The sequence below is a fragment of the Bacillus cereus group sp. N11 genome (assembly GCF_016483605.1).
Taxonomy (GTDB): Bacteria; Bacillota; Bacilli; order Bacillales; family Bacillaceae_G; genus Bacillus_A; species Bacillus_A toyonensis.
The window spans coordinates 57,323-114,993 of sequence record NZ_JAEHBN010000014.1 but is presented as its reverse complement, the minus strand read 5'-3'; the positions used below and the strand labels follow the sequence as shown (position 1 = coordinate 114,993).

The window sequence follows — 57,671 nt, the reverse complement described above, 5'->3', positions numbered from 1 at the left end:
CTCCCCTTGTACAAACCGAGAAATTTGCGGCCAATTTTCAAAATGACTATGTATATCGTTTGTATGATAAAGGTGGATGATTGTTTCTTTATTTATATTCAGAGAAAAAACCTCCTCTCAATTCCTTACTGCCATTTACGCTATACGTACGCAATAATCCTGTAAATACTTTTCGTCTTTTCTTGCTATTTTACATTGTACTCGCATTGTGAGAAAAAGCAAAAGATTGTCCTTTTTATATGGAAACTTTTGTTTTTTCTAGTTGGTGTTAAAGGATTTTAGATGGTGAAGTGGGGGATTTTTCAAAAAGTTTAAGAGAGAATTCAGTGGGGGGTTGTTCAAGTGGATTTGTCAGTATCTTTGTCTTAAATCTAGTCGTTCTCTGTTCTTATAAAATGTTTGGGGTATGTGAGGTTTTTCTTTTGTCTTACTTTGTCGACAAATCGATATTCCTTGTCGAAACGTTGATATATTGAAATAATCGTTGATATATTCCCATTTATGATCGATATATTTGAAAAATCGTTGATATATTTAGCCGAACACCCACCCCGGTATCTCTTTCCCCATCTCCGATTGATGAAAGCTTTTACGGGCAGCCCGCCCCCACCTAACTTCTTTGCTTCCACTGAATTTTGAGGCGGGGGCCTTACTGCCCGTTAATGCGGGATAAATAACAAATAAAAAAGCGCCCTGCACAGCAGGACGCTTTCTTCATACATATATTATCCAGTTCTAGCGGCTAGAATAAGCCAATTCCACTTTTAAATATTATCCAGCTTCGCCTCCTAGACCCTCATGTCTAAGAACCTTAGCCAACGGGGCTGAACAGTCGGCTCCGCGTTTCTATTTAACCAATAGAACCTTCCATCTCAAACTTGATTAGGCGGTTCATTTCAACTGCGTATTCCATTGGAAGTTCGCGAGTGAATGGCTCGATGAAGCCCATTACGATCATTTCTGTAGCTTCTTGCTCAGAAATACCGCGGCTCATTAGGTAGAATAATTGTTCTTCTGATACTTTCGATACTTTCGCTTCGTGCTCAAGTGAAACGTAATCGTTTTTGATTTCGTTGTAAGGAATTGTATCAGATGTAGATTGGTTATCCATGATTAACGTGTCACACTCGATGTTAGAGCGAGAGTTTTTCGCTTTTGGTCCGAAGTGTACGATACCACGGTAAGTTACTTTACCACCATGCTTCGCAATCGATTTAGAAACGATTGTTGAAGAAGTGTTTGGTGCTAAGTGAATCATTTTCGCACCAGCATCTTGGTGTTGGCCTTTACCAGCAATCGCGATAGATAACGTTAAACCACGAGCGCCTTCGCCTTTTAAGATAACTGCTGGGTATTTCATCGTTAATTTAGATCCGATGTTACCGTCAATCCATTCCATCGTTGCGTTTTCTTCACAAACCGCACGTTTTGTAACTAGGTTGTATACGTTGTTCGCCCAGTTTTGGATTGTTGTATAACGGCAATATGCATCTTTCTTAATGATGATTTCTACTACCGCACTGTGAAGTGAGTTAGTCGTGTAAACAGGTGCTGTACAACCTTCTACGTAGTGTACGTGTGCGCCTTCGTCTACGATGATAAGCGTACGCTCGAATTGTCCCATATTTTCAGAGTTAATACGGAAATACGCTTGAAGTGGTGTATCAACTTTAATACCTTTTGGAACGTAGATGAATGATCCACCAGACCAAACTGCAGAGTTTAATGCAGAGAATTTGTTGTCTGTTGGTGGGATTACTTTTCCGAAATGCTCACGGAAAATATCTTCGTTCTCTTTTAATGCGCTATCTGTATCTTTGAAGACGATTCCTAGAGCTTCTAGGTCTTCTTTCATGTTGTGGTATACAACTTCAGATTCGTACTGTGCAGATACACCAGCTAAATATTTTTGCTCAGCTTCAGGAATACCTAATTTATCAAATGTCGCTTTAATTTCATCAGGTACTTCATCCCAAGACTTCTCAGATTTCTCAGATGGTTTTACGTAGTACGTAATTTCATCGAAATCTAAGTCATTTAAGTCGCCGCCCCATTGTGGCATTGGCATTTCATAGAACTTATCCAGTGATTTTAAACGGAAGTCTAACATCCACTGTGGTTCTTCTTTCATACGTGAAATCTCTTCAACGATTTCTTTTGTTAAACCGCGTCCAGCACGGAAAATCGAAACGTCTTTGTCTTTGAAACCATATTTGTAATCGCCGATATCTGGCAGTTGCTTCGCCATGTTGGTGTGTCCCTCCTTAGATAACCTCGTTTTTAGGAACCTTTAACATTACTTATCTTCGTTTAAGCCCTTTTCTAACGCTTTCCACGCTAATGTTGCACATTTAATACGTGCAGGGAACTTGCATACGCCTTGTAATGCTTCAATATCTCCTAAATCGATGCTGTCATCGTACTCTTTTCCTAGCATCATATCAGAGAAAATTTTAGAAAGCTGAAGTGCCTCTTCAATTTTCTTTCCTTTTACTGCTTGTGTCATCATTGAAGCTGAAGACATTGAGATGGAACATCCTTCTCCTTCAAACTTCGCTTCTTGCACAATACCTTCTTCTACTTTCATCGTAAGTTGAATACGATCGCCGCAAGTTGGATTGTTCAAGTTAACGGTAACACTATCTTCTAACACGCCATGGTTACGAGGATTTTTGTAATGATCCATAATAACTTGACGATATAACGTATCTAAATTATTAAATGACATTTGTGAAATACTCCTTTGTCTTGATTAGCGATTCAACAAATGTATCAATTTCTTCTTTTGTATTATATAAATAGAAGCTCGCACGTGCTGTTGAAGAAGCTTTTAGCCACTTCATAAGCGGTTGTGCACAGTGATGTCCTGCGCGAACTGCAATGCCTTCCACATCTAATACTGTTGCTACATCGTGAGGATGTACGTCTTCAATATTAAATGTAACTAGGCCAGCGCGATGCTTTGGACCATAAATTGTAACGCCATCTACTTCTGATAGTCTTTCTAAAGCGTATTGCGCTAATTCATGTTCATGCTTTTCAATATTATGAAGACCGATTTCTTCTAGGAAATCAATTGCCGCACCAAGTCCGATTGCATTACCGATAATCGGTGTACCTGCTTCGAACTTCCACGGAAGCTCTTTCCACGTAGATTCTTGTAAGTCTACGAAATCAATCATTTCACCACCAAATTCAATTGGTTCCATATTGTTTAGCAATTCTTTCTTACCATATAATACGCCGACACCTGTTGGTCCGCACATCTTATGAGCAGATAATGCGTAGAAATCACAGTTTAAATCTTGTACATCCACTTTCATATGAGGTGCACTTTGTGCCCCATCAACGATCATGATTGCACCGTTTTCATGTGCGATTGCTCCGATTTCTTTTACAGGGTTAATCGTTCCAAGTACGTTTGACACGTGCATAATAGAAACGATTTTTGTATTCGGTGTAACAGTTTGACGAACATCTTCTAAAGAAATTGTACCGTCTAGTTGAAGCGGAAGGTATTTCAAAGTTGCGCCAGTTTTCTTCGCAACTTGTTGCCACGGAATGATGTTACTATGGTGTTCCATGTAAGAAATAACGATTTCATCGCCTTCTTTTACATTTTCAAGACCATAGCTAGCCGCTACTGTATTTAATGCTGTTGTCGTTCCGCGCGTGAAAATAATCTCTTCCATTGATTTCGCGTTAATAAACTTGCGAACTTTCTCACGTGCACCTTCATACGCGTCAGTAGCTTTCGTACCGAGCGTATGAACACCGCGATGCACGTTAGAATTATATTCTTTATAGTAACGTTCTAACGTTTCAATGACTTGAATTGGTTTTTGAGAAGTTGCTGCACTATCGAAATAAACAAGTTGTTTGCCGTTCACTTTTTGATCAAGAATTGGAAACTGTTTGCGTATTTCATGAATATTCATTAGCGAACTTTCCTTTCAATTACCTCAACAAGCTGTGCTTTTACTCCTTCAATTGGAAGCTCATTTACTACAGGTGCTAAGAATCCATGGATGACTAAACGTTCTGCTTCGCGTTTTGGAATACCACGGCTCATCAAGTAGTATAATTGGTACGGATCTACGCGGCCTACTGAAGCTGCGTGACCTGCCATTACATCATCTTCGTCAATTAAAAGAATTGGGTTTGCATCTCCGCGAGCTTTCTCGTCTAACATAAGAACGCGAGAAGATTGTTGTGCATTTGATTTAGATGCACCGTGTTCAATCTTACCAATTCCGTTAAAGATAGATGTTGCACTATCTTTTTGTACACCGTGTTTTAAAATCCAACCTTCAGAGTGTTTACCGAAGTGAACAACTTTAGTTGTAAAGTTTTGTGTTTGGTTACCACGGCCAATTGTTACTGTTTTCGTATCAGCATATGAACCGTCGCCCATTAAATTCGTAACGTTCTCTGAGATTGTGTTTCCGTCATTCATAAGGCCTAGAGCCCAATCAATGCGGCCGTCGCGTCCTACAATGCCGCGGCGGTTAACGTAAGTTGTTACGTCTTTTGCTAATAAATCAACCGCACCGAATTTCACTTGTGCGCCTTGTTCCACGATTACTTCTGCTACGATATTTGCAATACCTTTAGCATTTTCATTTGCAACATAGTTTTCTACATAAGTTGCAGTACTGTTCGCATCAGCTACGAATAATACGTGGTTATATACGTTAGCTTCTTCGCCGTCTACTAAGAATACAGCTTGAAGTGGAGTTTCAAGAACTACGTTTTTCGGAACATATACGAATGCACCGCCGTTGATTAATGCAGCATGAAGTGCAGTTAGACGATGCTCGTCTACTTTCACGCCGTCTTTCATTAAATACTTTTGTAATAGTTCAGCATGCTCTGTTGCAGCTGTTACGATGTCTGTAAAAATAACACCTTTTTCTTTTGCTTCGTCTGCTAAAGAAACGAACGCAGTTGTACCAGTACGTTGTACTAGTACGCTGTTATTTTCATCGATTAAGTTTTTCACTGCTTCTGGAAGCTCTGTTAAAGAACTTACAGGCTCTTGCTTAGCAGCGTCGCCTTTTCCGATAAAGTCCCATTTTTCAATTTTCGTTTTATCAGGCGTTGGCATTGGAAGTTCTGTTGCTTGTGCAAGAGCTTGTAAGCGGAACTCAGTCAACCAAGCAGCTTCGTTTACTTCGCTAGCGCGCTGACGGATTGTTTCTTGATCGAAAGGTAATGTACCGATTGTCATGTTTATGCTCCTCTCTTACGCTTCTTGCTCTGCTGTTTCGTCTTCAATACCTAATTCTTTTTTAATCCAGTCGTAACCTTCAGCTTCTAGACGTTGTGCAAGCTCAGGGCCACCAGATTTAACGATACGACCGTTCATCATAACGTGAACGAAGTCTGGAGTGATGTAGTTTAATAAACGTTGGTAATGCGTAATCATTAGGCAACCGAACTCTTCGCCGCGCATTTGGTTAATACCTTTAGATACAACTTTTAACGCATCGATATCAAGACCAGAGTCGATTTCGTCTAAGATTGCAATTTTTGGCTCAATCATCATTAATTGAAGAATCTCATTACGTTTTTTCTCACCGCCAGAGAAACCTTCATTTAAGTAACGTTGTGCCATTTCTGGATCCATTTCTAGGAATTCCATGTTTTTATCTAACGTACGGATAAATTTCATAAGAGAAATTTCATCGCCTTCTTCACGACGTGCGTTAATCGCAGAACGTAAGAAGTCAGCGTTTGTAACTCCGCTAATTTCACTTGGATATTGCATTGCTAAGAATAGACCTGCTTGTGCACGCTCGTCTACTTCCATTTCTAATACATCTTCACCGTCAATGATGATGCTACCTTCTGTTACTTCATACTTTGGGTGACCCATAATTGCAGAAGATAAAGTTGATTTACCTGTTCCGTTAGGTCCCATAATTGCGTGGATTTCTCCACCTTTTACTTCAAGGTTTACACCTTTTAAAATTTCTTTGCCGTCAATTGATACGTGTAAGTCTTTAACCGTTAATGTAGAACCAGCCATCTCAATACCTCCATTAATCCTATATATACATTTTAAAAATTCCTAAAACGTTCATATTCTCATTTTATTCTCATTCTAATTTTATATCAAATAAAATGATATCGCAAACGACGAAAAAAAGTAACAATTTTTTCACAAATGTATATAAGTATTTCCTTTGCATCCTTATATGATACACCTTTCTTCTTATATATATAAAGAAAAAAGGACTGGTAAATTCCCAGTCCTTTCCTTACTTTTATTCACTTACCGGAAGTACAGCACCTTTATATTCTTTAGTAATAAAATCCTGAATTTCTTTTGAATGCAATACTTCTACCAGTTCTTTAATTTCTTTTTTCTTCTCGTCACCTTTACGAACTGCAATAATATTTGCATACGGAGAGTCTGATCCTTCAATCGCAATTGCATCCTTTGTTGGATTTAATTTCGCATCAATTGCATAGTTTGAATTAATAAATAAAGCATCTCCCTCATTATTTTCGTACAGCTTCGGTGACAGTCCAGGTTCAACATCTGTTTTAAACTTTAAGTTTTTCGGATTTTCTACAACATCTTTTACTGTCGCCTTAACAACATCTACTCCATCTTTAAGCTTAATAACGCCACCTTTTTGTAATAGTGCTAACATACGGCCGCGCTCAGCCACGTTATTACTCATAATAACTGTTCCGCCCTCTGGCAGGTCTTTTAAGCTTTTATATTTCTTAGAATAAATGCCCATTGGTTCTAAATGAATTTTTCCTGCGTTTACAATTTTATATCCTTTTTCTTGAATTTCTTTATCTAAATACGGAATGTGTTGGAAGTAATTCGCATCAATTTCTTTATCCGCTAACGCTTTATTCGGTAACACATAGTCCTGGAACTTTTTAATCTCTAATTTAATACCCTTTTTCTCTAATATTGGCTGTGCTTTCTCCAAAATAACAGCATGCGGCACGTTAGAAGCTCCAACGACAAGCTTATTTTCCTCTTTTCCCCCGCAAGCAGCTAATGTAAATACAGATAGCGCTGTAACAACTGACAGTATAATCTTTTTCATCTGATATCCCCTTCTCCCCTATAGGTATGTAGTTAGAAAAAAAGAGCCGGCATACACCAGCCCTTCTTCAAACAATTATTCTTTTACAGGAACAACTGCCCCTTTATACTCTTTAGTAATAAAGTCTTCAATTTCTTTAGAATGCAACACTTCTACAAGAGCTTTAATTTCTTTCTTATCTTTATCCCCTTTACGAACTGCTACGATGTTAGCATACGGAGAATCACTACCTTCAATTGCAATCGCATCTTTTTCTGGGTTTAATTTCGCATCAATTGCATAGTTAGAGTTAATTAGAACAGCGTCGCCTTCTTTATTGTTATACACTTGTGGTAATAAACCAGGCTCGATATCCGTTTTGAATTTTAGATTTTTCGGATTATCCGCAATATCTTTCGGAGTCGCTTTAACTGGATCTACTCCATCTTTAATTTTTAAAATACCTTCTTTTTGTAAAATTGCTAAACCACGTCCATGATCAGCAACAGAATTACTCATAATAATTGTTGCTCCGTCTGGAAGCTCTTTTAAGCTCTTATACTTTTGAGAATATACACCAATTGGTTCTAAATGAATCTTTCCGGCTACTTCAAAGTCATACTTTTTATCTTTAATCTCTTTTTCTAAATACGGAATGTGCTGGAAGTAGTTTGCATCTAAATCCTTATCCGCTAACGATTTATTTGGTAATACGTAGTCTTGGAATTTTTTAATTTCTAACTCAATTCCTTTTTTCTCAAGTAACGGTTTTGCTTTTTCTAAAATTTCAGCATGCGGTACGTTAGAAGCACCAACAACAAGTTTCTTTTCATCTTTATCTTTCCCGCCACAAGCAGCTAACCCAAAAATTGAGGTTGAAATAAGTGCTGTAAGTAATAATTTTTTCATTTGAAATACCCTCCTGTTTTCATTATCTTTTATCTATTCGAGTCGTTACACTATCACCAATCCACTGAATGAAAAATACAACTAGCAACACACAAATTGTCGCAACGATTGTTACATCGTTATTTCCACGCTGGAATCCTTCTAAGTAAGCAAGTGTTCCAAGACCACCAGCACCAACAACTCCCGCCATTGCTGTATAGCCTACTAAAGCAATTGTCGTTACCGTAATACCAGATACTAACGCTGGTAATGATTCTGGAATTAACACTTTTAAAATGATTGTGCTTGTTTTTGCCCCCATTGCTTTTGAAGCTTCGATTACACCTTTATCAATTTCACGAAGTGCGATTTCAACCATTCTTGCGTAAAATGGTGCCGCTCCAATAATTAAAGCTGGCAATGCTGCACTAGCCCCGAGAATTGTTCCAAGGATAATCTTTGTGAATGGAATTAATAAAATGATTAAAATGATGAACGGTATAGAACGGAATATGTTTACGAAGGCTCCAATCCCTGTATTAACCGCTTTGTTTTCCCATAAATTATCTTTGGATGTCATAAAGAGTAACAATCCTAAAATGAGTCCTAAAACAAATGTGGCAAGCGCTGCGATTGCCGTCATATATAACGTTTCACCAGTTGCTTCTAACATTTGGTTCCAATCAACATTTACGAGTAACTTATCCATGTGCAATCACCTCCAGCTCTACTTGATCTTGATGTATTCCCTCTATCGCTTGCTGGATTGCTGTTTCCTCACCATTTAAATGAACAACTAAACTTCCGTAAGAACCGTTATTCGTTTGTGCGATATTTCCTTGCAAAATGCTAACTTCTATATCACTGCGTTGCATTAATCTTTGAAGTACTGGTCTTTCTACAGCCTCGCCGACAAACTGCAAGCGAATTACTTTGCCATCTGGATATTTTTCAATTAAACTTTCAATTGTTTCGTTTGTATCTTCAGAATCTGTTAACTGCTGTACAAAGCGTTTCGTAATGTCTTGCTGTGGATTACGGAATACGTCAAGTACTGGACCTGTTTCTACGATTTTCCCTTTCTCCATTACCGCAACACGATTACAAATCTTTCGAATTACGTGCATCTCATGTGTAATCAATACAATTGTTAAACCGAGACGCTTATTAATATCAAGTAGTAAATCTAAAATTTGATCTGTCGTTTCCGGATCAAGTGCTGACGTTGCTTCATCACATAAAAGCACTTGTGGGTTGTTAGCTAACGCTCTAGCAATCCCAACACGCTGCTTTTGTCCACCACTTAACTGGGATGGATACGCGTCTCCTCTTCCTTCTAATCCAACGAGATGAATTAACTCATCAACACGTTTTCTTCTCTTCTCCTTATCAACACCTGCAATCTCAAGTGGAAATGCGATATTTTCGCGTACAGTTCGTGACCAAAGTAAGTTGAAGTGCTGAAAAATCATTCCAATTTCTTGCCTTGCCTTACGAAGTTCACTTCCTGTAATTGCTGAAATGACACGATTTGCAATTGTAATTTGGCCAGAAGTTGGTTTCTCTAACTGATTAAACAGCCTTATTAAAGAACTTTTCCCAGCACCACTATATCCGATAACACCAAATATTTCGCCTTTTTCTATTTTTAAATTGGCGTTATCTACAGCAGTGACATCACCGCTTTTTGCCTTATATATTTTCTTTACATTTTCTAATAAGATCATGATGTTCACCCCTTTTTTGTTTGGATAGACTCCGCAATTTTTTTATTTTTCATGCGTGTAATCTATCGCCATAGCTCCTCTTATTATTTGAATGTCCTCCACATTCAAACAACAAAAAAACCTTTCCGCTTTAGAGAAGCAGAAAGGTTTATATGCGTATATAACAACATTATCCCTCTCTCTCATCTCTCAAAGCATTCGCTTTGCAGGAATTGGCACCATTTCAACATAAGTTGACGGTTGCCGGGCTTCACAGGGCACAGTCCCTCCACCTCTCTTGATAAGAGAAATCAGATTTAATTTTCGTCTGATTTGTAATTTATGAAATTGTCTATATTTTATGAATTGAATTGTATCAATATCCACACGTCATGTCAACAAGAATTTTCACAAAACAAGAAACTTCAGAATTTTAAGCACCTACTGACATCGGTTTACATATATGAAACATCGATTCAACTAATAGCATCGTTCGATATGTTCCCGAATATTGCACACGTCCATCGTTCATTAACGTTTGCAATCTTACATTTCCGTTCACTAATTGTTTTACATCCTCTTCATCTAAGCACACAATTTGTTCCGTTCCTCTTGCCTCTTGTGACAATTCTATATAATCTCTTGAAATTTGTAATGAACAACTTTCATCTCCAAAGCGGAAATTAACAGTTTTTTCTCCTTGTCTTAAAAGCGGTTCTAAATGATATTGACCGTTAGCGTAATTTACAAATGATTGAAGCAAAGAATATAATTTCACCCTAAATCACATCCTTCATATCACTTTCTATTACATACCATTTCCCTCTCACTAAAGAGCAATCCTGTTACTTTCGCTCGACAAATACTGTATCCATCCCGCATGTCGACATATTTCCCAAGAAATATGTCGAGGCGGCAAAAACTTTGCCGCCTACTTTAATTCCATATATAAATATTCAACCGAATGAAATGCATATATCTTCTTCATGAGTGTCCCATTTTCAAAAACAAGTAAACAAGGCACACTTTCGATTCCATACTCTTTCGCTAAATGCGGAGCATAATTTAAATCTAACATTCCAATTTTCAACTCTTCAATCGTCATCTCGACAACCGTTAACATCTTCTTTGCTAATTGGCATGTTCCACACATTGGTGTATATACATATAGCACTGTTTTTTCTTCATTCTCTATTAGGGCTGTAGCTTCGGCTCCTGTCCAGTCAATCACTTCTATCATTCCTTACCGTAAATATTCTGTATAAACGTCAATGTCAGCTCCCCATAATACATTTGCTAAATGTGAAGAAGGTGCAGTCGCCACTTCTCGGTACGAGCGATCAATATAAATATGCTCTGCTTGCGGAAATTCTTTTCGAAACTGTTTCCTTAACTTTTCCCCTGCATCATCAGCATCCACTAGCACATATACGTCCTTATCAAAAAACTGATCAATGAGCTCATCCATTTTCGACAAACCAATTGTACCATTTGTACAAACAATTTCTACCGGTTCACGAATAATAGATTCAATCTTTCTTCTGTCTGATTTACCTTCTACAATAATGACTTTTTCTACATAAATCATATGTCATCACCCGATCACCATATACTATACAACCTTTAACTTAGTATATAGTATATTCGTTATTTTCATGTTGTTTCCTGTTTATTTTTGCAAAAGAAAAGCGGAAGCGGCTTGTTTAGATTGTGAGGGGGATGGAGATTCTGACGTAAAGGCGCTTTTTGCCTTGTAGGAAGAAGCGCAGCCACCGAACAATTTAGCCGCTGGAGCTGGACAATTAAGAAAAGCGAAACCGACTGTTTAGCCCTGTTGGCTAAGGTTCTTTCGCACAGAAGACGCTTTTTGTCTTCTCGTGCGGAAGGTTCTTAGGCATGAAGGGCTAGGAGGTGGAGCTGGACAATCAAGAAAAGCGGAACCGGCTTGTTCAGAACAAGAGGGCAATTGGAACTCCTGAACTAGAGGCGCCTTTTGCCTCAAGTGAAGGAGTGAAATGACCGACTGTTCTAGCCGCTGGAGCTAGACAATGAAAAGCGGAAACGGCTCGTTTAGATTGTAAAAAGCATGAAACTTCACTAAATAGATTTCCCATTAATGTACTCTCACATGATAATTGATTCATATATATGTGCTTTTCAACTCATTATGTAGCACAAAATAAAAAGGACAGCACAAAGGCTGTCCTTCAGTTGACTAAAATTAGTCTTGGTTTGTCATTTCTGCATATTTTTCTGCAGTTAATAACTTCTCAACTTGGCTTGCATCAGAAAGTTCAACTTTAACCATCCATGCACCCTCGTATGGAGATTCGTTTACAAGTTCTGGTTGGTCACTTAATTCTTCGTTTACTGCTACAACTTTACCGCTTACAGGTGCGTATAATTCAGAAACTGTTTTAACAGATTCTACGCTTCCGAATGGCTCGTCAGCTTCGATTGTTGCACCTACTTCAGGAAGTTCAACGAATACGATATCGCCTAGCTCACCTTGTGCAAAGTGAGTAATACCGATTACAACTTCATTACCTTCAGTTTTTACCCATTCGTGTTCTTCAGAGTAACGTAAATTATTTGGAATGCTCATGACTGTACCTCCAGTGAATGTATTAATTATGTAAAAATACCTTATTGGTACTTTTTCCACACACTTTCAAACTGCTCTTCGTTAAAACCAAGTGTTACATTCGTTCCATCTGTTACAATTGGACGTTTAATCAACATGCCATCAGATGCTAAAAGCTCATACATTTCGTCCTCGCTTGCATCTTTCAACTTATCTTTTAGACCAAGTTCGCGGTAACGCATTCCACTTGTATTAAAGAATTTTTTTAATGGTAATTCACTTTTTACATGTAAATTACGTAAATCTTCTTTTGACGGTGGATTTTCAACAATATGAATCATCTCATATGCTACATCGTTTGCCTCAAACCATTTCTTTGCCTTTTGACATGTGCCACACTTTGGATATGAATAAAATGTTACTGTCATAAATTCACCTACTTTTTTACTAACCTTTACCTTTATCATATAGAAAACGTTTTATTATTTCAAACGATTATTCGCTAAACTTTTACTTATTTCGTGATAATTTTTAATAATCCTGCAATTTTTCTTATTTTTCCGCCATTTGTTAAGAAAAAATAAATATATATTTTTTGTAGATTCTTCTCTCATCCCTCACCGAACATATATCTTAAACAAACGTCTGATTAACTTCCTATTTTTCTTTGTTAGCTCTTGAGCTGCATCGATTTCTTCCTACCGAACATACATCTTAAACAAACGTTTGATTCATTCCCCTTTTTCTTTGCTATCCCTTGAGCTGCATCGGTTTCTTCCTACCGAACATACATCTTAAACAAACGTTTATTTAACCATTTCAGCCTATGGTCACAAAACCTGAAAATACTTTAAATGACAAAGGCGTACAGATAAAAGGAACTAACGATTTTGACTGTAGTAGTGAGCCCATAAAAAAGTTATTAAACCTATCCTCAATAACGCCAAAGTAACTGCTCCTGAGAATATGAAATTTAAATTACTGACTGAAATATAAAAAGAAGTACCCTTGATTAGAGACAGGGGTACTTCTTTTTATCATGAATCTAAAGGTAAACGTATCCTTTATTAAAGCAGAAATGTATAGTTCTCTACTTTTTCTTAGTTTATTCAAAATCTTTGCGGAACCGCCACTATCTCATTTACATAATTATCGTTAGTTGAAGTTAATTATATTTTTCTACGTACTAAATAAAAAGCTAAGCACCCCATAATAATAGGCGCAACTAAACTAGAAGCATATACACTTGTAATAGTAAAAAGAGAGAGTATACATATATAGATAAGAGCGAGTCCTATAAATACAGGAATTCCAAATCGAAACTTCCTACATTGTTTTATGTTCCTGTATAATACTTCTCCAATTAGGCAAGCTACAAGATCTAATATACTACCAAATATAATGAGAATTATAATGAATCCAAATATGTTAGGTAAATCATTCTCGTAAGAATAACTAGGATTAGAAATATACGGTATTAAGAACCATATGATAATAAAAGCAAGCAAACTTGCAGCATAACTAATTAAAAATTTCCCCAACGTAATCCTCCTCATAAATTTCTAATATTATCTTCATTGTATGACATAATTTCCTATTATTAATAGCAAAACTACCATCCACGAAATTGCTAATTGAATGAAATAAAAAAGACGCATTTAAATTGATGCGTCTTTTGGAGATGTTTCTTTTGTAAAATCATATAAAGCAATTGCGCCTAAAATAACCAATATACTTTCAGGGGCATCTAACAAAATAGTTCTCCAAGTTTCTGATATTACCCATTTAATACCTGCCGCTGATTCAAGATATACTTGAAAATAACTGATTGTAAAATCAATTACAAATAAACATACAAGTAATGTTAGACCAAATCGAATTAATTTCTTGTTTTTAAACATGTAACACCTCTCAAAATTCATTGGATATTTCTGATTTCAATTCGTTATATACAAAAATCCCTATATTTGATTTTAGCATACAAAAAATCCAAATAAATACAATATGCACATTTGCATATTTCATGAATATTGAGGAATTACTGTTAATAAAAAAACCTACTAGTGTAGGACAAAATAGCCTTAGCGATCCCAACAAGTAATCGCATAAATAACGGAATCATTTGAACCACTATATAACCGATTCCTGGATGCGCTTCATTAAAACTTTATAATTAAATCTGCAATAGCTGATATAAAATTATAAATCGGTATCATTATAGCAGGGAATGCATCTCGCATACGTTGTAATGCTTTCGTAAGCTTCTCGATCATATTGTTATATGTGCTTCTGCTTAAAAAATAAGAAGCCTCGTTTACAGGCTCCTTATTCATCGACTCAAATAATCTGCAATTGTTTGAAATACGACGATATACATATTATGAATGCTTTCTTCAGTATTTCCACCATTTGATAAACCAACTGCCCATTGTTGTCCTTCACCACTTCCGATATTTGCAAAGCCTTGCGTATACATAGCATTTACATCTTTTCGTGCACTGTTATACTCTATCCCTTTCGTAATAAAGGTTGAATATGATTTATCTTGCAAACCGATAAAAAACACTGGTTTCTTTAGCGATGAAAATATACTTTTATACTGCTCTGTTGAGGCTTCTTGAAAGTGATCTTTCATTATTAGAAAACCATCCACTTCCTTAGATTTCTTTTCCAGTTCCTCTAACTTCATTTCCTCAAACTTTATATTTCTAAACGTATCTTTCGGTTTTTCTCCAACAACTCCAATTACGAGTGCTCTCCCGTTATATTCTAATTTCTCTCCTTCTTTATCCTTTGCACACCCAGCACTCACTAGGCATATCAATATAAAAAATAAGAAATACGATAAACGCTTCATATAGCACTCTCCCCTTCTTTTCAGTCAAGTGACAAAAACGTAAGGTTAATTCAAGAAAATGTAAGTAAAATCGATAGCCCAATTTACGTTTCTATATTATAATCAATTGAATTTACCTACATTACTAAACATAGGAGATTATCATGAAGAAATTTAAACTTTCATCTTTTCTTCCGTTAAGTTATATACTTCTACTCGTACTCGTAAGTCCCCTTTACGACGTATTAAATAAATCAACTGTTCACGCAGTAGATGTCACAACTGTAGTAGATGATTGGATTCCATTTGTAAAAGCATTTATTATTCCTTATTTACTTTGGTTTCCTTACTTATACGGCGCACTTATTTATTACTGCTTTGCTGATCGAAAGCAATATTACGTTACTTTAAGTAGTGTAATTCTTGGCAAACTTGCTTGTTTTTCTATTTATTATTTTTGGCAGACAACTGTACCACGTCCAACTGTCGTTGGATCAGACGTATTTTCCGAACTAGTCCGCTATATTTATAGTATCGATCAACCGGTAAACTGTTTCCCTAGCATTCACGTTCTTACTACATTTGTTATTATGTTAGCTGCCTTTAAGCGTAGAGAGCAACATGCTTTTGAATATTACATCCTTACTTTCTTCGGTACACTTATCATTTTATCAACACTATTTACGAAGCAACATGCATTTGTAGATGCTGTTTCTGGAATGACGCTCGCGAGTATATTATACTTCGGCGTTCAGCTCTTATTAGCAAAAGAAACAGTACGCATTCCAGTAAAACAAAATCATAAGATGTAACATAACAAAAAAGCAGACTGTGGCTTCTTCAGTCTGCTTTTATCTATTATTAAGGAGATTTTCAAATTAAGATTGCGGTACAGTCATATCACCAGAATGAATACGACCTGCTTTTTTAAGAGCAATGTAAAGTATATAAGAAACAGCTACTGGAATGATGATATAAGTGATTGCCATAGCTGGAAGAACTCCCCATCCTTGACTGGAAATTAAATTAATTGGTGCGATAAGAGAACTTAATCCAAGACCAGCGATTTCTTTCCCTGCTTCTAATTGGAAAATTAATGCCGATACTGGGCCGACTATCGCACTAGCGACGACAGTCGGGACGAGAATCATTGGATTTTTAGTAATGTTTGGCAACTGTACTTTCGGAGTACAAAGCGCCTGAGCTAATATGCCACCTAAATTATTTTCTTTCGCTGAGATTACAGAGAATCCGATAAACTGAGCAACGCATCCTGCTAGAGCTGCACCACCTGCAACGCCATCTAAGCTAAGTGCGATCGCTAATGCAGCTGATGAAGCTGGAGAGATAAGTAATAGCCCCCAAACTACTGCAATGACGATAGAAGCGATAAACGGGCTACCAGCTGAACTATCTTTAATAAATGCTCCAACTGTATTTAAAACAGGAGTAATATTATGAGATAACCAAATCCCAACTAAACCAGAACCTAATATGGCCGCAAATGGAACGAGCATCATATCTAACGCAGTTTTTCCACTTAAACGTTTACCGATATATACAGCTAAAGTTGCTGTTAATAATGCACCGATTGGCTCACCTGTTTTAATGATTAGACCCGCTTCAGTAATTGAAATGGATCCGGCACCAATCGCTCCAGCTACCATCGCTGAAAAGATAACAAGACCGTTTGCACCGAGCATAAAAGCAATGCCGGCACCAATGGCTGGTGCCATAAGTGATTTTGCAACAACTCCGATTGTAATAAGTAATGGAATATCAACAATTCTTCCTATATTTTCGATCAGTAAACCAATTCCGAGGGATACGAAAATACCTTGTGCGATTCCAGCAGATGCTTTAAATACACGAGACATTATATATTCCTTCATTTGTTTCACCTTCTCCTATAAGTTAGTAACCAATTGTTTTCATATAATCACGTAAAATATCGTTTGATTTTGCGAATCGAGATTCTTCGTCCTCTGTTAAGTTTAGTTCTACAACTTCTTTCATACCATCTCTAGTAATAATAGCTGGCACTCCTGTACAAATATCATACTCACCGTACTCCCCATCTAAAATGGCTGATACAGCAATGACACGGTGATCATCGTTAAAGATTGAGCTCGCAATATACGCTAGAGAATTTCCGATTCCGTAATAAGTAGTACCTTTTCGTTTATAAATTTCCCATCCTGCTTTTGCAGTCTTCTCAACAATTTCATCTAAATCTATTTCACCAAATCGTTCTTTTTGCTCCTCTAAAATTTGTAGAATTGGCTTTCCACCAACAGTTACGTGAGACCAAGCAACCATTTGAGAATCACCATGTTCTCCTAATGAATACCCATGAATACTACGAGGATCTACATGTAACATTTCAGATAAAATTGTTCTTAAGCGAGAAGAATCTAGTGATGTACCAGTACCGATCACACGATTTCTAGGTAATCCAGATAATTTCCACACTTCATATGTAATAATATCAACTGGGTTCGATGCAAGTAAGAAAATACCGTCAAATCCACTTTCCATTACGCCGCCAACAACACTTTCCATAATTTTCGCACTCGCTCCTAAAGTATCTAAGCGACTTTGTCCAGGTTTTGGTGCTGGTCCCGCTGTAATAATAACGATGTCCATATCTTTGCAGTCTTCATAGCTTCCTGCATATACTTTTGTTCTTGTATTTGTAAAGTTAATGCAATGTGATAAATCCATCGCTTCCCCAACTGCACGTTCATGATTTATATCAATTAATAATAGCTCTTCGCAAATGCCTTGATTTACAATGGAATATGCACAACTTGATCCAACTAATCCAGTACCGATAATTGCAATTTTTCTTGTATTTCTTTTCATAGCAATCTCTCCTAATTGATCATATAATCTATTTCTTTTGTTCTTTACACTCTTAATTATAGAGATTCCCACGATAGAAACCATGGATACTTTGTGAAATATTGAGCAAAGTTTTTGTCCTTTTTGTGAATTGTTATATTTAATTTTCGTCATATTTGTTACAACTGAAAAAATATTTATTATGTATTTATTGACATATATAAAGTGAAACTTCAATCAACCTTTATCCATTGGGCTTTTACGGGACAAAACAAAAAAACGAGCGACTTCATTCGCTCGTTTTTTTCATCCCATTATTCCGCACTTAATTGGCCTTTTAATTGCTGCACAATCATTGGATTCGCAGGTGCTGCCGGTTTGTAATAACTCTTTTGCTTTGCGTACTCATACATATTACGTTGGCGCATTTCATCTTGATTACGAATTTGAATTAATGTTTGGTGTAACTGTTCATTATCAGACTGAGCAATATAATTTGCATAACTTGTTAAACTTGCATTTAATCCTGCTAAATAATCATTTACCATATCTTTTTCATTCATTTCTCTCTTCCTCCTATCCTAAAAAAGTCATTAATTGTTGCTTCGTATTTCGTGCATCTTGCGCATCCTTTTGTAGCATTTGTTTCAACTCTGGATCTGTACACGTCTGTGCATACTGCTCCAACTTGTTAATAATTGTTGCGTGTCCACCGATTAAATGACGTAAGTTTTCTACTTCAAGCTCTGTTAAATTTTGCATGGAATACTCCTGCCTTTCTTTGTTCATTCGTCATTAGTATTTGGTTCTTTTTGGATTATATACATGCATGAATTAACTTCTCCTACCTATAAACAAAATAAAAGATGCATAGCTAGGCCATCCATCTTTTATGCTAAATATTCGTTCAATTTTATAGAGATACAATCATACTTATACTCACAAGCAAGTTCCATACAATGTGTAAAATAATACTAGGTATAATAGATTGCGTCTTTTTGTATAACATCGCAAACACAATCCCCATAATCGTCGCCGTAATTAGAAGACCTCCATGAAGAATTCCAAAAATGAAGGAAGAAATAATGATACCAACTAAAAAATTATATTTCTTTTCTAAAAATCGATATAAAATACCTCGAAATAGAATTTCTTCTTTAACTGGTGTAATTATAGCAACACTTAACACATATATAATACTTTGTAGACTATTTTGAAGTCCTAAGCTCCCTAATTGTTTCTGTTGTTCTGCTGCACTTTCAAAACTAAACACATGTAACATTAAATATTGTGATAACGCAATAACCATAAAACCAATTAATAGATATAAATATGTCTTCCCATTCTTCAAAACGGATAAATCCCAAATATATTTAATAAAATGAAGAACTGGTTTATAAGCTAATAAAACGATAGCAACAACAGCTGCATCTAATAAAAGGAAATAGTACCCTTCTAAATTATCACGCAACGCTTCCTCACCATAAATCCCAAAAGCTAAACCAAGGAATAACCCTCCTAGAAGTAAGAATCCTAAAATGATTGCTATCATTACAAATAGATTTTTATATGTTATATTATCTATTTTCCTTTCCACACTATACGCTTCTAACACCGTTTTACTCATACTATTCCTCCATTTGTTTTCATTACCTTAACAAAAATCCCTTAATATAAATATAAGGATAATATAACAAAAATTTCAAAAAGAATAATATGCAATTTTACATATTATGAACGCTTTGTATTCTATAGTTTTAGGAATTATATTGTTATATAATAATTATAAAATAAAAATTTCTTACTTCCACATCATGATCCCCACTTCATACTAAACCTTATGAATAAAAGGAGATGTAAACATGGAAACACATGATTTTCTTACTAAGGTGCAAGATAGCTATGACCCTAACCCAAGCCAAGACCCTTTTATATTTATGTTTTTCGGTTTCCTATTAGCGATATACACATACTTAAAACCCACAAAATAATATCATTTAGCAAAAAAGAGCCTCTAAACAATTAAAGGCTCTTTCTAGTTAAATTCCTTTCCGCTTCTTCAATCGCCCGTTGCATTTGCACTAACGGATTTTTAATCATCTTCCCATGCCCTGTCGCTAATATAGACGGCTTATACTCTAGCAATTTCTGAGCGCTTTTTAACGAAACTTCTGCATCCCACGTACCAAACATAGGAAACGGAAAAAGCCACTTCAACTGTCCTGCTACCGCCACTCCTCCTCTCGTTTGAAATGCATCTCCAACAATGAGCGCATCATTTCTCGTGTCTAAAAACGCCATTGATCCTGGTGTATGGCCTGGGGCTGCAATTGCTACAAGTGAACCAATTTGATCTCCCTCTTGAAGAAGGATATCTGGAATCGTCTTTATCCTTTTTGACACACTCACTTTTACTTGCGTGCCTGGTTCTCCGAGTTGCAGTGACAAATCCCCTTCAAGTAAACGAGCATCTCTTTCAGAAATATAGACCGAAACATTCGGCAGTTCTTGTTTTATAGCATCAAGCGCTCCTACATGGTCATCATGTGCATGTGTTATAACGATATTCGTAATCGGTTTTCCTAGTTTTCGAGCCGCTTCTAAAATCTTCTTTGCACAAAATGGCAAAGCTGCATCAATTAACGTTAATCCTGTTTCTTCTTCGACAAAGTAACAGTTAATCGGAAATAGACGCGGTAAAAATGCGATTTGATGAACTGTTCCTACTTTTATTAACTTCATCTCCTATCCCTCCATGAAAAAGAGCTGTTTACAAATACATATGTAAAACAACCCTTTTCAAGAATCCATCAATAAAAAAACCAGCAGCCAAACGGCCACTGGTTCCTTTTCATCTATTAAACTGTATAACGCTCATCTTCTAAAATTTTCGCAGCGATTTCACGTTTCTTCGGAATTACGTTAAGTGGCGTGTGGCGAGTTAATTTACGTAATGATGATAACATCATGCGCAGCATGTCGCCGTTTTCAACTGCGATAAGTGTTTCTTTCGCATCTGCTTCGATTTCGTTGAATGCTTCTTGGCAGAATACTTCAGTGTATAACACTTTTTGTTTATTCTTTTCAAGACCAGTTGTTTTAATTGCTTTTTCTGTACGAAGAACAGCTGATTCCATTGCATAAAGGTTGCTTACGATGTCAGCGATATTCACAAGAATTTCTTGCTCTTTATCTAATGCTTTACCGTATTTTTGAGCCGCTAATCCAGCTACCATTAAGCCGATTTTCTTCGCGTTAGTTACTAAATATTTTTGAAGTGCTAATGGCTCATCGCCTACTTCTTCTGGCATCATCATCATTAACTCTTCTTGTAATTTTTGTGCTTTTTGAAGAAGTGGTAATTCACCTTTCATCGCTTTACGTAAGAACGTACCTGGTACGATTAGGCGGTTAATTTCGTTCGTTCCTTCGAAAATACGGTTAATACGAGAATCGCGGTACATTCTTTCAATCTCGTATTCTGCCATAAATCCGTAACCACCGTGAATTTGAACACCTTCATCTACTGTATAGTCTAATACTTCAGAACCGAATACTTTATTTAAAGAGCACTCGATTGCATATTCAGCGATAGAAGCTGCTACTGCTTTACCGTCTTTCACTTCTTCTTCAGATAATGTGCTCATGCGGCTTTCGAATAAACCTACTGTACGATATACAGAGCTTTCAGCTGCATATGTTTTCGCTGCCATATTCGCAAGTTTCTCTTGAATTAATGGGAAGCGAGCGATTGGTTGTTTGAACTGTTGACGTTGGTTTGCATATTGTGCTGAAATTTCTACTGCACGTTTCGCAGATCCAACTGTACCAACACCTAATTTATAACGACCGATATTTAAAATGTTGAACGCGATAATATGACCTTTACCGATTTCACCAAGTAAGTTCTCTTTTGGTACTAATGCATCTTCTAAAATTAACGTACGAGTTGAAGAACATTTAATACCCATTTTCTTTTCTTCTGGGCTTGTAGATACGCCAGCATATTCTTTCTCTACGATAAATGCTGAGAAGTGCTCTCCATCGATTTTTGCATATACGATAAATACGTCAGCGAATGCAGAGTTTGTAATCCACTGTTTTTCACCATTTAATACGTAATGTGTACCTTCTGCATTTAAACGTGCAGTTGTTTTTGCACCTAATGCGTCAGATCCTGAACCTGGCTCTGTTAATGCGTATGCAGCTAATTTTTCCCCAGTTGCAAGTAATGGTAAATACTTTTTCTTTTGCTCTTCGTTACCGAATAATACGATCGGTAACGATCCAATACCTACGTGAGCACCGTGAGTAATTGCAAAACCACCAGCGCGAGAGAATTTCTCTGCGATTAACGCTGAGCTTACTTTATCAAGACCAATTCCACCGTACTCTTCTGGTACGTCAGCACCTAATAAACCAAGTTCCCCAGCTTCTTTTAAAAGACGAACAGAACGATCAAACTCATGTTGCTCTAAATATTCAAGCTCTGGAAGAACTTCATTTACGATAAAGTCCTCTGTCGTTTTTGCAATCATTTTATGCTCAGATGAAAAATCTTCTGGCGTAAACACTTGATCAATCGTAATCTCATCAACTAAAAAGCTACCGCCTTTAACCGCATTTCCTACTGTTTTTTCCATGAAAATTTCCTCCTTCATATTTTCATGAGCCGCTTCTCTCTTTTTGAAAGAAACTGGCTCTCCCGTTTATTTTTTATAAACCTTTGTTGCTTCCATTCTTTTTTTCATAATCCAGTTCCAGTGGCTAAAACAGTCGGTCGTTTCACCCCTTCCTGTGAGGCAAAAAGCGCCTCTTCGTCAGGGCTTCCAACGCCCTCCTGTTCTGAACAAGCCACTTCCACTTTTTTTATAATCCAGTTCCAGCGGCTAGAATGTTCGGTGGCTTCGCTTCTTCCTGCGAGGCAAAAAGCGCCTCTACGTCTGAAGCTCCATCCCCCTCACATTCTGAACGAGCCGCTTGCACTTTTTTTATAGTAATTCAAACACTCCCGCTGCTCCCATTCCGCCGCCGATACACATTGTTACGATACCGAATTGTTCGTTGCGGCGTTTCATTTCGTGAATAAGAGATAGTGTTAGTTTTGCTCCTGTACAGCCAAGTGGATGTCCAAGTGCAATTGCACCACCGTTTACGTTTACTTTTTCTTCATCTAAACCAAGTTCACGAATAACTTGGATCGATTGAGAAGCGAATGCTTCGTTTAGTTCGAATAAGCCAATATCAGATAGCTCTAAGCCAGCTAGTTTTAACGCTTTTGGAATTGCAGCGATTGGGCCAATTCCCATTACTTCTGGTGGTACGCCAGCTACTGCAAATGAACGGAATTTCGCAAGTGGCTTCATGCCATCGCTCACTGCTTTTTCACGATCCATTAATAGTACAGATGCTGCACCGTCACTCATTTGTGAAGAGTTACCAGCCGTTACAGAACCGCGAACGTTAAATGCTGGACGTAATTTACCTAAAATGTCTAGCGTCGTCTCTGCTCTTACACCTTCGTCTTGTGCGAAAATGATTGTTTCTTCTTGCAATTTATTGTTTGATCCAACCGAGCGTAACGTCACATCTACAGATACTGTTTCATCAGCAAAGTTCCCTGCCGCTAATGCTTTTGCAGCACGTTGATGACTTCTTACTGCAAATGCATCTTGCTCTTCACGAGAAATTCCATATTTCACAGCAACTTGCTCCGCTGTATGTCCCATACCCATATAATATTCTGGAGCCGCTTCTACAAGGCGACTATTTGGACGAACAACGTGTCCCATCATTGGAACTAAACTCATTGATTCCGCTCCGCCTGATAATACAGCTTCAGAGTGACCAAGCATAATACGCTCTGCTCCGTAAGCGATACTTTGTAAACCAGAAGAACAGTAACGGTTAATTGTAATAGCTGGAACATCGTAAGAAAGTCCTGCTAATCCACCGATATTACGAGCCATATTTAAACCTTGCTCTGCTTCTGGCATCGCACAACCGAAAATTAAATCATCGATTGGTCCTTCATAATTCGCACGCTTTAACGTTTCCTTTACTACTAACGCCCCTAGATCGTCAGGACGAACTGTTTTTAATGAACCCCTCTTTGCTTTTCCAATTGGTGTTCTTGCTCCCGCAACAATGACAGCTTCTCTCATGAACGATATCTCCCCTCGTTATTAGTTACGTAATGGCTTTCCTTTTACAAGCATGTGCTGCATTCTTGCTTGTGATTTCATCTCACTTACTAAGCTAATAAATGCTTCACGTTCTACATCTAATAAATACTGCTCATCAACTTCTGTTCCGTACGGCACTTTTCCGCCCGCAATGACATATGCAAGTTTCTTCGCAATGTGAAGATCATGTTCAGAAATGTAACCAGATAAATGCATTGCTTCTGCACCAAGTACAAGAGTTGCATATCCTGTTTCGCCAACAACTGGTATCTTTTTACGAATCGGTGCTTTATAGCCAGCTTCATATAAAGCAAGTGCTTTCTGTTTCGCATCATATAGTAAGTGATCACCATTCACACTAATACCGTCTTTATCGCCTAAGAAGTTGTTCGATACAGCTTCTTGTGCTGATGTAGAAACTTTCGCCATCGCTACAGATTCGAACACTTTATTCGCAACTTTTTGCAGATCAAACTCTACACCGTTTGGCATTTTATTTAAGTGTTTAATGTATAGCTCTTTATTACCGCCTCCGCCAGGGATTAAGCCAACACCAACTTCTACTAAGCCCATATACGTTTCACTAGAAGCTTGAATGCTAGCAGCCGGTAAGCAAACTTCTGTACCTCCACCAAGCGTCATACCATATGGTGCTGCTACAACTGGCTTAGAAGAGTACTTAATTTTCGTCATTGCATCTTGGAAGTTTTTCACAACCAACTCAATTTCAAAGTAATTGTCGTCTTGTGCTTCCATTAAGATCATTGCTAGATTCGCACCAACGCAGAAGTTCTTCGATTGGTTACCGATAACAAGACCTTTATAATTCTTTTCTACTTCATCAACAGCGTAGTTAATCATTTGCGTAATATCCATACCGATTGCATTGCTCTTCGAATGGAATTCTAAGCAAAGGATGCCGTCACCTAAATCAATTAAGCTCGCGCCGCTATTTTTCTTTAATACGCCATTTTTCTCTTTTAATTGTTTAAGAGAAATTGCTTTTTTATTACGCTCGATTAGCTTATATTCACCATTATCGTAATAGTAGCTATCGCCGTTATCATGTTTATAGAAAGCAGTAAAACCTTTCTCTACCATTTCTTTTACCCAAGCTGGTACATTTACGCCGTTTTCTTCCATCTTTTGAATCGATTTTTCAACGCCGATTGCATCCCAAATTTCAAATGGTCCTTGCTCCCAACCGAAGCCCCATTTCATCGCTTGATCGATTGCCACGATATCGTCAGCAATTTCTTTATGAAGCTTTGCAGAGTATAAAAGAGTTGGTGTAATGATATTCCATAACAACTCACCTGCGCGGTCTTTCGCGTATACAAGCGCTTTCAATTTATTCGCTAATCCTTTTTCTTGCTTGCTTAACTCTACGGATGCAGCTTTTAATTTTTTGCGCGCTTCGTATTCCATCGTTTCAGGATTTAATTCTAAAATTTCTTTTCCTTGTTTTAAGAAGAAGCCTTGACCAGTTTTACTTCCAAGCCATTTTTTATCAAGCATGTCATGCATGAAAGCTGGTACTTTAAATACATCTCGCTCTTCTTCTTGTACATTTTCATATACGTTATTTGCAACATGTACAAATGTATCTAAACCGACAACATCTAATGTGCGGAACGTTGCGCTCTTCGGACGGCCAATTAATGGACCCGTTACAGAATCAACTTCTCCAATGCTATAGCCGCGCTTAATCATTTCTTGAAGCGTTACAAGCAAGCCGTACGTACCAATGCGGTTTCCAATAAAGTTTGGTGTATCTTTTGCGATAACAACGCCTTTTCCAAGAACGTCTTCGCCAAATAATTTCATGAAGCTTAATACTTGTGGATCAGTTTCTTTCGTCGGTATTACCTCTAGAAGTTTTAAATATCGTGGTGGGTTAAAAAAGTGTGTTCCTAAGAAGTGTTTCTGGAAGTCGTCTGAACGACCTTCTGCCATTTTTTCAACGGAAATGCCTGACGTATTTGAGCTAACAATAGAACCTGGTTTACGAACAGCATCTACTCTTTCAAATAATTTCTTTTTAATATCTAAGTTTTCAACTACTACTTCAATAATCCAATCTACATCAGCAAGACGCTCAAGATCATCTTCTAAGTTACCTGCTTCAATCAGTGCTAAATTTCCTTTCACTGTCAGAGGAGCTGGTTTTTGCTTCAATAATTTTTGCAGTGCCGTATTACTAAAACGATTTCTCACACTTTTATGTTCTAATGTAAGTCCCTTCGCTTCTTCTTCTTTCGTAAGCGCAGGTGGTACAATATCAAGCAATAATGTCGGAATACCAATATTAGCTAAGTGTGCCGCAATTCCTGAACCCATTACACCTGAACCTAGAACAGCAGCCTTTTTAATTTGGAACATCCAATTCTCCCCCTATTCTTGAATGAATGCTCATTCAATTTTTCGACATAAGTCGCAATCAATGAGTGAGCCTCTACTAATAAATATATGATACTGTTTAAATTTTCGCAATATATTTATTGATAAAATTTTCTGAAATAAATATATTTCTTTTATTTGCCCATGCTATATATGTGTATTTTCTTCACTAAAATGCACTTTTCCTTTTTACAATCTGACGAAACTGGAGGAATATATATGGCAAAACTTAAGAAGAACCCCTCAAAAGCTGGAATTAGTGCAGCGAGTGTAACCGGAAATGCAGGTCCGCATAACCACGGTGTGGAAAAAGGACGTCAAGGTAATAACCAACAATATAAGAAGCATAATATGGGCGAAAAATAACGCTATATTTTTGGGCAGAGAACGTGGCATAATGATTAATGGCTGCTTTTTCTGCCCAATTTATTTGTACATATGGAAAACAAAAGAGGGAACGATGATGAAACGAACAATAGTTATGATTGTAATGATTGCTACACTATTTACAGGGATGATTTTCTTCTCTTATGCACAAAGACAACAAACTGTAAGAGCTGATCAGCCTAGTATTAAGGGGCAATACGGAATTACAATCGATGCAGACACAGGTGAAATTTTGTATGGAAAACGCGAAGATGAACGCTCTTATCCGGCTAGTATAGCCAAAATGATGACAACCCTTCTCTTACTAGAGAATGTAAAAGAAGATGAAGAAATTACAGTTACAGAAAACGCAATAAAAACAGAAAGTCAAAGTAAAAAAATTAAGCTGCGTGCTGGGGAAAAATTAAAACGCGATGAGGCATTAAAACTTATGCTTATCATTAGTGCAGACCCAATCTCTGAGTCAATTGCAGAACATATCGCAGGATCAAAAAATGAGTTTGTGAAAATGATGAATGCTAGAGCGAAGGAACTTGGTACAAAACATGCAACTTTCAAAAACGCAAGTGGTGCTGATGCACTTGGAAATAAAGTATCACCATATGACATTGCCATTATTACGAAAGAAGCATTAAAATACCCAATTGTTTTACAATATATGAATTCAGTACATACAACTCTATATACTTCCGAACGCTCTCCAAAAATCGCAAACTATGGACGAGAAGAACTATATGACGATCCATATGCGATTGGAAGTAAAAGCGGTCTATCGGCACTCGGAAAATATACGGTCGTAACTGTTGATGAGAAAGACGGTAAACGCGTCATTAACGTCGTATTATCTTCTACTCGCGCGCAACTATATCCTGATACGAAGAAAATGGCACATTACGCATTTAAGCAATTAAAATAACCAAGGAGTATTTTCTCCTTGGTTATTTTTTAACCATACCTTTTAATACGAACGCAACGTTCGCTGGACGCTCTGCTAGACGGCGCATGAAATAGCCATACCAGTCGTTTCCATAAGGTACATAAACACGCATCTTGTAGCCTTCTTTTACAAGCTCGAGTTGACGCTCATTACGAATACCATATAACATTTGGAATTCAAATTGATCCCTTGGAATATTGTGTTCTTCGGCAAGTTTTTTCGTATATTCAATAATTGCTTCGTCATGTGAAGCAATTGCAGTATAATTTCCATTTAATAAGTGCATTTTAATAATTTTTTTATAATTGTCATCTACATCTTTCTTGTCCGGGAACGCTACTTCTTCAGGTTCCTTATAAGCCCCTTTTACAAGACGTAAATTAGGATTATAAGCATTTAAATCTTCCATATCTTTTTCTGTACGATACAGGTAAGCTTGAATAACAGTACCAATATTATCGTATTCAGATTTTAATTGTTTAAAGATATCAATTGTCTTCCCGCAACGCGTATAATCTTCCATATCAATTGTAACAAACACACCGTTTTCTTTTGCAGCTTCTAAAATACGGCGCATATTGTTCATTACGATTTCATCTGAGATATCTAATCCCATAGAAGTCATTTTTAAAGAAAGCTGTGAATCAAGTCCCTCTTTTCCAATTGCACGAATCGCTTCAATCGATTGGTTAGCCATTTCATTTGCTTCCGCCTCATTATCAACGAATTCACCTAAATAATCGATTGTTACACAAAGGCCTTGCTTGTTCAATTGTTTAATAGCTGCTGTCGCTAATTCGATTGTCTCCCCTGCGACAAAACGACCTGCTCCAAAGCGTAAACCGTACTTTTTAGCTAACTTTGTTAGCGCTTTATTTTTTGACAAGAAAAGAAACGAATTTCGCATTAATTGTTCCATGTAATTCACCCCTATGACTGTACTTTATCTGTTTTTTACCCCTCTTCAAAATTATATCATTCTTTAAAATTATTTGATACAAATAATTATTTAGATAATTTATAAAATACTATAAAAACATTTAAAACCTCATATTCTCGCTTGTAAATATAAAAGGAATATTTTTCGACATTTAGAAAAAACGGGTTTACTAGGCCTCAAATAGACATGTTGAAAATATTCGACACACCTATAAAACCCTTTATATTCCATCCAAATTATATGAGGATATTAATAAAGTGAAACTTTAATTAGAGCCCCCTCTGATTATTAACCCTCATCAATAGGACTTTTACGAGATAAAAAAAGCTTAAGGTGAAATTCACCTCAAGCTCTCTTATTTTTCATTTCGCTTCTCTTCATTTATCTTTTTTATATCTGAAATTAACTGTACCATTTCTTCTTTCGCATCGGGATACGTCTCGTTCCAATGCTTCACTAAAGCTGGCATCGTCTTTGCAATGTAAGAATAAAGTGCCCACTTCTGCACCTGTTCTTTTCTTTCTTCATTGCTCTCTCCCAGTAATAGTTCCGTGTACTTCTCTAGCAACCCATCAAATTGCTCATTAAACTTTTCACTCACCTTATTTACCTCCTATATGAAAAAAGCAGCGATGATCGCTGCTTTTTCTTATAATTTTGATCGAACAGAGTTTAATTTCTTCTCCATTGTGCTTACTTTATCACGGCGATCATCGATACGAATTGTTGTTGCAACGCGTTGTGCACCTTTCGTATAGGGAACTTCATGCATTTGTTGAATTACTTCTAGAATGACAGGAAGATCTCCTTCAATAACTGTATTCATCGGTGTTAATTGATACTTCACGCGATCTGCATTTTTCTCTAGCACCTTTTGTACTTCTGCTACATATTCACTAACACTTGGATTACCTGTTCCTACTGGAATAATCGAAACGTCAACAATTGCCATAGTAGTTTTCCTCCTATAATTGCTTCTTATATATCCATTGTCTATTTTACCGAAATCTTCATCATTTTACTAATATGTTACTCTTCCACTTTAAACTGCTCGACTAATCTTTCTAAATCTCTCATATGCTCTGTCAAGCTTTCCATCGTATGAGCTACCTTTTCTAAATGATTCACTTGCGATTCAGTTGCAGCATTTACCTCTTCAGATACAGCTGCACTTTCTTGACTCGTACTAGCAATTGTATGCATTACCTCTGTAATTTCACCTTGCTCGTGACCTATATTGTTTACTTCTTCTACAATTTTTTCAACTGAGATACTAATCGTATTTATAACCGACATAATTGTACGGAATTCCGCCTCTGCCTCTGTCGTCACTTTATTTTGTATATCAGCAATATCTTTCAATTTACTTACGACCTCTACAACTCGTTTTACTTCTAATTGGACATCGCCAATCATTGTTGCGATTTCTCCTGTTGCCTCTTTTGATTGTTCCGCTAACTTTCGAACTTCTTCAGCCACCACTGCAAATCCCTTACCTTGCTCACCTGCACGTGCTGCTTCAATCGAAGCGTTTAAAGCAAGTAAGTTCGTTTGATCCGAAATACCTTTTATAAGCTCTACAACATTTTGAATCGATCCGACTTTTTGCTCTAACTTACCAGATGCTTCCTCTGTATGAACAACAATCGAAGATGACTCTCCTCTCGTACGAACTAAATTCTGCATCGTATTTAACCCTTGCTTAGATGCCTTTTCCGCTTTACCAGCCACTCCTTCTATTTCACCAACGGAGCTATTCATTTCTTCCACTGACTGCGCCATGTTCTCAAGCTGAGCTGAAACTTCATCTACACTATTGGCAAGAGTAGAAGCTCCCCCGCTCACATCATCCATTGCACCTGACACTTCTCTACTAGCGGCCACCGTTTCATTCGTTAAATAATGGAGATTATTCGTTGATTGCTGCACTGTTGATACACTATTTTTAATTTTACTTACCATTTCATTCATTTGCCCAACCATATGATTAAAATGGTTCGTCAGCTCTCCAACCTCATCTTTACTTGTCACTTTCATTTGCAGTGTTAAATCTCCTCCTGCTACTTTTTGAACGTGATTCGTTAATAATTGCAGTGGCCTTGCTAATCTTCTTGAGAATAAATAGGAAGCTACTATTCCAACTAATAAACTAATACATGCCATTATAATGACTGTATTTCTCATACTACTTAACAATCCATCAATTGTTTGTTTCGGATAAAAAATTCCTATCTTCCATTTCATCGCATCAAATAACTGACTATAAACAACTACATCTTCACCTTTTAATGTAGTTTCAGCATATTTTGTAACATCTTTATTCAAACTCTTCAGCAATGGCTCTTTAGAAATATCTTTCCCTATCTTTTCTGGGTAAACAAGAGCTATATTTTTATCATTTATAATAAACATTTCTCCATCATTATTGTATTGAATATTATGAAGTAACTTCTGAATTGTTCCGAGCGATACATCCATCGCAACAACGCCTAATACAGAACCATCTTCAGACGTAATAGCTTTAGAAACCCCTACGCTTAACTTTCCTGTCGCGATTTCATATGAAGGTTGTCCCCAATGAACCTTTTTCACATCAGCCTCTGAATCTTTATACCACGGTCTTGTCGTTGGATCATATCCTTCCGGCACTTTTCCACCTTCAGCAAGATTGGCACTTAATGTTTTTTTATCTTTCGTACCAACATATAAATCTAAAATACCAGGATGGTTCTTTTTATACCCCGCAAACTCTTTCGTTAAAAATGCTTCCTCTTCTGGAGTAACTCCATCTTGAATCATATTACGAATCATCTCACTGTTCGCATAATACCCCATATCTTCATCAGTTCTTTGAACAAATGTCGTAAGTTGCTCTGTCACAAGATCCATCGTATTTTGGGAATACTGGTCTAAGGAACTTACTTCTTTCTCTTTCTGTAATTGATACATAGCTGCACCCAATACTACGAACATCATAGAAATAAGCACTGAAAATACTACCGCAATTTTTAAACGTAAACTTCTTAACATCTTTCCCCTAGCATCCCCTTCGCATTAAATTAAAATCTTATTAATCACTATATTAAGTATAATAGATAAAATTAAAAAATTGAAATTAATTCTCACCTTAATACAATTAGAAAACGGACTACCACTTGTGCAAAAACAAATAGTTCATTATCCTTAAAATATAATCTCATTCGTTCGGAGGGAACTATGTTACAAAAATTCGGTTTCTCACAATATGAAAGCCAAGCTTATGAAGTTGTCGTATCAAGCAATGAACCGTTAGATGCTACAACAATTGTGAAGCACTCTGGTGTTCCAAAAGCAAAAATATATGAAGTGCTAGCACGCCTGATAGATAAAGGAATGGTAATGGATTCTGTTTCAGAAAAGAAAAAGTTGTATACAGCATTACCACTAAAACTAGCAATTGAAAAATTAACGACAGAATTCCAATCAAATATTAAAGACTTAGAAACGAATATATCAAAAAAATCATTTACGGATGACCGTGTGTGGAGCTTAAAGATGCAATCTTCTATTCGAGTTCAAAGTAAAGAGCTCATTGAAAGTGCAAAAAAATCGATTCGTATTTCAGCTTGGAATGACACTCTTTCAGAATACCTTCCTTTACTAGAACAAAAAGCAAAACAAGGCGTCCAAATTGAGTCCCTTATAGTTGGAAAAGTAGAAACAGATTTAGAAAACATGCATTTTCTAATCCCAGCTGAAGAACCTAATGCATTAGAGCGCTACTTACTACTCATCGTTGACGACCGTGAAATTTTATTTGCTGGTGTAGAACAAGAGTCATGGCAAGCAATGAAAACAATGTCACAACCTTTCGTGAAGTTCTTTACAGAATTCTTCTATCATGACGTTGCACTTGCGAAAATTACCCAGAAACACCATGATCTCTTTATGGAAGATGAGGAAATTAAGAGTTTGTTGATGAAATTAAGATACTAATTAAATAATAAAAAGGAGTCTAGTTTTTCACTTAGACTCCTTTTCATTTTGTTCCTTTATATCCATCAACAGCTCAATGATTTTCTCATTTTGCTCCACTTGTTTCTCTGAATTTTGATAGATGAAACGAACCCATCTAAAGAGAAAAATTACAAGAAAGAATGGTATGATCGTAAATAAAAAACCAATGATTGAAAAACTTGAATACATATACTATCACCTCGCTATATATACCTTCTTCATTTTTCTACTAACCCCTTCCATTTTTTACAAATAAAAAAAGAACCTATCAAACGATAGATTCTTCTTTCACAAACTGAGTAGAACGTCCTCTCGTAATGGAGAAAATCGCACAAAGCAGTGCCAATATAATAAAACCTCCGCCTACCCAAGCGTTATATATAACAGATGATTTTTCAATAACAACTCCGCCTACTGTTGAACCGAGCGCAATTCCTAAGTGAAGGGCAGAGTTATTTAAACTTTGCTGAATACCAGCTGATTCTGGTGCAATTTCAATTAAATAGTTTTGTTGTGCTGGTGAAATAGCCCAGCTCAGCATACTCCAAAGTCCCATAATAATAATGAAGAGCGGGAATGAAAATGTCATCATTGGCAACATAAAGATTGCACATGCAAATACGATAATGATGGAAATAATACTTTTCTTCGATCCCCATTTATCAGCAAGCAAGCCCCCAAGGCCGCCTCCAAGTACCGCTGCGATTCCGAAAACGAAGTAAAACACACTAATCCAGTTCGCTTCCACATGCATCACATCTTTTAAAAATGGTGTTAAGTATGCATACAGTGTTAAATGACCTGTTAAAAATAAAAATGATGTTAACTGTGCACTCACAATTTTTTTATCTTTCAACGTAGCAATTTGCTCTCTTATTGATAACACCGATGTCGGCGGTACTTTCGTTAAAAATAATGAAATACAAGCGATTGCCATAACTGTTAATATCGAAATGAATACAAATGGTGCACGCCATCCATATGCATTGCCGAGCACAAGACCAAGTGGTACCCCAAGTACGAGAGAGCCACTAATCCCCATGAAAATGATTCCAATTGCACGCGCACGAAAATACGGTTCTACTACACTAGAAGCAAGTGTTACCGATAGTGCAATAATTAATGAACCACTCGCCGCACAAATAACCCTTGAGAACATCAGCATTTCGTAATTTACACTAAATGCTGAAATAATATTTCCGATTAAGAAAATTGATAATGCCCCAATGTATAATGTTTTTCTTTCAAACTTTCCTGTTACCGCTAATAAAACCGGACCTGATAAAGCAAATACTACCGAAAATATTGTTATAAGCTGACCAGCTGCACTAATAGAAACTCCTAAATCATTGGCAACTAAATCGAGCGTTCCTCCTATAATTAGCTCAACCGTTCCGACTACGAAAGCCGCAATAGCTAAAATATATACACGAAAATTCAAGTCTTTCCCCACACTTTCTATTTTGGTTACTACGATTATAGTAACCAAAATAGAAAGTGGAAGCAAGTACAATTTTTTTACAATAAAAAAGGTAGGCGCATTATACACCTACCCTTCCATCATTCAGTTTCTTTCTTCCTATTTAAATACCAATACACCGGAAGTCCAGTAAATACAATTCCAATTGACAAGAAACAACTTACCGGATCGTTAATAATTGCACTACCGATTACAAAGAACGAACCTAAAATCGCTACGATTGGTACGATTGGGAATAAAGGTACACTATATGCACGCTCTTTATTCTTATTACGTTTTCTTAAAATGAAGACACCAATAAACGTCATTACATAGAAAATATAAATAATGAATACGGAAATCTCAGATAGCTTATTTGGATCACTAATAATCATTAAAATAATTCCTAAAATGATTTCAACAGTAATCGCATTTGCTGGTGTTTTAAATCTTGGACTTTCCTTTGCAATAAACTTAGCAAATGGAAGTTGTCCACGTTCTGCCATCGACATCGGGATACGTGGGAACGTTAAAATCTTTCCATTTAAACAACCGAAAATAGAAACGATAATACCGATACTAATAATTTTTCCGCCATATTCTCCAAGTAGCATGCCTGCAGCTGTCGCTGTTGCATTTTCTCCAAGGTCTACAATTTGTGTTGCTGGTAATACATTCAGTAACGCCAAGTTAATTAATACGTAAGCAGCAGTTACAATTAAAATACCAACTGTCATTGCCTTCGGTAATAACTTTGTTGGATTCTTCATTTCTCCGCCTATGGAAGCGAGTAAAATCCAACCGTCATAAGCAAATAAAGTTGCTAAAATTGCCATACCTATACTTTGATTTTCTGATATCGGCACTACTACGTTAAAAATATCACTATTTCCTTTCCAAAAGCCTAATACAACAATTAAAATGATCGGAATCATCTTCCCTATTGTCGTAACCGTTTGGACGATACCTCCATATTTTGTCCCCATACTATTTACAACGCCTAGGAACACAACGGTACCAATTGCGATTGGTAAATTCCATACTTTATCTAAATAGAAAAAATTGATCATTAAAGAACTAAAATACAACCCTAACGTTCCAATAATAGCTGGGCCATACACAATCGTTTGCATCCAGCCTGATAAATACCCCCAAAAACTTCCGTAAATCTCCTCTAAATACGTATACAACCCACCATTTTTTGGGATTTGCGCTCCAATTTCAGCTACTGTTAAACCACTTGCTAGTGTCAACAGACCACCAATTACCCAAGCAAGAATAGCCATATTAGAACTCCCTGAGTAATCTAATACGCTCCCTGGTTTCATAAACACACCAGATCCAATGATAGTCCCTACTACGATAGAAAGCGCTACTGTTAAACCAATTTTGTTTTTCTCATCATGATGCATGCTGCGTATCCTCCTTCCAATCCTAGTGTGATGCAAAAATGAAATAAAAAAACACTCCTCCCTAAAAAAGGGACGAGTGTTATAATCGTGGTTCCACCCTTGTTTCAATTCGCAAAGTGACATACTTCACCAATTTCTCAAGTCTAAATAACGGTTTTTGCCGGCAAGCAATTACTAGGTATCCGTTCACTGCTGCAGTTCAGAGGTGGTAATCTATTTTCCCGTACTAGGAAGCTCACAGCCAAAGGCTTCCCTCTCTGAGAATCGTAAAAAATTGATCATGTCCTCATCATCACTTCTTGATGTCGAATTTTGTAGTTATTGTTCATTATATTGAATTGTTAGAAAAAATCAATATATTTTTTATATAACATAAGAAATATTTCTCTTCTTATATTATAACAGAAGGTACGACACTTCTCCATTTCCCTAAAAATGGTACAATCCATTTAGGAGGTGCACCAATAATTTTAGGAGGTGCACCAATAATGATTGCTGTCTTTTGTATCATCGCTACGTTTCTCTCTGTTCTATTCGCTATCATGCATCGGCAAAAGTATCCTGGTTATAGCATTTTAGCGGTAGCTATTATGCCAGCTGTTTCCTTCTACGTATTGGGTAAATATCAATATACGGAAGTGTTTATCGGTTTTGCAATCTTCTACTGCATCTTTGGATACATACTAACAATGAAAAGAATTTTATTGAATCATTAAAAGAGACCGATTTCTATAAGTAGAAATCGGTCCTCGCATGTACCTTCCGGTTGCCCACACGAAAGATACATAACTCAATTATTTATCTTCTTTTTTCATAAAAAATTTATGATGCGGAAGATCCACATTTAATTCCTCTAATTGTTTCTTTTCATTTTCTAGAACTGCTTTTGCTTTTGCCTTTGTTGCTTCATCTAATCCCGCGAAGATGTCTGCATGCTTCTCTTTCTCTGGAAGTTTCACGCCTAACTTTGTTAATTCCTCTTTTGCTTGTTCACGTGTTAATTTTCCGGATTTCTCTTGCTCTAAAATCGATTTCGCTTTTTCTTTCGCCTGATCATCTAATCCTGCAAACATATCCTTATGTTTACCCTTCTCTGGCAACTTCACGCCTAGCTTTGTTAATTCTTCTTTTGCTTGTTCACGTGTTAATTTTCCGGATTTCTCTTGCTCTAAAATTGACTTTGCTTTTACTTTCGCCTGATCATCTAATCCTGCAAACATATCCTTGTGTTTACCCTTCTCCGGCAATTTCACACCTAGCTTTGTTAATTCTTCTTGCGCTTGTTCATGTGTTAACTTCCCAGATTTCTCTTGCTCTAAAATTGATTTTGCTTTTTCTTTCGTTTGATCATCTAATCCCGCAAGCATATCTTTACGTTTTTCTTTCTCTGGAAGCTTTACACCTAGCTCCTCTAATTGTTTCTTTGTATCGTCCATAATTGTTTTCACTTTTTGTTTTGTAGCGTCATCTAAATCTTTCTTCACCGTTTTTGTAGGCTGATCCGCTGCTGGAGTATTCGTTGCCGCAAATGCTGGTACACCCACTCCTCCTATAATTCCAAATGATAAAGCACCTGCAATTGCTAAATACCCAACTGTTTTCTTCTTCATAGGAAATTTCCTCCTTCATATTTCTAAAGCATGTACACTTTCGTATACAATGCCTATAGTAATATTGGTTTCTTAAAATTCCCTTAACGACTTAACAAAAAAACACCGCTCATCACGAGCGGCGTTGTTCTAAGCTTTTTGTAATTGTAATTCTTCACGTTCCATTATTTTTCTTAATACAATTGTTTGTGTCATTGTAAATAGGTTACCTGTAATCCAATACAGTACAAGACCTGATGGCGCCGCAAATCCCATAAATAGAATCATTGCTGGCATCATAATTTGCTGCATTTTTAGCATTTGTACTTGTTCTCCAGGTGTGATATTAGATTGGAAAACTTTCATCTGAATAAATGTCGTTAACGCTGCAATAATCGGTAATATATGATATGGATCTGCATGTCCTAAGTTCACCCATAAAAATGAAGATGTGCGAATCTCTTCTGTTCGGCTAATCGCATAATACAAAGCAGAGAAAATCGGCATTTGTATAAAAATTGGCCAACAACCAGCAAGTGGATTCCAACCGCCTGATTTCATTAGTTCTGACATTTCTTTTTGATACTGCTTTTGTTTTTCAAGATCTTTGCTTACATCACCGTATTTTTTCTTTAGCTTCTGCAATTCAGGTTGCATTTTTTTCATTTTCGCTTGGCTACGGTATTGTGAAACAGCTAATGGAATCATTGCTGAACGAATAACGAGCGTCATGATAATGATCGCAATCCCGAAGCTAGCTCCAGGTATATGATGAGCAACAAATTGAATCATAAACGAGATTGGATATACAAAGTAATGATCCCAAATCCCAGTACTATGTGCATCAATTGGGGCCGCATTACTGCAACCAGATAAAACAAAAACAAGTAATAATGATAAACTAACGAGCACAGCTCGATATGATTTTAACATGTTCATTCCTCCAATGTTTCGTAATTATTTAGCGAAACATTGGTGTATACGGACCGACCTCGTCATTCTCTTCACTTGATTCTTGTCTGCGAACAGAACGAATCATTCCATATTTATAAAAAATAGAAAATAGCGTTACATTTCCTGCACTATCTTCACATGTATCAACTAACGCAAAAGCTCTTTGTTTACCGCTCGATGCTTGCTGACGCACAAAGCGAGAAACATTGGCAAGGAAGAAAACTTCTAATAAACAAAGCGCCGTTGTTACAAACGATATATATAGAATTGCATCCTGCAATAAAAATTCCATCGCTTCACATCCTTAATAAGCTCATTTTAGCACATCGGGCAAATATTCTCTATTTCCTTTTATTTTCAAAAAAAGTATTTTGCATATTTTCTCAAGAAAACAATAATTAAGAAACATTGTATTCGCTTTCTTTAGTATATTCACGCACATCAATGAATAGGCTTGATTTATTAGAAATTTATAAAATTTTTGCATTATAATAAAACTATTGCCAGTTTTTGAAAAAACCTTTATTCTCTTCTTGTAATCAAAAATGAATATGGAGATGAAACATACTATGGGTCAACTAGGAGACGCCGATTACGTTCCCGACACCGCCTTTTTATCTTTCCCAGCAGCTAAAACATTTCACTTAGAATTTATGATACAGTTGGTTGTTATTTTCATAGCTTCTATTTTGTATGCAATTTCTATGAACATGTTTTTTATCCCGCATAATATGATTAGCGGTGGATTTGCTGGTGTAGGGATGATTATCGGTTATTTAATGCATTACAATATCGGTGCACTTATCTTTTTACTAAACATTCCTCTTCTTATTTTAAGTCACTTTTACTTAGGCAAGAAGACAACCTTTTTAACAGCGTATTTTGTAGCTGTATCATCTTTAGCGATGAACATTATCCCAGTACATCAAGTTTCAGACGATATTTTACTTTCTTCTGTATTCGGTGGTGTAATTTGCGGAGCAGCTTCAGGAATCATATTCCGATTTGCTTCTTCAACAGGTGGTTTTGATGTCGTTGGATTGATTGTAGCAAAACATCGAGATATTTCGATTGGAGCAATCATCTTTGGATTCAACTTGATCTTACTTGTTGCAGCAGGATTTATTTTCGGATGGGATATTACGCTTTATACGTTAATTAGCCGGTTTGTAGTCAGCAAAGTAATTGATGCCGTGCATACAAAACATATTAAATTAACGATAATGACAGTTACAGAAAAAGGTGAGGAAATAAAAAGCGCACTATTACATCACGGCATACGCGGGGTGACAATGGTAGATGCTGTCGGCGGCTATACAAACCATAAGAAAAAAATGATTTACACTGTCGTGACTCGATATGAGTTAGGCGAAATGAAACGTATTATCCGTCAAGTGGATAACAAAGCATTCATGAACATTACTGAAACAGTTGAAATTGTCGGCCGTTTCAAACGCATATAAAAAAGCGCAAGGAACTAACATTCCTTGCGCTTTTTATTTTTTACACTTATTACAAAATCAGATAATTCTATTATTGTGTCCCTAAATGTGTTATAATGAAAACAGACTCACAAAAAAAGAGTATATAGACTTGGAAGTTTCTCATATTTTACAAACAAAAAGAAACGAGAAGTCGGGTATATTTCAGTCACCATACACGTAACGGTTTAAAAACCGATCATCTTAGTTATTCTTCACTAATCTTTTTATAAAAAGATACGTACAACTAAAATTCACTTCAATATACTATACCTACCTTTTTGACTTCCAAATCATCTTATTACATAAGGAGATGAACATATGAATCAATATATACGATATACAATAGCTGTCCTGTTTGCCATTATCGGCGGTGTGATTTGCTTCTGGACAAACACTCAGCTTGGAGAGAATATCATTTTTAATGGAATCGAAACACTTGTAAGCGCTTCAATTTTAGGCGGATACATTTATTTCCTCTTCAATCCAGAAGAAAATGCTCAAAAAACAATGTTATTAACAATGATCGGAATCGTTGGTGGATGTATTTCCTACTCAATGACAAACTATACATTACCACTTCAATTAAGCTCTGCTTTCTTCCACGGTCTATGGACTTGGTTTATCGCATTCTGCCTAGCAGATGTATTCAATCTTTTACAAGACACTGAAGAAGAAAATGGTCGTCAAATTGAAAGTAACTCGTAAGCTGGAAGAATATCTTCCGGCTTTTTTGTTTGCTATTCTTTCCTGTTCATACTCCATCACCAAAATAAAAAGAAGTTACCTCCACGGCAACTTCTTTTCCATATACCCCACTTAGTATTCACTTAAATATATCAACGATTTTTCAAATATATCGATCGTTTCTCCACTTATATCAACGATTTTTTCATTATATCGACGATTCGACACAAGATATCGATTTAACGACAACCTTCGACACTCGAAACACACAACATACCCTATCCCCCAAGCAACTTACTGCCGAACTCTACGATTAAAAAGATAATTAATAGGATCGCGAGTATCTTTAATGCTACATATGCTACTTTAAAAACAACATAAATGAGCAAGACTATCAAAACAATTGATAAAATTTCCATATTTACTTCCTCCAAGCTTTGCTCTTCTTATCTTATTTTACTCGTCCTAGGCTGTTTATGGAACGTTATAAGATGACATATAAAAAAGAGGATACCTCACCCATCGTAAGATACCCTCGCCTGTAGCTGCTCAAACCATTCTCTCTCTACTTGTAAATATCCCATTCCACTCTTCTCAGCGCTCTCCAATTCTTTATCAGCTTTCTTCATATAAGTGCGGGAAGCTTCCATATCGTCCTCTAAATATTTAATAATTCCTTGTGTACGGTAATATCCGTTTAAATCCATTTTGGTAATGGCCTTTGCATGTTCCTTTGCTTCTTGCAGAGAAAGGCTATTTATCTGATAAAGAGCTTTATATAAAAGATACCAACTATGAAAACTACTAACGAAAAATTTATTTTCCTTCGTTACAGATAGTTGAACAATTTGTTCTATATACGGTATTGCTCTTTCCATTCCCCTTTGATCAGCTCGGGCATAAAAGACGAGCATAAGTCCGCTCATTATCTCTTTTATACTTTTATCCTCTTTTAATTTTTCCTCACTAAGTTCTACTAATCTCTCATCCCAATCTTTCGGTCTTTTATAACTAAATAACTCACTCGATATTTGAATCGTATATAAATGCTGCTTAGCTTTTTCATCATCTTTAATTAAAATGAGAAATTGCATACCATCACTCAGAAGCGTTCCTTTTATCGGCACGATTGTAACTGCAAAAATCACAAAGTGTAAAACGGAAAAATATAAAAGATATTGATAATAACTCACCATATATATGTAACCTGAAGTAATACCGAATAGTAAACTCATAATTGGCCCACCTAAAGTCATCCACGCCCATTTCTTTGAAAGGTTCGGTGTCTCTATAGAAGACGGCGCTAACATCACCACGCCACCAAAGTACGCCCATAATTTATTTTCTCGAATGCGTAATTTCCCTTTTTCCTTTTGAACAGTGATAGGTCCTACTGTCATAAATTTAAAATTCAAACCACCTATCAAGCCAAATAGTACGTGCCCTAGCTCATGAATGGCTAACACTAATAATACAATTCCAAATACTGCCCATATATTCAACATTACTTGTAATTTTCCAGTTCGGATTACTCCGTATAAAATGGACAAAACTAGCGCCGCCGTCATTGAACTAGCTGGCCTTCTTAAAATATCCACTCTTTTCTCTCCTTAATAAATCATTTTCCTCTGCATTTCGTACATGAATTTTCCGAGATGCAATATCCAAATAAATGAGATTAAGCCAATTAATACAAAATCGATATTACTAGCCGCTGTATATATAACGGCAGCCCACCATACATATGCTAATATTGTATTCGTAAATTCATACGCTTTATATCCAGCCTCATGCACAATGTGTTTTAATCCTTCATCTGCGTTTTTCGTCCACATTTTCATAGATTCCATATATGTTACACCTTGTTCAGGATATAGCTTATTATAACGATTTTTTGTTATGAGCCCGATAATCACTACAGTAGTTAAACAGACAATAGAAGCTACTAAATTCCACACCGCAAATGAAACATTTGTATCCTGCACCAGTGCACGTCTACATGTAATAACTGCATATACAAACCATGCCTGCGTAACTATATCACCTACACGTAAATATATACTTATAATACCTAATTTTCTGCCTTGTACGCTCTCTTCTTCATCGCGTGCTTCCGCTAACATACGTGTATTCTTCCAAGTGTAGTACATCATTAAAATTCCAAAAATAGTACATACACCTATAAATAGATTAGATGATAATTTTCTCGGTTCATCCGAGAGTAAATCTAAAGCTATATAAGATGTTAAAAAACCACCCATCATACTTAATGCTATTTTTCCCACAAAATCAAATTGTTTTTTTCGTTTACTCTTCATCGTCCTCTTCCCCCTCCACTAACGTGAATATTTCCTCCACCGGTACATTGAAAATTTTTGCGATTTTTAACGACAATACAATAGATGGTGCATAATCCCCACGCTCAATTAAACTAATCGTTTGCCGTGATGAGCCAATCGCTTTCCCTAAATCCCCTTGTGATAAATGATGCTTTGCTCGCAATTCCCTCACTCGATTTTGAAGCTTCATATCTTCCCTCTTTTTCATTTATTTAATTAAAATTGTAAATAATATCCTTATTTTTGTCAATTATAATTGTCATTACGACTATAATAATTGACAAAAATAAGGATGTATTATGATGAAAATAACCTATATAATGAATGTGAAATATTAAACAAAGGAAGTGACATATGAATAAAATATCTACTTTTTCCTATATTCTTACTAAGCTTACAGCGACTTTCTTATTATTATTACTTATTAGCACGCTTCTCTTAACAACTAGTCAACAAACATTATATAGTTTCTTAGCTGGATTACGAGAACTGCTATATGTTCCCTTCGTTCCTATTCTTGCTGCATATGCATTTTTTTGTTCTATTTGCATCGATAAATTGAAATTAAAAACACATACAAGACTGAAGACATTATTACTTTATATTTTTTGCGGCTATTTATTTTTTCTTCCCTTCCTAACATTTAAAGAAGCTAGTCTAATACAGTTCTTGTTCCTCGGATCAATTGGTGCAGTATGTTCTCTTTCTTTCTATTTATGTACAGTTATAGCAACAAAATTTAAGTGGCTACAATATTTCGTACCAAGCATTATGTTTATTATATTTATCACAATTAACTTAGTAGATTTAGAAAGGTTTGGAACATCAAAAGAACAATGGGTCGAAACAAAAACAGATAACTCTTTCGAAGCATCTTTTCAACATTTTAGTGGTGAACATAAAGTCCCAATTGAACTAAAACGAGGGGACATATTAGAATTCACCATTGAATCACGAGCTGAAAATTCGAATGGCTACATGGGGGACATAAAAATGGCTAGTGAATTTCAAGAGGAAGAAAATTATTTAGCTCCAGCTGGACCTAATACATACCAGTTCGCGGCAATTAAGACAGGAACTTATTACATTATAGTTAGCGGAAATCAGCTAAAAGGAAAGTTAAAAATAGATTGGAACATAAAATGAAACTTTAATCAGCCCTGACCAATCGGACTTTTACGGGCAGCCCGACAAATAGCGGGATAAAATAAAAAAGGCAGTGCTTTTGCACTGCCTTCCTAAATTTTGACATAGAATGGATTCCATATTAACTTGCGTTTTGTAACAATACTCGTTTTAACTGTTTACGGAAACGAATGCCTAGCGTAATTGCTACGATTACGATAACTCCAAAAATGATTTTACCAATATGACCTTCTAGCACTCCAAAAATATCATGTAAGTTTCCACCTAACCAGTAACCACCGATTAAGAAGAATGATACCCAAAACAGAGCACCTGAATAAATTGTAATCGCAAAACGACGAAATGGTAGATTAATAATTCCTGCAAAGTATCCTGTAAAATGGCGTACACCAGGAATAAAGAAACCGATAAAGATTAGGAAGTACCCATACTTATCGAACCACATTCTTGTTAAGTCGATTTTTCTTTGTGTTAAAAATACGTATTTCCCATATTTTTGAACGAAAGGCATACCTAATTTATTTCCTAAAAAGTATTGAATCGTCATTCCTACACTTGTCCCAATAAAGGATAAGATAATTAAAATTGGTAAACTTAAATCACCCTTCTGTGCTAAAAATCCCGCATATGCTAATGTTGGCTCTCCCGGAAACGGAAGCGCAATATATTCTAACAGCAACCCGACAAGTACAACATAATACCCGTATTGCTGAAATAATTCATGAACCCATTCCATGTCATCTCTCCTTTCAGTCACGTACAACTTCTTACTATTATTGTATAAAAAAAATGTCGAAATAACTATCACAATAGCTTACATTTTTATTACATTTTTGTAAGGCTCACACTAAAATTTTTTGTTCTCTATTTACTTATATCTATTAGCATTTAAAAACAAGCTAACAACTATATATCACGCGAATGAAATCCATTAATATACATTTTTTATCCAATTTTTAACACTTGAAAACTATCTTATTTTGTTCTCTATAAAAAACCACCACAAACTCATACGAACTTCATATTAGCTTCATATACGTATTGTAAGATTATATCGGAATTTGTTGAAAAATTTAGCTAATATATGACTAAACATTAAATTGAATAAATATAAGTCGCTTTTCGAAATTGAAAAAAGGGTGAATAAGAAATGGAAGCTTATAAAATGCACGATTTTATTAATACGAATGTTGAATCTCATCAAAATGAAACCGTTTTTAATTTACAAATATGTGAAACAAATGAATTTGACGTAAGTTTAACAAAATCTACTACGCTGTCTTTTATCGTTTCAAAAAAGAACATTAAGATTGTCACTAGAAAATGGGTGAATTCAAATCAAGAAAGCATGATTGGCAAAAGCTACATCATTCCAACGAAAGCTTTTCACTATTTCTTACCGATTATTTCTGAAACTGAAGATGAACTAAATATTCAAGTTCAAAGCTTTGGACTACATGGTGAGCTTTTATTAAACGAAAGATTACTTATTGATAAAAACAACAAATGCAACCCAAAAATTACTACCTTCTTTGAAACATTAGATGAAAATGTCAATCAAGCATTACGAGGATTACAAATTCATTGTATGTAAGACTACTACAAGAAGTAAAAGGAGAATATAATGAAAAAATTATTATTAAGTGCGCTATTATCATTAGGATTTTTAACTCTTCCATTCACTACTGCAGAAGCAGCTACAACGAAAGATCAGCTTATCGTAAACACACAACTAAATAAAATGGATTATTATCAAAATGGAAAATTCATAAAAAGTTTCACTGTCGCTACTGGAAAAGCAGCAACACCAACACCTAAGGGTACTTTTCAAATCGTAAATAAAATTAAAAACCGTCCTTACTATACAGGAAAAATTAAAGGCGGCGATCCACGTAATCCACTTGGGGACCGCTGGCTCGGATTAAATATGGCAGGAACTTACGGAACAACGTATGCGATTCATGGAACTAACAATAATCAAGCAATCGGGAAAGCAACAACACTTGGTTGTATTCGTATGTTTAACAATGATATTCACTGGTTATTTGAGCGCATTCAGCAGCAAGCTACTGTCACTGTAAATTAACCTAAGAACAAGATTTACGTGTAGCCAAGAATTTTATGTCTTGGCTTATTTTATTTATTCATTTACAGTAGCAAAACAACTGTATTTACATATATAATAAAAATAGATTGCGTTCAACATCATCGTAACATTGATAAACATGGATATTAAAATTATACAGTTATAATATTTTATAAATTTTACAATACATACTATAATAGAACTACTGTAATTCTGAAATATTCAGTGACACTAAACAATCCCCCTTGCTACTTTCATTACTATTTTATAGCGGGGGCTTATTATATGTATAAACAATCTGAGTCATCCGAAAAATGATGAATTCGAATATTGCAGTAAAAAGCGTTATTTAGGAGGTGTTACTATGACGCATATACTGGTGATTGAAGACAACCCAGATATACAAGAACTTATTCGTGAATTTCTAATGGCACAAAACTTTACTGTTGATGTAGTTGGTGCTGGAACAGAAGGCATTCTTCTTTTCCAAAAAAATTCATACGATCTTGTCCTCCTCGATGTAATGTTACCAGATATAGATGGCTATAGTATTTGTAAAATTATGCGAGGACAATCTGATGTACCAATCATTATGTTAACAGGCTTACATAATGAAGAAAGTGAAATTAAAGGATTTGAGTTAGGTATTGATGACTATATTACAAAACCGTTCCATTACACCGTATTTATAAAACGTGTAGAAGCTGTATTAAGAAGAGCAGCAACGAAGGAAGCAGAAGCTGCAACTATACTACAATTCCATGAATTGATGTTAAATTCTACAGCATATGCCGCTTATGTTCATGGTAATCAAATTGAATTGACTACAAAAGAATTTGAAATTATATATACTTTACTGCAAAATCGGGGAAAAGTACTATCAAGAAGTGATTTGTTGAATAAGGTATGGGGCTATGAACATTATGGTGATGTGAGAGTAATAGATACACATATTAAAAACTTACGAAAAAAATTAGAAATTCCTTATATTAAAACGGTGAAAGGCATTGGCTACAAAATCGAATCGTAGCAAAGACAACATCACCAAAAATATATTCATCAAAACCTTATTATTTTGTATTTTGTTATCACTTTGTCTTTATCAAATTATTTATTTTCTAGCCTCAAATTACGATAAAGATCGTTTGAGAGCGTCTGAAACGCAAACTGCGGAACAAGCGGAATCAGACAAACAAAACGACCAAAGTAAAACAAAGCAAAATAAAGCTGTGTCAGAGAGTAGCATCTCTAATTTTCAATCTTCTCAAATAGACATGAATACACTCTCTACAGCCATCAATCATCTTTTGCAGCCTAGCCAAACTGCAAAAGCAAAAGAACATGCACAAAATATTCCGGGGAAAAGTAACACAACGTCTTCACTTACAGAAGCGGAAAAGCAAGTTACTAACAATGATGCCTTACATACACAAAATGCAGCAAGTAAAACAAATGATACACATGATAATCCATCGTTAACAGATGTGTTGCAGCAATTAGCTCCACATATTGGGGCGACAATGCTTGCATTATCTCTGCTAGGATCTTTAATCTACGCAAAAATAATCGCCAAACCTTTCCAATATATGAGCGATGCTTTAAAAGATATTATGAATCTTGATTTCTCAGATAAAAAGCTACTTAACAAAAATACAGATCAAACAGATTTTAATTTGCAAGTAGCTGCCTCACAAGTACCTACTATTGTGAAAAATTTACATGAAAGCAATCAAGATTTAAGAAATGAAATCAAGAAGGAACAACAATTAGAACAATCTCGTAAAGAATTTATGTCTATGATATCCCATGAATTAAAAACACCAATCGCAGCCGTTATGGGACAACTCGATGGCATGATTCACGGAATTGGCGCTTATAAAGATAGAGATAAATATTTAAAACGTTCATATGAGATGATGCAAGATATTAACATATTAACGGAAAAGGTATCAGAATTATCCAAAATACAAAACCCTCAATTTAAACCCAATTTAAAAGTTATCTCATTGACTAATATTATTGAGGACGTTATAAAGAAAGTAGATTATTTTGTATCTGTAAAACAATTAAATGTTCAGTCTAACATTAAACAAGATGTACAAATTTTAGCTGATCCTAAATTTATGCAAACTGCTATTTTTAACATTATTTCCAACGCAATTCATTATACAATTGACCATCAGCATGTATATATAAAGCTTTATGAAAAGCCAAACGGTTACGCATTAGAAGTATTAAATACAGGTTCTCAAATTGATGAAGATAAACTTGCCCATTTATTTGAGCCATTCTATCGCGCAAATCCTGACAAACATGGCTTAGTACAAGGTAGTGGTCTTGGGTTATATATTGTAAAACAAATATTAGATAAACATCAGTTTCCTTATGGGATACAAAACACACCTCAAGGTGTAAAATGCTCCATTGTATTCCCAAAGGCAATGTAAAACCTATTCTAATTTCATACCCCAAATTCATACTTCGTATGAATGGCGGAATTTTGTAGAGTATGTTACTCTGTTTCGTTCGCCCGTTGTCCTTATTTGGATAGCGGGCGTTTTTTATTTTAAAAGGAGGATTTTTATGGAGAAGTTTAAGTATTCACTACTCGTTTTACTCGGTGCTTGTAGCTATGGCGTGCTTTCAACTATTTTCAAACTCGGATTTATTAACGGATTTTCAGCACATCAACTATTAGGGGGACAATATGTCTTCGGATGGATTGGACTACTTCTGCTCGTTCTTTTCTTTTCACGCCATAAAGTAACAAAAAAGCAATTCTTGTCCTTACTAACAGTCGGCACAACAATGAGTATGACTGGTATTTTCTATGCTATTTCTGTAGAAGAACTGCCAGCATCTATCGCTGTCGTTCTACTCTTCCAGTTCACATGGATCGGAGTAGTCATCGAGGCTATTGCAAATCGAACGTTTCCAAGCCGTGAAAAAGTTATATCTATCATCATTTTATTCACTGGTACGTTGTTTGCTGGCGGTGTCTTTGAAGGGCTAGGAGAAGATTTTTCTACGAAAGGTATTATCTTTGGACTATTAGCTGCTGTCTCTTTTTCATTCTATGTTTTTGCAAGTGGACGCGTTGCTACAGATGTTCCACCTTATACGAAAAGCTTTCTCATGACAACAAGTGCTACCCTTATCGTCTGCCTATTCTTCCCGCCAACCTTTTTAACAGATGGTGCCCTGCAAGCCGGTCTATGGAAATATGCTTTCTTCCTCGGATTATTCGGCGTTGTCGTACCTGTCATTTGTTTTTCAATTGGCGTACCGAAAGTCGGAATAGGACTTGGTACAATATTAGGTGCAGCTGAATTACCAACGGCCATTATCGCTTCTATAACACTTGTACATGAAGTTGTAACGCTTATGCAGTGGATTGGAATTATATTTATATTGTTTGGTATTTTCACTCCTCAGCTCCTTACGTATAGAAAAGAAAACAAACATAATCGTGTGCATAGTGCATAAGAAAAGACCTTTCATTTACTTGAAAGGTCTTTTCTCTCTCGTTCACTTTACCGCTCCATACAGTTTCTCTATCTCATGCTCAATTTGTTTTACATCAATTCGCTCAAATAATGGCTGTACGCTATCAATTTTATTCGGCAACATATTTTGAGGTTCCCAATTTCGTTTAACAATCGACAATGTGTTTCGAACTCTTTCACTTGAAAATGGTAAAAATGGTTCAAGGAGATTTGCAAAATTAGCGATAAGATAAACACAATTATAAATCGTTTCTTCACATGAAACTGGATCATCTTCTCTTTGTTTCCAAGGCTGCTTTTCGTCAAAGTATTTATTTGCAAAACGCACTGCATCAAATATTGTCTCTAACGCCACCTTAAATTTAGTTTGTTCAATAGCCGCTCCTACATATTTATATAATCCTTCTACTTTATCTTTCAGCTCTACATGAATAGTTCCCTTCGGTACAACGCCATCATAATACTTTTCAATAAACTTTAATGTCCGATTCACAAAGTTCCCATATGCACCTAACAATTCACTATTATGACTGTAAATAAACTCACGCCACGAAAAATCAGTATCACGATTTTCTGGTGCATTTACTGTTAAAAAGTAACGGATCGAATCTGGATCATAGCTTTCTAATATATCAGGTACCCATACTGCCCAGTTTTTACTTGTAGATAATTTTCTTTTTTCAACTGTTAAATATTCATTCGAAACGATATGACGAGGAATTGCTTCTTCTCCTATTCCAAGTAATACCGCTGGCCAGATGATAGAGTGAAATGGAATATTATCCTTTCCGTGTACATAATACGTTTTCGTTTCTTTATCCCAAAACTCTTGGTCATCTTTCCCTGCTTTTTCAGCCCAATGTTTACTTGCAGAATAATACCCTGTCACTGCTTCAATCCATACGTAAATTTTCTTATCTTCGTATCCTGCCACTGGAATTGGAACCCCGACTGGTAAATCACGCGATACTGCCCTATCTTGTAACCCTTCTTTTACATATCTTTCTGTTAGCTGAATTGCATTGTCACGCCATGTTCCTTTTTGTTTTGCAATTTCTACGACTCCTTTAATTTGCTCCTGAAATGTATGCAATGCGAAATAGAAATGCTCTGTTTCCTGTACGGATGGCGTACTACCACATAACTTACATTTCTTTTCTAACAAATCGAGTGGATCTAAAATAGCTGAACAAGCATCACATTGATCTCCTCTTGCCGCTTCATGGCAATGTGGACAAATGCCTTCTACATAACGATCAGGTAAAAACTGTGTACACGTTTCGCAATACGCTTGTTCCACCGTTTTTTTATAAATATAGCCTTCTTCTAATAAACGTAAAAAGACATTTTGAACAGTTTCATGATGATGCTCACTATCTGTACGTGTATAGCAATCATAAGTAAAACCAAGGCTACAAAAACATCGCTCAAACTCTTCATGATACTTATCAGCAATTTCCTTCGCCGTCACACCTTCTTGTTTTGCCCTAATTGCAATCGGTGTTCCATTACAGTCACTTCCCGAAACATACAACACATTCTCACCTTTTGCCCGGTAATAACGTGCTAAAATATCTCCAGGTAACAAACTCGCAATATGCCCAAGGTGTAACGAGCCATTTGCATACGGCCAAGCGCCTCCAATAAAAATACTCATCTTACATTCCTCCTTTTAAATATAAAAAAGCCCCACCCTTATCTTAAAAAAGATAAGGGCGGGGCTGTATAAACAGTCGCGGTACCACCTTATTTCGCCAATTACTCACATAATTAGCCTTAACAAGTACGGAGCTATATGCTCTTATACTGTGGTTTTGATAACGAGTACCAACTCTCGTCGCCGCCTACTATTATCATTTGATAAGTTCAGGACGAAGCTCAAAGGCCATTGTTCAAATGAATATTCTTGCTTCTTCTCAGCTACCGAAGCTCTCTGGAAAGAATGTGTTCATCCTACTTTTCCTTTTCAATGCTTTTACGTATAACAAGTATTTTACGACTTAATCACAGAAAAATCAAACTTTTATTCAAAAAGAAAAGGAAATCCCATCCACCTGCCGAATAACTATACGTTCACAAAAGGAGTGATAATATTGAATCAAAAACAACTAAGCGCACGTAATGAAAAAAGCTGGAATACAGCTGCTTATGAAGCTTGGACGAATCGCCACGGAGCACCAGCGGATTATGCAAAAAAACTCATAGAAGATCCTATGCGCGAGATAGATCACTATTTACCTTACATACAATCTCCAAAAGGAAAACGTATCATTAATTTACTCGGGTCAAAAGGAAATAAAGCCGTTGCTCTCGCTCTTTTAGGAGCTGACGTAACAGTGGTTGATATTTCAGCAAGTAATGCAAAATATGCAAATGAACTTGCAGAAGCAGCAGGTGTCTCTATCCAGTATGTCGTTTCTGATGTACTAAATGTGCAGCTCTCCAAATCATTTGATATCGTATTGCTGGAACTTGGTGTACTCCATTACTTTCTAGATTTAAAACCGCTCTTTCAAAAAATTGCTACCATGCTTAAAGGAGATGGAACACTTATCCTTCGTGACTATCATCCTGTTTACACGAAATTACTAGGAGTAGACCACCCATCATTTCACGCTAATGGAAATTATTTCGATGAAGAATTAATTGAAGATGATGTGGCTTATTGCATCCTTCTTACAGAAGCGCAGAAAGAATCATTGCCTAAAACAACCATCCGTCGCTGGACGCTAGGAGAAATAATTACAACACTTGCGGAAGAACGTTTTAAAATTGAAAAGCTAGTTGAAGAACACGGATCTCATCAAAGGTGGGTTTTCCCTTCTACTTCACCTGAAGGAATTGAAGAACGTATACCAGGTCTATATACATTAATTGCGACAACATGCAAAAAAGGATCCCTTCACGGATAGGATCCTTTTTTGCATGCTTACGCATATAAGTTGAGGTTGGAGATTACCATAATTCTGTAGAATAGGACACAAGATATTTCAACATTTTGTCTCTGACTTACGTCGTCAAAAAGGGGTATGACCAACATAACGAAGAGTAATGTTTCAGTTGATACTGATAATCGTTATCAACTAATTAGAAGTATACATGATGTTATTTCAAATTACAATACCATTTCTAATTTTTATTTATGAATTTTTTGATATACAAATGTATACATTTTAAGAACATTTACTCACATTAATCTGCCATATTCCATTATCTGCTATAATTTTCATGGAACAGATTAATAACTTCTTAATCATGTTTTTATTAATTTCGTTCTAAATATTTATAAATTATAATAAACAGTTTTAAAAGGTAGGGGTAACGATGAAATATGTTAGCATTCGAAAAAAACTACTGTTCACACTCTTAAGCATTTCTTCCTTATTTAGCATTGCTCTTATTGTTATTCTTTCATTTGCGATGCATCAAGCAAGTGAAATCGAAACGTTAAAGAATGATGTATCGAAAAGAGCAACGATTTTAAAAGAACGTGGCGATTGGTTCCAAGCACAGGTCGCTGGTTTACAAGAATATTTACTATCACATGACCAAAAAGGATTGAATAAATTCAACCGGGAAGGAAAAAAACTAGCTGATACTAGGGAGAAAGTAACAAGTGATAAAAAACTCCCAGAAGGAATGAAAGAGGCCATTTTAATGGGAGCAAAATGGCGCAGCGTCGTAGATAATGAAGTCCTCCCTCTTGCGCGTGAAGGAAAATGGGATGAAGCATCCAAAATTGCTCTTGCTCAAACAGATTATGTAAATGACCTTTTAAGTCGTTTTACTAAATATACAAATGAAGAAAATGACAAACGGGATGTATTAATTGCTGACGTAGAGTCTTCTTCATCCCTTATTCAATATATTATTTTCTTCTCACTCATTACATGTACATTAACATCTATTCTATTGGCATGGTGGTTCTCTGGTAAACTCGTTAAACCGATTCGACAAATTGATGCGAAGTTAAAAGAATTAGCTTCGCAAGATGGCGATTTAACCGCTAGATTACACGTAACGAGTAAAGATGAAATTGGTGACATTGCAAATTCCTTTAATCAAATGCTTGCTAACTTACAGCGTATAATAAAGCAAGTTCAACAAACATCAACAAGTGTAAAAGAAGCTTCTGAAAATGTATTTATCGAAACAACTGCTTCTATGGAAAATACCACAAAATCGAAAGAGACTATGAATGCTCTTGTGCACAATATTCGTTCCCAAGTTTCTAGCATCGAAGAAAGTTCAACCGCAATGGATGATATCGCAACGGGTGTTCAGCGTATTGCAGAAACTGCATCTTCTGTCGCTAGCCTAGCTGTTACAACTTCTGAAAAAGCAGATGATGGAAATAAAGTCATTGAGAAGTCTATTACACAAATGCATACAATTAACGAAGCTGTTAACGCTACATCACAAGTGGTAGAGCGACTCATTACACATACGAATCATATTGATACTGCACTTCAATCTATTTCTAATATTGCCGAGCAGACGAATTTACTCGCTTTAAATGCTTCTATTGAAGCGGCCCGTGCTGGTGAACATGGAAAAGGATTCGCTGTTGTTGCCGATGAAGTACGAAAACTTGCTGAACAATCTCAGCTAGCAGCAACTGATATTAACCATTTACTTCATCACATTCAAGCGGACACAAAAATAGCAAATGACATGATGACACAAGGTCAGTCAGAAGCTTCTGAAGGAATTACAGTCATTCGTACCGCTGGATCTTCATTCTCAGAAATTGTTAATCACATTAACAATGTATCTACACAAATACAAGAAATGTCTGCAACTACTGAAGAAATGGCCGCAAGTTCTGAAGAAATGAATGCAGCTTTAAATAATATCGCTTCTATTTCAAATGAAGTTGCTGCCGAAACATCACAAACAGCAACTTCAGCTGGTGACCAAGTAAACAAAATGAGTATCGTTGCTAAAAAATCATCAGAAATGAAAACAATTGTACAAGAACTTGAAGTGCTCGTTTCTCATTTCAAAACAAATGGTTAAAATGAAAATTCCATTTATACTTCTACGAACTCTAAATTGTTAGAAAGAGCGATTTAGAGTCTCTCTTTTTTCACGCTAAAATATCTCTTTCTATCTCCCATTCTGTCTGCTATAATTCCTAAAGGAAAGAGGAAAGCTTTATTCCTACTGGAATAAAGCTTTCTTTCAATTTTTTACATTAATTAATTCTAATACTAAGATTTCACAAAGGAGGCTTTTTATCATATGAATTTTATAAGTATCAGAAAAAAACTAATGTTCATGATGGGAACGATTTGTGCTTTATTCGGCATTGCCTTAGCTTTTATTTTATTCTTTACCATGGATCAGTCTCATAAAGCTGAAACATTACAAAAAGAAATTTCTCCTCTTGCAACCGAATTGAAAGAGCGCGGAGACGCTTATCAAGTACAACTTTCTGCTTTAAGAGGTTATTTACTACAACATGATCAAGTCGAATTAGACAAGTTTAATGAGATGAGTAAACGTCTTGAAGATACAAAAGGGCAACTTCTTTCTAACCCTAACACTTCTCAGTCCGTGAAAAGCACAATGGAATTAGGATCCACTTGGAGAAAGTTCATTGAAGAGAAAGTATTCACTCTTGCAAAAGAACAAAAATGGGAAGAAGCTTTACAAGTAGCTTCTACAGAAAATGGTACTGTTTATAAAGTAATTGGTGATTTCACAAATTACAGTAATGAACAAGCTAAATTACGCGAACAATCTATTGAAAAAATCGATCAATCTTCACTACGAATTGAATATGTTGTCTTCTTATCACTTGTTATTTGTATTGTAACTGCAATTATTCTTGCATGGTGGTTCTCTGGTAAGCTTGTAAAACCAATTCAGCAAATTGATACTAAACTAAAAGAATTAGCCTCTCAAGAAGGCGACTTAACAGCCCGTCTACAAGTAAATAGCAATGATGAAATCGGTGCAATTGCATCATCGTTTAATAAAATGTTAGCAAACCTGCAACATATCATTAATCGTGTTCAAAAAACATCTGTAGAAGTACAAACAGCTTCTGAAAATATGCTAGAAAAGACTAATACATCACGCGAGGCAACAATACGAGTTCAAAGCTCGATGTCCAACTTAAATTCAAGTATTCAATCGCAAACTTCTAGTATGGAAGAAAGCTCAACTGCGATGGATGATATGGCAATAAGCGTTCAACGCATCGCTGAATCTGCTTCATCTGTAGCCGAACTTGCTGTAGCTACATCTGAACATGCTAACGATGGAGGTACTGTTATCCAAAAATCTGTTTCACAAATGACAACGATACATGAAGCTGTAAATGCTACATCAGAAGTAGTCGAACGTCTAATCACCCATACGAAATATATTGATACGGCTGTACAATCTATTTCTAATATCGCTGAGCAAACAAACTTACTTGCTTTAAACGCTTCTATTGAAGCAGCTCGTGCTGGTGAGCAAGGAAAAGGATTTGCTGTCGTAGCTGATGAAGTCCGTAAACTTGCGGAACAATCTAAAACTGCTGCAACAGATATTAACCAATTACTAAATCAAATTCAAAATGATACAGAAACAGCTAGTTCTATGATGTCTAAAGGTCGTTCTGAAGCATTTGAAGGCATTACTGTCGTTCGTGAGGCTGGTACTTCTTTCACAACAATTGTTGAACAAGTAAATAAAGTATCAACTCAAATGCAAGACATATCAGCAACTGCTGAAGAAATGGCTGCAAGCGCTGAAGAAATGAACGCTTCACTTAATAACATCGCTTCTATTTCAAATGAAGTATCTAGTGAAACAGCCGCAACGGCACAATCTGCTGAGCAGAAAGTTATTGTTATGAATGAAATGACAGTAACTGCAAAACAAATGAAACAAACGGTTGAAGAATTAGATCAACTCGTATCTCATTTTAAAACTGAATAGCTCAAAAAAATATTCCTCTTTCAAGAGGAATATTTTTTTGAGCTCATTCCCTGCACATTATACATATATCCGTTATAATGAGAATCGATATCATTAATCTGTAGGGGGTGCTACACATGTCACAACAAGCATTTGAAGAAAAATTATATGCAAACTTAGAAGCTGTTATTGATCCTGAACTAGGTGTTGATATTATCAATCTTGGATTAGTTTATGACGTTACAGCGGATGAAAATAATAATGCTATCATTACAATGACGATGACTTCTATCGGCTGCCCAATGGCTGGTCAAATCGTATCAGACGTTAAAAAAGTACTATCAACGAACGTACCTGAAGTAAACGAAATAGAAGTAAATGTCGTTTGGAATCCACCATGGTCGAAAGAACGTATGTCACGTATGGCGAAAATCGCATTAGGTATTCGTGACTAAATTAAGTGAAACTTTAATCAGCCTACACCAATCCAGTGCTTGCTGGATAAAGAAAGACCTGACATTATAGTCAGGTCTTTTTCTCTTATTATTTAACGCCTACTGCATCATAAGCTTTCGTTACAGCTTGTAACTCTTTAGAGTTTTTACCATATAAATCTTCTGCTGACTGAAGTGCTGCTTGACGCATCATTTTAAAGTCAGAGTTTGCAGTTAAATATTTAGTAAGAGCACGGTAGTAAATTTTTTCTGTCGCTTCACGGCCCACTCCAGTTACTTTCACGCCGTAATGCGTGCCACCGTCAGATACTAAGTACGCAGCTTTATTGTTAATACTACTGTTAATATGAACGCCGCCATTATCAGCTGTTCCAGTGTAGCGTTTATTGTAATGATCTGGATAACCTTCACCTGGTTTTAATGGGTTTGGAATAGATGCTGGATCTTTCAGAGAACGAAGCGCATCACCAGGTTTACCAGGTGTATAAATATCAGCACCTAAATCCCAGCTCTTCTTCTCAACCATGACACCCATAATATCAGATAACGATTCATTTAACGCACCTGATTCATTTTTATAAACAAGGTTTGCTGTATGCTCAGTTACAGCATGTGTTAATTCGTGACCGATAACATCTAGGCCAGCAGATAATGGAATAAATGTCTTGCCATCTCCATCACCATACATCATTTGGATACCGTTCCAAGCTGCGTTATTCCAGCTTTCTCCTACGTGAACAGAGGAGATCAGCTTCGCGCCTTTATCATCGAAAGAGTTACGGTTAAATGTCTTTTTGTAGTAATCGTATACTTTCCCTGCATTTACATGCGCATCAACCGCTGCTTTGTCATCAAAGAACTTATTTTTACTTTCTACTTCGACA

Annotated in this window: 63 protein-coding genes, 1 pseudogene, 1 riboswitch and 2 other annotated features (2 of these 67 running past the window's edge); of the genes and pseudogenes, 17 read left to right on the top strand and 47 right to left on the bottom strand. The window is 36.2% G+C overall.

Annotated elements, in window-relative coordinates; translation table 11 throughout:
* From JDS98_RS21865 to JDS98_RS21770, 21 genes and pseudogenes are all read right to left on the bottom strand, one after another.
* Window positions 1-78 carry the start of a bifunctional metallophosphatase/5'-nucleotidase gene (locus JDS98_RS21865; protein ID WP_097957497.1) on the bottom strand. Its footprint begins 1,314 nt before the window's first position, so the window shows 78 of its 1,392 coding nt (coding positions 1-78); it begins with the start codon at window positions 76-78; its stop codon lies off the left edge, out of view.
* 772 nt (window positions 79-850) lie between these two features.
* Window positions 851-2,248, bottom strand: a complete 1,398-nt coding sequence (gene sufB / locus JDS98_RS21860; protein ID WP_001118824.1) for a Fe-S cluster assembly protein SufB — start codon at window positions 2,246-2,248, stop codon at window positions 851-853.
* Window positions 2,249-2,296: 48 nt separating this feature from the next.
* A complete protein-coding gene (sufU, locus tag JDS98_RS21855; RefSeq protein WP_000009523.1) occupies window positions 2,297-2,728 on the bottom strand; it encodes a Fe-S cluster assembly sulfur transfer protein SufU in 432 nt (143 codons plus the stop codon).
* Window positions 2,718-3,938 carry a cysteine desulfurase SufS gene (sufS, locus tag JDS98_RS21850; protein WP_001020759.1) on the bottom strand — a complete coding sequence of 407 codons (1,221 nt, stop codon included), beginning with the start codon at window positions 3,936-3,938 and terminating at the stop codon, window positions 2,718-2,720. The genes sufU and sufS overlap by 11 nt, the downstream gene beginning before the upstream one ends.
* Window positions 3,938-5,230: a Fe-S cluster assembly protein SufD gene (gene sufD / locus JDS98_RS21845; protein WP_000152176.1), complete on the bottom strand. Its 1,293-nt coding sequence runs from the start codon at window positions 5,228-5,230 to the stop codon at window positions 3,938-3,940. The genes sufS and sufD overlap by 1 nt, the downstream gene beginning before the upstream one ends.
* Before the next feature lie 15 nt (window positions 5,231-5,245).
* A complete protein-coding gene (gene sufC / locus JDS98_RS21840; protein ID WP_000929162.1) occupies window positions 5,246-6,031 on the bottom strand; it encodes a Fe-S cluster assembly ATPase SufC in 786 nt (261 codons plus the stop codon).
* Between the two features lie 238 nt (window positions 6,032-6,269).
* Window positions 6,270-7,076, bottom strand: coding sequence for a methionine ABC transporter substrate-binding lipoprotein MetQ (gene metQ / locus JDS98_RS21835; protein WP_000720648.1), 807 nt, complete (start codon window positions 7,074-7,076; stop codon window positions 6,270-6,272).
* Window positions 7,077-7,151: 75 nt separating this feature from the next.
* Window positions 7,152-7,964 carry a methionine ABC transporter substrate-binding lipoprotein MetQ gene (gene metQ / locus JDS98_RS21830; RefSeq protein ID WP_000735082.1) on the bottom strand — a complete coding sequence of 271 codons (813 nt, stop codon included), beginning with the start codon at window positions 7,962-7,964 and terminating at the stop codon, window positions 7,152-7,154.
* Window positions 7,965-7,986: 22 nt separating this feature from the next.
* Window positions 7,987-8,652 (bottom strand): methionine ABC transporter permease, encoded by a 666-nt coding sequence (locus JDS98_RS21825; protein WP_000359560.1) that lies wholly within the window; start codon window positions 8,650-8,652, stop codon window positions 7,987-7,989.
* Window positions 8,645-9,670: a methionine ABC transporter ATP-binding protein gene (locus tag JDS98_RS21820; RefSeq protein WP_000601773.1), complete on the bottom strand. Its 1,026-nt coding sequence runs from the start codon at window positions 9,668-9,670 to the stop codon at window positions 8,645-8,647. Before JDS98_RS21820 ends, JDS98_RS21825 begins: the two co-directional genes overlap by 8 nt.
* Before the next feature lie 179 nt (window positions 9,671-9,849).
* Window positions 9,850-9,957, bottom strand: a riboswitch (SAM riboswitch).
* A gap of 125 nt (window positions 9,958-10,082) precedes the next feature.
* The gene (locus JDS98_RS21815; protein WP_000781225.1) at window positions 10,083-10,427 is read right to left on the bottom strand and encodes a hypothetical protein; all 345 of its coding nucleotides are present in this window, start codon (window positions 10,425-10,427) and stop codon (window positions 10,083-10,085) included.
* A gap of 153 nt (window positions 10,428-10,580) precedes the next feature.
* Window positions 10,581-10,889, bottom strand: coding sequence for a thioredoxin family protein (locus JDS98_RS21810; RefSeq protein ID WP_199634310.1), 309 nt, complete (start codon window positions 10,887-10,889; stop codon window positions 10,581-10,583).
* 3 nt (window positions 10,890-10,892) lie between these two features.
* Entirely contained in the window at window positions 10,893-11,237 is a 345-nt protein-coding gene (locus tag JDS98_RS21805; RefSeq protein WP_000640865.1) for a toprim domain-containing protein, read from the bottom strand.
* A gap of 361 nt (window positions 11,238-11,598) precedes the next feature.
* Complete coding sequence (locus JDS98_RS21800) at window positions 11,599-11,793, bottom strand: hypothetical protein (protein WP_180235675.1); 195 nt, start codon at window positions 11,791-11,793, stop codon at window positions 11,599-11,601.
* 77 nt (window positions 11,794-11,870) lie between these two features.
* A complete protein-coding gene (gcvH, locus tag JDS98_RS21795; protein WP_000026896.1) occupies window positions 11,871-12,254 on the bottom strand; it encodes a glycine cleavage system protein GcvH in 384 nt (127 codons plus the stop codon).
* A 41-nt stretch (window positions 12,255-12,295) separates the two neighbouring features.
* Window positions 12,296-12,661: an arsenate reductase family protein gene (locus tag JDS98_RS21790; RefSeq protein ID WP_000218972.1), complete on the bottom strand. Its 366-nt coding sequence runs from the start codon at window positions 12,659-12,661 to the stop codon at window positions 12,296-12,298.
* Window positions 12,662-13,402: 741 nt separating this feature from the next.
* Complete coding sequence (locus JDS98_RS21785) at window positions 13,403-13,774, bottom strand: hypothetical protein (protein ID WP_097957492.1); 372 nt, start codon at window positions 13,772-13,774, stop codon at window positions 13,403-13,405.
* A gap of 117 nt (window positions 13,775-13,891) precedes the next feature.
* Complete coding sequence (locus JDS98_RS21780) at window positions 13,892-14,134, bottom strand: DUF3937 family protein (protein WP_141555973.1); 243 nt, start codon at window positions 14,132-14,134, stop codon at window positions 13,892-13,894.
* A gap of 143 nt (window positions 14,135-14,277) precedes the next feature.
* Window positions 14,278-14,379 (bottom strand): annotated as a pseudogene (locus JDS98_RS30625) (quinol oxidase); the annotation flags it as partial.
* A 13-nt stretch (window positions 14,380-14,392) separates the two neighbouring features.
* Complete coding sequence (locus tag JDS98_RS21775) at window positions 14,393-14,506, bottom strand: hypothetical protein (protein WP_002060226.1); 114 nt, start codon at window positions 14,504-14,506, stop codon at window positions 14,393-14,395.
* A 56-nt stretch (window positions 14,507-14,562) separates the two neighbouring features.
* Complete coding sequence (locus tag JDS98_RS21770) at window positions 14,563-15,090, bottom strand: hypothetical protein (protein ID WP_000826881.1); 528 nt, start codon at window positions 15,088-15,090, stop codon at window positions 14,563-14,565.
* A gap of 143 nt (window positions 15,091-15,233) precedes the next feature.
* Between JDS98_RS21770 and JDS98_RS21765 the strand changes: the two genes are divergently transcribed.
* Window positions 15,234-15,881: a phosphatase PAP2 family protein gene (locus JDS98_RS21765; RefSeq protein WP_098911481.1), complete on the top strand. Its 648-nt coding sequence runs from the start codon at window positions 15,234-15,236 to the stop codon at window positions 15,879-15,881.
* Window positions 15,882-15,947: 66 nt separating this feature from the next.
* Here the strand turns inward: JDS98_RS21765 and JDS98_RS21760 are convergent, their stop codons facing one another.
* From JDS98_RS21760 to JDS98_RS21720, 9 genes are all read right to left on the bottom strand, one after another.
* Window positions 15,948-16,961, bottom strand: coding sequence for a PTS sugar transporter subunit IIC (locus tag JDS98_RS21760; protein WP_000666180.1), 1,014 nt, complete (start codon window positions 16,959-16,961; stop codon window positions 15,948-15,950).
* 22 nt (window positions 16,962-16,983) lie between these two features.
* Entirely contained in the window at window positions 16,984-17,934 is a 951-nt protein-coding gene (locus JDS98_RS21755) for an L-lactate dehydrogenase (protein WP_000828231.1), read from the bottom strand.
* A gap of 293 nt (window positions 17,935-18,227) precedes the next feature.
* Window positions 18,228-18,476: a spore coat protein gene (locus JDS98_RS21750; RefSeq protein WP_001002985.1), complete on the bottom strand. Its 249-nt coding sequence runs from the start codon at window positions 18,474-18,476 to the stop codon at window positions 18,228-18,230.
* 13 nt (window positions 18,477-18,489) lie between these two features.
* Window positions 18,490-18,675: a hypothetical protein gene (locus JDS98_RS21745; RefSeq protein WP_001180553.1), complete on the bottom strand. Its 186-nt coding sequence runs from the start codon at window positions 18,673-18,675 to the stop codon at window positions 18,490-18,492.
* 151 nt (window positions 18,676-18,826) lie between these two features.
* A complete protein-coding gene (locus JDS98_RS21740) occupies window positions 18,827-19,540 on the bottom strand; it encodes a CPBP family intramembrane glutamic endopeptidase (protein ID WP_000048028.1) in 714 nt (237 codons plus the stop codon).
* A gap of 395 nt (window positions 19,541-19,935) precedes the next feature.
* Window positions 19,936-20,655 carry an MBL fold metallo-hydrolase gene (locus JDS98_RS21735; RefSeq protein WP_000767045.1) on the bottom strand — a complete coding sequence of 240 codons (720 nt, stop codon included), beginning with the start codon at window positions 20,653-20,655 and terminating at the stop codon, window positions 19,936-19,938.
* A 116-nt stretch (window positions 20,656-20,771) separates the two neighbouring features.
* A complete protein-coding gene (locus JDS98_RS21730; RefSeq protein ID WP_000416287.1) occupies window positions 20,772-22,556 on the bottom strand; it encodes an acyl-CoA dehydrogenase family protein in 1,785 nt (594 codons plus the stop codon).
* A gap of 348 nt (window positions 22,557-22,904) precedes the next feature.
* Window positions 22,905-24,077, bottom strand: coding sequence for an acetyl-CoA C-acetyltransferase (locus tag JDS98_RS21725; RefSeq protein ID WP_001206331.1), 1,173 nt, complete (start codon window positions 24,075-24,077; stop codon window positions 22,905-22,907).
* Between the two features lie 21 nt (window positions 24,078-24,098).
* Window positions 24,099-26,480, bottom strand: coding sequence for a 3-hydroxyacyl-CoA dehydrogenase/enoyl-CoA hydratase family protein (locus JDS98_RS21720; RefSeq protein WP_000486349.1), 2,382 nt, complete (start codon window positions 26,478-26,480; stop codon window positions 24,099-24,101).
* Between the two features lie 237 nt (window positions 26,481-26,717).
* Between JDS98_RS21720 and JDS98_RS21715 the strand changes: the two genes are divergently transcribed.
* Window positions 26,718-26,864: a YuzL family protein gene (locus JDS98_RS21715; protein WP_001096344.1), complete on the top strand. Its 147-nt coding sequence runs from the start codon at window positions 26,718-26,720 to the stop codon at window positions 26,862-26,864.
* 97 nt (window positions 26,865-26,961) lie between these two features.
* Window positions 26,962-27,801: a D-alanyl-D-alanine carboxypeptidase family protein gene (locus tag JDS98_RS21710; RefSeq protein WP_070173904.1), complete on the top strand. Its 840-nt coding sequence runs from the start codon at window positions 26,962-26,964 to the stop codon at window positions 27,799-27,801.
* A 22-nt stretch (window positions 27,802-27,823) separates the two neighbouring features.
* Here the strand turns inward: JDS98_RS21710 and JDS98_RS21705 are convergent, their stop codons facing one another.
* The 4 genes from JDS98_RS21705 to JDS98_RS30890 all read right to left on the bottom strand — a co-directional run bounded on the left by JDS98_RS21705 (window position 27,824) and on the right by JDS98_RS30890 (window position 31,792).
* The gene (locus tag JDS98_RS21705) at window positions 27,824-28,741 is read right to left on the bottom strand and encodes a proline dehydrogenase family protein (RefSeq protein WP_000436768.1); all 918 of its coding nucleotides are present in this window, start codon (window positions 28,739-28,741) and stop codon (window positions 27,824-27,826) included.
* 376 nt (window positions 28,742-29,117) lie between these two features.
* Window positions 29,118-29,363 (bottom strand): YusU family protein, encoded by a 246-nt coding sequence (locus JDS98_RS21700; RefSeq protein WP_001290590.1) that lies wholly within the window; start codon window positions 29,361-29,363, stop codon window positions 29,118-29,120.
* Between the two features lie 48 nt (window positions 29,364-29,411).
* Window positions 29,412-29,714, bottom strand: a complete 303-nt coding sequence (locus tag JDS98_RS21695) for an MTH1187 family thiamine-binding protein (RefSeq protein WP_001018862.1) — start codon at window positions 29,712-29,714, stop codon at window positions 29,412-29,414.
* Window positions 29,715-29,791: 77 nt separating this feature from the next.
* Window positions 29,792-31,792: a methyl-accepting chemotaxis protein gene (locus tag JDS98_RS30890; RefSeq protein ID WP_098911479.1), complete on the bottom strand. Its 2,001-nt coding sequence runs from the start codon at window positions 31,790-31,792 to the stop codon at window positions 29,792-29,794.
* 186 nt (window positions 31,793-31,978) lie between these two features.
* On the opposite strand from JDS98_RS30890, the gene JDS98_RS21685 reads away from it, so the two are divergent.
* Entirely contained in the window at window positions 31,979-32,737 is a 759-nt protein-coding gene (locus JDS98_RS21685; RefSeq protein ID WP_000939471.1) for a TrmB family transcriptional regulator, read from the top strand.
* Window positions 32,738-32,764: 27 nt separating this feature from the next.
* Here JDS98_RS21685 and JDS98_RS21680 read toward each other — a convergent pair whose 3' ends face one another.
* The 3 genes from JDS98_RS21680 to JDS98_RS21670 form a co-directional block, all read right to left on the bottom strand.
* Entirely contained in the window at window positions 32,765-32,947 is a 183-nt protein-coding gene (locus JDS98_RS21680) for a hypothetical protein (RefSeq protein WP_000287384.1), read from the bottom strand.
* A 79-nt stretch (window positions 32,948-33,026) separates the two neighbouring features.
* Window positions 33,027-34,211: an MFS transporter gene (locus tag JDS98_RS21675; RefSeq protein ID WP_199634324.1), complete on the bottom strand. Its 1,185-nt coding sequence runs from the start codon at window positions 34,209-34,211 to the stop codon at window positions 33,027-33,029.
* Window positions 34,212-34,318: 107 nt separating this feature from the next.
* Window positions 34,319-35,629: an APC family permease gene (locus tag JDS98_RS21670; protein ID WP_000546327.1), complete on the bottom strand. Its 1,311-nt coding sequence runs from the start codon at window positions 35,627-35,629 to the stop codon at window positions 34,319-34,321.
* 65 nt (window positions 35,630-35,694) lie between these two features.
* Window positions 35,695-35,931 (bottom strand) — a binding site (T-box leader).
* Between the two features lie 186 nt (window positions 35,932-36,117).
* On the opposite strand from JDS98_RS21670, the gene JDS98_RS21665 reads away from it, so the two are divergent.
* Complete coding sequence (locus tag JDS98_RS21665) at window positions 36,118-36,345, top strand: hypothetical protein (protein WP_000562240.1); 228 nt, start codon at window positions 36,118-36,120, stop codon at window positions 36,343-36,345.
* Window positions 36,346-36,423: 78 nt separating this feature from the next.
* Here the strand turns inward: JDS98_RS21665 and JDS98_RS21660 are convergent, their stop codons facing one another.
* The 3 genes from JDS98_RS21660 to JDS98_RS21650 form a co-directional block, all read right to left on the bottom strand.
* On the bottom strand, window positions 36,424-37,239 hold the full coding sequence (locus JDS98_RS21660; protein WP_085450686.1) for a hypothetical protein: 816 nt from the start codon (window positions 37,237-37,239) through the stop codon (window positions 36,424-36,426).
* A gap of 129 nt (window positions 37,240-37,368) precedes the next feature.
* Window positions 37,369-38,151: a membrane protein insertase YidC gene (gene yidC, locus JDS98_RS21655; RefSeq protein ID WP_000920530.1), complete on the bottom strand. Its 783-nt coding sequence runs from the start codon at window positions 38,149-38,151 to the stop codon at window positions 37,369-37,371.
* Between the two features lie 28 nt (window positions 38,152-38,179).
* Complete coding sequence (locus JDS98_RS21650) at window positions 38,180-38,464, bottom strand: hypothetical protein (protein ID WP_000394928.1); 285 nt, start codon at window positions 38,462-38,464, stop codon at window positions 38,180-38,182.
* A gap of 277 nt (window positions 38,465-38,741) precedes the next feature.
* Between JDS98_RS21650 and JDS98_RS21645 the strand changes: the two genes are divergently transcribed.
* Together JDS98_RS21645 and JDS98_RS21640 are read left to right on the top strand one after the other, a co-directional pair.
* On the top strand, window positions 38,742-39,635 hold the full coding sequence (locus JDS98_RS21645) for a YitT family protein (RefSeq protein WP_000530041.1): 894 nt from the start codon (window positions 38,742-38,744) through the stop codon (window positions 39,633-39,635).
* A 339-nt stretch (window positions 39,636-39,974) separates the two neighbouring features.
* Window positions 39,975-40,361, top strand: coding sequence for a DUF3938 domain-containing protein (locus JDS98_RS21640; protein ID WP_001077779.1), 387 nt, complete (start codon window positions 39,975-39,977; stop codon window positions 40,359-40,361).
* Window positions 40,362-40,618: 257 nt separating this feature from the next.
* Here the strand turns inward: JDS98_RS21640 and JDS98_RS21635 are convergent, their stop codons facing one another.
* The 4 genes from JDS98_RS21635 to JDS98_RS21620 all read right to left on the bottom strand — a co-directional run bounded on the left by JDS98_RS21635 (window position 40,619) and on the right by JDS98_RS21620 (window position 42,869).
* A complete protein-coding gene (locus tag JDS98_RS21635; protein ID WP_000404759.1) occupies window positions 40,619-40,759 on the bottom strand; it encodes a DUF3985 family protein in 141 nt (46 codons plus the stop codon).
* A 96-nt stretch (window positions 40,760-40,855) separates the two neighbouring features.
* On the bottom strand, window positions 40,856-41,908 hold the full coding sequence (locus tag JDS98_RS21630) for a site-2 protease family protein (protein WP_199634323.1): 1,053 nt from the start codon (window positions 41,906-41,908) through the stop codon (window positions 40,856-40,858).
* 42 nt (window positions 41,909-41,950) lie between these two features.
* Window positions 41,951-42,658 (bottom strand): DUF3169 family protein, encoded by a 708-nt coding sequence (locus JDS98_RS21625; RefSeq protein ID WP_000837707.1) that lies wholly within the window; start codon window positions 42,656-42,658, stop codon window positions 41,951-41,953.
* Window positions 42,648-42,869 (bottom strand): helix-turn-helix transcriptional regulator, encoded by a 222-nt coding sequence (locus tag JDS98_RS21620; protein ID WP_199634309.1) that lies wholly within the window; start codon window positions 42,867-42,869, stop codon window positions 42,648-42,650. The genes JDS98_RS21625 and JDS98_RS21620 overlap by 11 nt, the downstream gene beginning before the upstream one ends.
* A 164-nt stretch (window positions 42,870-43,033) precedes the next feature.
* On the opposite strand from JDS98_RS21620, the gene JDS98_RS21615 reads away from it, so the two are divergent.
* Window positions 43,034-43,825, top strand: a complete 792-nt coding sequence (locus JDS98_RS21615; RefSeq protein ID WP_098053936.1) for a hypothetical protein — start codon at window positions 43,034-43,036, stop codon at window positions 43,823-43,825.
* A 121-nt stretch (window positions 43,826-43,946) separates the two neighbouring features.
* On the opposite strand, the gene JDS98_RS21610 is transcribed toward JDS98_RS21615, so the two are convergent.
* Window positions 43,947-44,561, bottom strand: a complete 615-nt coding sequence (locus JDS98_RS21610; protein ID WP_000455364.1) for a DedA family protein — start codon at window positions 44,559-44,561, stop codon at window positions 43,947-43,949.
* A gap of 414 nt (window positions 44,562-44,975) precedes the next feature.
* Between JDS98_RS21610 and JDS98_RS21605 the strand changes: the two genes are divergently transcribed.
* From JDS98_RS21605 to JDS98_RS21585, 5 genes are all read left to right on the top strand, one after another.
* Window positions 44,976-45,419 carry a DUF3978 family protein gene (locus tag JDS98_RS21605; protein ID WP_000388766.1) on the top strand — a complete coding sequence of 148 codons (444 nt, stop codon included), beginning with the start codon at window positions 44,976-44,978 and terminating at the stop codon, window positions 45,417-45,419.
* A 30-nt stretch (window positions 45,420-45,449) separates the two neighbouring features.
* Window positions 45,450-45,911: a L,D-transpeptidase gene (locus JDS98_RS21600; protein ID WP_000735064.1), complete on the top strand. Its 462-nt coding sequence runs from the start codon at window positions 45,450-45,452 to the stop codon at window positions 45,909-45,911.
* 364 nt (window positions 45,912-46,275) lie between these two features.
* Window positions 46,276-46,941 (top strand): response regulator transcription factor, encoded by a 666-nt coding sequence (locus JDS98_RS21595; RefSeq protein ID WP_000148832.1) that lies wholly within the window; start codon window positions 46,276-46,278, stop codon window positions 46,939-46,941.
* Window positions 46,919-48,358: a sensor histidine kinase gene (locus tag JDS98_RS21590; RefSeq protein WP_098911476.1), complete on the top strand. Its 1,440-nt coding sequence runs from the start codon at window positions 46,919-46,921 to the stop codon at window positions 48,356-48,358. Before JDS98_RS21595 ends, JDS98_RS21590 begins: the two co-directional genes overlap by 23 nt.
* Before the next feature lie 136 nt (window positions 48,359-48,494).
* A complete protein-coding gene (locus tag JDS98_RS21585) occupies window positions 48,495-49,397 on the top strand; it encodes an EamA family transporter (protein ID WP_097957470.1) in 903 nt (300 codons plus the stop codon).
* Between the two features lie 42 nt (window positions 49,398-49,439).
* Here JDS98_RS21585 and metG read toward each other — a convergent pair whose 3' ends face one another.
* Complete coding sequence (metG, locus tag JDS98_RS21580) at window positions 49,440-51,074, bottom strand: methionine--tRNA ligase (protein WP_199632518.1); 1,635 nt, start codon at window positions 51,072-51,074, stop codon at window positions 49,440-49,442.
* A 51-nt stretch (window positions 51,075-51,125) separates the two neighbouring features.
* Window positions 51,126-51,396, bottom strand: a binding site (T-box leader).
* Window positions 51,397-51,510: 114 nt separating this feature from the next.
* Here metG and JDS98_RS21575 point away from each other — a divergent pair.
* The 4 genes from JDS98_RS21575 (at window position 51,511) to JDS98_RS21560 (ending at window position 56,787) form a co-directional block, all read left to right on the top strand.
* Window positions 51,511-52,329 (top strand): class I SAM-dependent methyltransferase, encoded by an 819-nt coding sequence (locus JDS98_RS21575; RefSeq protein ID WP_097957466.1) that lies wholly within the window; start codon window positions 51,511-51,513, stop codon window positions 52,327-52,329.
* 412 nt (window positions 52,330-52,741) lie between these two features.
* Window positions 52,742-54,436: a methyl-accepting chemotaxis protein gene (locus JDS98_RS21570; protein WP_199632519.1), complete on the top strand. Its 1,695-nt coding sequence runs from the start codon at window positions 52,742-52,744 to the stop codon at window positions 54,434-54,436.
* A gap of 225 nt (window positions 54,437-54,661) precedes the next feature.
* A complete protein-coding gene (locus JDS98_RS21565; RefSeq protein ID WP_098911473.1) occupies window positions 54,662-56,353 on the top strand; it encodes a methyl-accepting chemotaxis protein in 1,692 nt (563 codons plus the stop codon).
* A gap of 116 nt (window positions 56,354-56,469) precedes the next feature.
* Window positions 56,470-56,787 (top strand): metal-sulfur cluster assembly factor, encoded by a 318-nt coding sequence (locus JDS98_RS21560; protein WP_000082520.1) that lies wholly within the window; start codon window positions 56,470-56,472, stop codon window positions 56,785-56,787.
* A gap of 88 nt (window positions 56,788-56,875) precedes the next feature.
* Here JDS98_RS21560 and nprB read toward each other — a convergent pair whose 3' ends face one another.
* Window positions 56,876-57,671, bottom strand: the 3' end of a protein-coding gene (nprB, locus tag JDS98_RS21555; RefSeq protein WP_000745149.1) for a neutral protease NprB. The gene runs 854 nt beyond the window's last position; 796 of the gene's 1,650 nt are visible here — the last part of the coding sequence; its start codon lies beyond the right edge, outside the window; its stop codon occupies window positions 56,876-56,878.

Coding starts and splice junctions, on each gene's coding strand:
- sufB (WP_001118824.1), bottom strand. CDS start 2,248: ATGGCGAAGCAACTGCCAGATATCGGCGATTACAAATATGGTTTCAAA.
- sufU (WP_000009523.1), bottom strand. CDS start 2,728: ATGTCATTTAATAATTTAGATACGTTATATCGTCAAGTTATTATGGAT.
- sufS (WP_001020759.1), bottom strand. CDS start 3,938: ATGAATATTCATGAAATACGCAAACAGTTTCCAATTCTTGATCAAAAA.
- sufD (WP_000152176.1), bottom strand. CDS start 5,230: ATGACAATCGGTACATTACCTTTCGATCAAGAAACAATCCGTCAGCGC.
- sufC (WP_000929162.1), bottom strand. CDS start 6,031: ATGGCTGGTTCTACATTAACGGTTAAAGACTTACACGTATCAATTGAC.
- metQ (WP_000720648.1), bottom strand. CDS start 7,076: ATGAAAAAGATTATACTGTCAGTTGTTACAGCGCTATCTGTATTTACA.
- metQ (WP_000735082.1), bottom strand. CDS start 7,964: ATGAAAAAATTATTACTTACAGCACTTATTTCAACCTCAATTTTTGGG.
- JDS98_RS21825 (WP_000359560.1), bottom strand. CDS start 8,652: ATGGATAAGTTACTCGTAAATGTTGATTGGAACCAAATGTTAGAAGCA.
- JDS98_RS21820 (WP_000601773.1), bottom strand. CDS start 9,670: ATGATCTTATTAGAAAATGTAAAGAAAATATATAAGGCAAAAAGCGGT.
- JDS98_RS21810 (WP_199634310.1), bottom strand. CDS start 10,889: ATGATAGAAGTGATTGACTGGACAGGAGCCGAAGCTACAGCCCTAATA.
- JDS98_RS21805 (WP_000640865.1), bottom strand. CDS start 11,237: ATGATTTATGTAGAAAAAGTCATTATTGTAGAAGGTAAATCAGACAGA.
- JDS98_RS21800 (WP_180235675.1), bottom strand. CDS start 11,793: ATGAATCAATTATCATGTGAGAGTACATTAATGGGAAATCTATTTAGT.
- gcvH (WP_000026896.1), bottom strand. CDS start 12,254: ATGAGCATTCCAAATAATTTACGTTACTCTGAAGAACACGAATGGGTA.
- JDS98_RS21790 (WP_000218972.1), bottom strand. CDS start 12,661: ATGACAGTAACATTTTATTCATATCCAAAGTGTGGCACATGTCAAAAG.
- JDS98_RS21780 (WP_141555973.1), bottom strand. CDS start 14,134: ATGTTTAAAAACAAGAAATTAATTCGATTTGGTCTAACATTACTTGTA.
- JDS98_RS21775 (WP_002060226.1), bottom strand. CDS start 14,506: ATGATCGAGAAGCTTACGAAAGCATTACAACGTATGCGAGATGCATTC.
- JDS98_RS21770 (WP_000826881.1), bottom strand. CDS start 15,090: ATGAAGCGTTTATCGTATTTCTTATTTTTTATATTGATATGCCTAGTG.
- JDS98_RS21765 (WP_098911481.1), top strand. CDS start 15,234: ATGAAGAAATTTAAACTTTCATCTTTTCTTCCGTTAAGTTATATACTT.
- JDS98_RS21760 (WP_000666180.1), bottom strand. CDS start 16,961: ATGAAGGAATATATAATGTCTCGTGTATTTAAAGCATCTGCTGGAATC.
- JDS98_RS21755 (WP_000828231.1), bottom strand. CDS start 17,934: ATGAAAAGAAATACAAGAAAAATTGCAATTATCGGTACTGGATTAGTT.
- JDS98_RS21750 (WP_001002985.1), bottom strand. CDS start 18,476: ATGAATGAAAAAGATATGGTAAATGATTATTTAGCAGGATTAAATGCA.
- JDS98_RS21745 (WP_001180553.1), bottom strand. CDS start 18,675: ATGCAAAATTTAACAGAGCTTGAAGTAGAAAACTTACGTCATTTAATC.
- JDS98_RS21740 (WP_000048028.1), bottom strand. CDS start 19,540: ATGAGTAAAACGGTGTTAGAAGCGTATAGTGTGGAAAGGAAAATAGAT.
- JDS98_RS21735 (WP_000767045.1), bottom strand. CDS start 20,655: ATGAAGTTAATAAAAGTAGGAACAGTTCATCAAATCGCATTTTTACCG.
- JDS98_RS21730 (WP_000416287.1), bottom strand. CDS start 22,556: ATGGAAAAAACAGTAGGAAATGCGGTTAAAGGCGGTAGCTTTTTAGTT.
- JDS98_RS21725 (WP_001206331.1), bottom strand. CDS start 24,077: ATGAGAGAAGCTGTCATTGTTGCGGGAGCAAGAACACCAATTGGAAAA.
- JDS98_RS21720 (WP_000486349.1), bottom strand. CDS start 26,480: ATGTTCCAAATTAAAAAGGCTGCTGTTCTAGGTTCAGGTGTAATGGGT.
- JDS98_RS21715 (WP_001096344.1), top strand. CDS start 26,718: ATGGCAAAACTTAAGAAGAACCCCTCAAAAGCTGGAATTAGTGCAGCG.
- JDS98_RS21710 (WP_070173904.1), top strand. CDS start 26,962: ATGAAACGAACAATAGTTATGATTGTAATGATTGCTACACTATTTACA.
- JDS98_RS21705 (WP_000436768.1), bottom strand. CDS start 28,741: ATGGAACAATTAATGCGAAATTCGTTTCTTTTCTTGTCAAAAAATAAA.
- JDS98_RS21695 (WP_001018862.1), bottom strand. CDS start 29,714: ATGGCAATTGTTGACGTTTCGATTATTCCAGTAGGAACAGGTAATCCA.
- JDS98_RS30890 (WP_098911479.1), bottom strand. CDS start 31,792: ATGTTAAGAAGTTTACGTTTAAAAATTGCGGTAGTATTTTCAGTGCTT.
- JDS98_RS21685 (WP_000939471.1), top strand. CDS start 31,979: ATGTTACAAAAATTCGGTTTCTCACAATATGAAAGCCAAGCTTATGAA.
- JDS98_RS21680 (WP_000287384.1), bottom strand. CDS start 32,947: ATGTATTCAAGTTTTTCAATCATTGGTTTTTTATTTACGATCATACCA.
- JDS98_RS21670 (WP_000546327.1), bottom strand. CDS start 35,629: ATGCATCATGATGAGAAAAACAAAATTGGTTTAACAGTAGCGCTTTCT.
- JDS98_RS21665 (WP_000562240.1), top strand. CDS start 36,118: ATGATTGCTGTCTTTTGTATCATCGCTACGTTTCTCTCTGTTCTATTC.
- JDS98_RS21660 (WP_085450686.1), bottom strand. CDS start 37,239: ATGAAGAAGAAAACAGTTGGGTATTTAGCAATTGCAGGTGCTTTATCA.
- yidC (WP_000920530.1), bottom strand. CDS start 38,151: ATGTTAAAATCATATCGAGCTGTGCTCGTTAGTTTATCATTATTACTT.
- JDS98_RS21650 (WP_000394928.1), bottom strand. CDS start 38,464: ATGGAATTTTTATTGCAGGATGCAATTCTATATATATCGTTTGTAACA.
- JDS98_RS21645 (WP_000530041.1), top strand. CDS start 38,742: ATGGGTCAACTAGGAGACGCCGATTACGTTCCCGACACCGCCTTTTTA.
- JDS98_RS21640 (WP_001077779.1), top strand. CDS start 39,975: ATGAATCAATATATACGATATACAATAGCTGTCCTGTTTGCCATTATC.
- JDS98_RS21635 (WP_000404759.1), bottom strand. CDS start 40,759: ATGGAAATTTTATCAATTGTTTTGATAGTCTTGCTCATTTATGTTGTT.
- JDS98_RS21630 (WP_199634323.1), bottom strand. CDS start 41,908: ATGACGGCGGCGCTAGTTTTGTCCATTTTATACGGAGTAATCCGAACT.
- JDS98_RS21625 (WP_000837707.1), bottom strand. CDS start 42,658: ATGAAGAGTAAACGAAAAAAACAATTTGATTTTGTGGGAAAAATAGCA.
- JDS98_RS21620 (WP_199634309.1), bottom strand. CDS start 42,869: ATGAAGCTTCAAAATCGAGTGAGGGAATTGCGAGCAAAGCATCATTTA.
- JDS98_RS21615 (WP_098053936.1), top strand. CDS start 43,034: ATGAATAAAATATCTACTTTTTCCTATATTCTTACTAAGCTTACAGCG.
- JDS98_RS21610 (WP_000455364.1), bottom strand. CDS start 44,561: ATGGAATGGGTTCATGAATTATTTCAGCAATACGGGTATTATGTTGTA.
- JDS98_RS21605 (WP_000388766.1), top strand. CDS start 44,976: ATGGAAGCTTATAAAATGCACGATTTTATTAATACGAATGTTGAATCT.
- JDS98_RS21600 (WP_000735064.1), top strand. CDS start 45,450: ATGAAAAAATTATTATTAAGTGCGCTATTATCATTAGGATTTTTAACT.
- JDS98_RS21595 (WP_000148832.1), top strand. CDS start 46,276: ATGACGCATATACTGGTGATTGAAGACAACCCAGATATACAAGAACTT.
- JDS98_RS21585 (WP_097957470.1), top strand. CDS start 48,495: ATGGAGAAGTTTAAGTATTCACTACTCGTTTTACTCGGTGCTTGTAGC.
- metG (WP_199632518.1), bottom strand. CDS start 51,074: ATGAGTATTTTTATTGGAGGCGCTTGGCCGTATGCAAATGGCTCGTTA.
- JDS98_RS21570 (WP_199632519.1), top strand. CDS start 52,742: ATGAAATATGTTAGCATTCGAAAAAAACTACTGTTCACACTCTTAAGC.
- JDS98_RS21565 (WP_098911473.1), top strand. CDS start 54,662: ATGAATTTTATAAGTATCAGAAAAAAACTAATGTTCATGATGGGAACG.
- JDS98_RS21560 (WP_000082520.1), top strand. CDS start 56,470: ATGTCACAACAAGCATTTGAAGAAAAATTATATGCAAACTTAGAAGCT.